53 protein-coding genes and 1 riboswitch (1 of these 54 running past the window's edge) are annotated in these 57,671 nt (G+C 48.6%); of the genes, 22 read left to right on the forward strand and 31 right to left on the reverse strand.

Going from position 1 to position 57,671, the window contains the following annotated elements:
- Window positions 1-348: 348 nt before the first annotated feature.
- The 8 genes from BMW65_RS14760 to BMW65_RS14795 all read left to right on the forward strand — a co-directional run bounded on the left by BMW65_RS14760 (window position 349) and on the right by BMW65_RS14795 (window position 12,601).
- On the forward strand, window positions 349-1,395 hold the full coding sequence (locus BMW65_RS14760) for a helix-turn-helix transcriptional regulator (protein ID WP_218145424.1): 1,047 nt from the start codon (window positions 349-351) through the stop codon (window positions 1,393-1,395).
- Window positions 1,396-1,476: 81 nt separating this feature from the next.
- Entirely contained in the window at window positions 1,477-2,730 is a 1,254-nt protein-coding gene (locus BMW65_RS14765; protein WP_218145425.1) for an MFS transporter, read from the forward strand.
- The gene (locus tag BMW65_RS14770) at window positions 2,723-3,568 is read left to right on the forward strand and encodes a sugar phosphate isomerase/epimerase family protein (protein ID WP_090606524.1); all 846 of its coding nucleotides are present in this window, start codon (window positions 2,723-2,725) and stop codon (window positions 3,566-3,568) included. Before BMW65_RS14765 ends, BMW65_RS14770 begins: the two co-directional genes overlap by 8 nt.
- Before the next feature lie 20 nt (window positions 3,569-3,588).
- The gene (locus BMW65_RS14775; protein ID WP_218145426.1) at window positions 3,589-6,654 is read left to right on the forward strand and encodes a SusC/RagA family TonB-linked outer membrane protein; all 3,066 of its coding nucleotides are present in this window, start codon (window positions 3,589-3,591) and stop codon (window positions 6,652-6,654) included.
- 19 nt (window positions 6,655-6,673) lie between these two features.
- Entirely contained in the window at window positions 6,674-8,176 is a 1,503-nt protein-coding gene (locus BMW65_RS14780) for a RagB/SusD family nutrient uptake outer membrane protein (protein WP_090606526.1), read from the forward strand.
- Window positions 8,163-9,515 carry a hypothetical protein gene (locus BMW65_RS14785; protein ID WP_090606527.1) on the forward strand — a complete coding sequence of 451 codons (1,353 nt, stop codon included), beginning with the start codon at window positions 8,163-8,165 and terminating at the stop codon, window positions 9,513-9,515. Before BMW65_RS14780 ends, BMW65_RS14785 begins: the two co-directional genes overlap by 14 nt.
- A gap of 12 nt (window positions 9,516-9,527) precedes the next feature.
- Window positions 9,528-11,642: a plastocyanin/azurin family copper-binding protein gene (locus tag BMW65_RS14790; RefSeq protein ID WP_090606529.1), complete on the forward strand. Its 2,115-nt coding sequence runs from the start codon at window positions 9,528-9,530 to the stop codon at window positions 11,640-11,642.
- Between the two features lie 5 nt (window positions 11,643-11,647).
- Window positions 11,648-12,601 (forward strand): DUF6807 domain-containing protein, encoded by a 954-nt coding sequence (locus BMW65_RS14795; RefSeq protein ID WP_090606531.1) that lies wholly within the window; start codon window positions 11,648-11,650, stop codon window positions 12,599-12,601.
- A 21-nt stretch (window positions 12,602-12,622) separates the two neighbouring features.
- Here BMW65_RS14795 and BMW65_RS14800 read toward each other — a convergent pair whose 3' ends face one another.
- Window positions 12,623-13,495, reverse strand: a complete 873-nt coding sequence (locus BMW65_RS14800; RefSeq protein WP_090606532.1) for a cyanophycinase — start codon at window positions 13,493-13,495, stop codon at window positions 12,623-12,625.
- Window positions 13,496-13,625: 130 nt separating this feature from the next.
- Between BMW65_RS14800 and BMW65_RS14805 the strand changes: the two genes are divergently transcribed.
- The gene (locus tag BMW65_RS14805; RefSeq protein ID WP_090606534.1) at window positions 13,626-13,976 is read left to right on the forward strand and encodes a GNAT family N-acetyltransferase; all 351 of its coding nucleotides are present in this window, start codon (window positions 13,626-13,628) and stop codon (window positions 13,974-13,976) included.
- 63 nt (window positions 13,977-14,039) lie between these two features.
- Complete coding sequence (locus BMW65_RS14810) at window positions 14,040-14,528, forward strand: DUF7004 family protein (protein ID WP_090606535.1); 489 nt, start codon at window positions 14,040-14,042, stop codon at window positions 14,526-14,528.
- Between the two features lie 12 nt (window positions 14,529-14,540).
- Here BMW65_RS14810 and BMW65_RS14815 read toward each other — a convergent pair whose 3' ends face one another.
- On the reverse strand, window positions 14,541-14,783 hold the full coding sequence (locus BMW65_RS14815) for a hypothetical protein (RefSeq protein ID WP_090606537.1): 243 nt from the start codon (window positions 14,781-14,783) through the stop codon (window positions 14,541-14,543).
- A gap of 281 nt (window positions 14,784-15,064) precedes the next feature.
- On the opposite strand from BMW65_RS14815, the gene BMW65_RS14820 reads away from it, so the two are divergent.
- Complete coding sequence (locus tag BMW65_RS14820) at window positions 15,065-15,658, forward strand: hypothetical protein (RefSeq protein ID WP_090606538.1); 594 nt, start codon at window positions 15,065-15,067, stop codon at window positions 15,656-15,658.
- A 61-nt stretch (window positions 15,659-15,719) separates the two neighbouring features.
- Here BMW65_RS14820 and BMW65_RS14825 read toward each other — a convergent pair whose 3' ends face one another.
- The 4 genes from BMW65_RS14825 to BMW65_RS14840 all read right to left on the reverse strand — a co-directional run bounded on the left by BMW65_RS14825 (window position 15,720) and on the right by BMW65_RS14840 (window position 18,669).
- A complete protein-coding gene (locus BMW65_RS14825) occupies window positions 15,720-16,640 on the reverse strand; it encodes a DUF4097 family beta strand repeat-containing protein (RefSeq protein ID WP_090606540.1) in 921 nt (306 codons plus the stop codon).
- A 27-nt stretch (window positions 16,641-16,667) separates the two neighbouring features.
- Window positions 16,668-17,474, reverse strand: a complete 807-nt coding sequence (locus BMW65_RS14830) for a HEAT repeat domain-containing protein (protein WP_090606542.1) — start codon at window positions 17,472-17,474, stop codon at window positions 16,668-16,670.
- Window positions 17,471-18,028 (reverse strand): RNA polymerase sigma factor, encoded by a 558-nt coding sequence (locus BMW65_RS14835; RefSeq protein ID WP_177181143.1) that lies wholly within the window; start codon window positions 18,026-18,028, stop codon window positions 17,471-17,473. Before BMW65_RS14835 ends, BMW65_RS14830 begins: the two co-directional genes overlap by 4 nt.
- 182 nt (window positions 18,029-18,210) lie before the next feature.
- Window positions 18,211-18,669, reverse strand: a complete 459-nt coding sequence (locus tag BMW65_RS14840; protein WP_143053894.1) for a VOC family protein — start codon at window positions 18,667-18,669, stop codon at window positions 18,211-18,213.
- Window positions 18,670-18,925: 256 nt separating this feature from the next.
- On the opposite strand from BMW65_RS14840, the gene BMW65_RS14845 reads away from it, so the two are divergent.
- On the forward strand, window positions 18,926-21,265 hold the full coding sequence (locus tag BMW65_RS14845; RefSeq protein ID WP_090606544.1) for a hypothetical protein: 2,340 nt from the start codon (window positions 18,926-18,928) through the stop codon (window positions 21,263-21,265).
- Here the strand turns inward: BMW65_RS14845 and BMW65_RS14850 are convergent.
- From BMW65_RS14850 to BMW65_RS14875, 6 genes are all read right to left on the reverse strand, one after another.
- Window positions 21,262-22,269: a PorP/SprF family type IX secretion system membrane protein gene (locus tag BMW65_RS14850; protein ID WP_090606546.1), complete on the reverse strand. Its 1,008-nt coding sequence runs from the start codon at window positions 22,267-22,269 to the stop codon at window positions 21,262-21,264. The genes BMW65_RS14845 and BMW65_RS14850 overlap by 4 nt on opposite strands.
- 18 nt (window positions 22,270-22,287) lie before the next feature.
- Entirely contained in the window at window positions 22,288-23,868 is a 1,581-nt protein-coding gene (locus tag BMW65_RS14855; RefSeq protein ID WP_090606548.1) for a T9SS type B sorting domain-containing protein, read from the reverse strand.
- 6 nt (window positions 23,869-23,874) lie between these two features.
- A complete protein-coding gene (locus BMW65_RS14860) occupies window positions 23,875-25,764 on the reverse strand; it encodes an L-type lectin family protein (RefSeq protein WP_090606549.1) in 1,890 nt (629 codons plus the stop codon).
- A gap of 20 nt (window positions 25,765-25,784) precedes the next feature.
- Complete coding sequence (locus BMW65_RS14865; RefSeq protein ID WP_090606550.1) at window positions 25,785-26,645, reverse strand: hypothetical protein; 861 nt, start codon at window positions 26,643-26,645, stop codon at window positions 25,785-25,787.
- A gap of 35 nt (window positions 26,646-26,680) precedes the next feature.
- Entirely contained in the window at window positions 26,681-28,795 is a 2,115-nt protein-coding gene (locus tag BMW65_RS14870) for an autotransporter outer membrane beta-barrel domain-containing protein (protein ID WP_090606552.1), read from the reverse strand.
- Window positions 28,796-29,082: 287 nt separating this feature from the next.
- Complete coding sequence (locus BMW65_RS14875) at window positions 29,083-30,543, reverse strand: CshA/CshB family fibrillar adhesin-related protein (protein ID WP_090606553.1); 1,461 nt, start codon at window positions 30,541-30,543, stop codon at window positions 29,083-29,085.
- A 371-nt stretch (window positions 30,544-30,914) separates the two neighbouring features.
- Here BMW65_RS14875 and BMW65_RS14880 point away from each other — a divergent pair, with 371 nt between their 5' ends.
- Entirely contained in the window at window positions 30,915-31,487 is a 573-nt protein-coding gene (locus BMW65_RS14880) for a phosphatase PAP2 family protein (protein ID WP_090606555.1), read from the forward strand.
- 3 nt (window positions 31,488-31,490) lie between these two features.
- Here BMW65_RS14880 and BMW65_RS14885 read toward each other — a convergent pair whose 3' ends face one another.
- Both BMW65_RS14885 and BMW65_RS14890 read right to left on the reverse strand, forming a co-directional pair.
- Entirely contained in the window at window positions 31,491-31,898 is a 408-nt protein-coding gene (locus tag BMW65_RS14885) for a (deoxy)nucleoside triphosphate pyrophosphohydrolase (protein ID WP_090606556.1), read from the reverse strand.
- Between the two features lie 11 nt (window positions 31,899-31,909).
- Window positions 31,910-33,085: an amidohydrolase family protein gene (locus tag BMW65_RS14890; RefSeq protein ID WP_090606557.1), complete on the reverse strand. Its 1,176-nt coding sequence runs from the start codon at window positions 33,083-33,085 to the stop codon at window positions 31,910-31,912.
- A 223-nt stretch (window positions 33,086-33,308) separates the two neighbouring features.
- Here BMW65_RS14890 and rlmN point away from each other — a divergent pair, with 223 nt between their 5' ends.
- Both rlmN and BMW65_RS14900 read left to right on the forward strand, forming a co-directional pair.
- Window positions 33,309-34,373, forward strand: a complete 1,065-nt coding sequence (gene rlmN, locus BMW65_RS14895) for a dual-specificity RNA methyltransferase RlmN (protein WP_090606559.1) — start codon at window positions 33,309-33,311, stop codon at window positions 34,371-34,373.
- A gap of 10 nt (window positions 34,374-34,383) precedes the next feature.
- The gene (locus BMW65_RS14900; protein ID WP_245747653.1) at window positions 34,384-35,079 is read left to right on the forward strand and encodes a ComF family protein; all 696 of its coding nucleotides are present in this window, start codon (window positions 34,384-34,386) and stop codon (window positions 35,077-35,079) included.
- Between the two features lie 167 nt (window positions 35,080-35,246).
- Here BMW65_RS14900 and BMW65_RS14905 read toward each other — a convergent pair whose 3' ends face one another.
- Window positions 35,247-35,630, reverse strand: coding sequence for a VanZ family protein (locus BMW65_RS14905; RefSeq protein ID WP_090606560.1), 384 nt, complete (start codon window positions 35,628-35,630; stop codon window positions 35,247-35,249).
- A 69-nt stretch (window positions 35,631-35,699) separates the two neighbouring features.
- Window positions 35,700-36,080 carry a glycine cleavage system protein GcvH gene (gene gcvH, locus BMW65_RS14910; protein WP_090606562.1) on the reverse strand — a complete coding sequence of 127 codons (381 nt, stop codon included), beginning with the start codon at window positions 36,078-36,080 and terminating at the stop codon, window positions 35,700-35,702.
- 143 nt (window positions 36,081-36,223) lie between these two features.
- On the opposite strand from gcvH, the gene BMW65_RS14915 reads away from it, so the two are divergent.
- Window positions 36,224-37,420, forward strand: a complete 1,197-nt coding sequence (locus BMW65_RS14915; RefSeq protein ID WP_090606888.1) for an anhydro-N-acetylmuramic acid kinase — start codon at window positions 36,224-36,226, stop codon at window positions 37,418-37,420.
- Between the two features lie 7 nt (window positions 37,421-37,427).
- Here BMW65_RS14915 and BMW65_RS14920 read toward each other — a convergent pair whose 3' ends face one another.
- Genes BMW65_RS14920 through BMW65_RS14935 form a run of 4 tightly spaced genes read right to left on the reverse strand, consistent with a single transcriptional unit; the run spans window position 37,428 to window position 40,095 of the window.
- The gene (locus tag BMW65_RS14920; RefSeq protein ID WP_090606890.1) at window positions 37,428-38,096 is read right to left on the reverse strand and encodes a DUF2461 domain-containing protein; all 669 of its coding nucleotides are present in this window, start codon (window positions 38,094-38,096) and stop codon (window positions 37,428-37,430) included.
- Window positions 38,097-38,130: 34 nt separating this feature from the next.
- Complete coding sequence (locus BMW65_RS14925; protein ID WP_090606563.1) at window positions 38,131-38,934, reverse strand: phosphatidate cytidylyltransferase; 804 nt, start codon at window positions 38,932-38,934, stop codon at window positions 38,131-38,133.
- Between the two features lie 5 nt (window positions 38,935-38,939).
- The gene (locus BMW65_RS14930; RefSeq protein WP_090606565.1) at window positions 38,940-39,158 is read right to left on the reverse strand and encodes a putative signal transducing protein; all 219 of its coding nucleotides are present in this window, start codon (window positions 39,156-39,158) and stop codon (window positions 38,940-38,942) included.
- On the reverse strand, window positions 39,139-40,095 hold the full coding sequence (locus BMW65_RS14935; protein ID WP_177181144.1) for a CPBP family intramembrane glutamic endopeptidase: 957 nt from the start codon (window positions 40,093-40,095) through the stop codon (window positions 39,139-39,141). Before BMW65_RS14935 ends, BMW65_RS14930 begins: the two co-directional genes overlap by 20 nt.
- Before the next feature lie 124 nt (window positions 40,096-40,219).
- Here BMW65_RS14935 and BMW65_RS14940 point away from each other — a divergent pair, with 124 nt between their 5' ends.
- The gene (locus tag BMW65_RS14940; RefSeq protein WP_090606568.1) at window positions 40,220-41,410 is read left to right on the forward strand and encodes an aspartyl protease family protein; all 1,191 of its coding nucleotides are present in this window, start codon (window positions 40,220-40,222) and stop codon (window positions 41,408-41,410) included.
- Between the two features lie 51 nt (window positions 41,411-41,461).
- On the forward strand, window positions 41,462-42,517 hold the full coding sequence (locus BMW65_RS14945; RefSeq protein WP_090606569.1) for a DUF2157 domain-containing protein: 1,056 nt from the start codon (window positions 41,462-41,464) through the stop codon (window positions 42,515-42,517).
- A gap of 52 nt (window positions 42,518-42,569) precedes the next feature.
- Here BMW65_RS14945 and BMW65_RS14950 read toward each other — a convergent pair whose 3' ends face one another.
- From BMW65_RS14950 to mqnB, 6 genes are all read right to left on the reverse strand, one after another.
- A complete protein-coding gene (locus BMW65_RS14950; RefSeq protein WP_090606570.1) occupies window positions 42,570-43,100 on the reverse strand; it encodes a YceI family protein in 531 nt (176 codons plus the stop codon).
- 98 nt (window positions 43,101-43,198) lie between these two features.
- Window positions 43,199-43,615, reverse strand: a complete 417-nt coding sequence (locus BMW65_RS14955) for an OsmC family protein (RefSeq protein WP_090606571.1) — start codon at window positions 43,613-43,615, stop codon at window positions 43,199-43,201.
- Between the two features lie 7 nt (window positions 43,616-43,622).
- Entirely contained in the window at window positions 43,623-44,789 is a 1,167-nt protein-coding gene (locus BMW65_RS14960; RefSeq protein WP_090606572.1) for a trans-sulfuration enzyme family protein, read from the reverse strand.
- 130 nt (window positions 44,790-44,919) lie between these two features.
- Window positions 44,920-45,357 (reverse strand): DoxX family protein, encoded by a 438-nt coding sequence (locus tag BMW65_RS14965; RefSeq protein ID WP_090606573.1) that lies wholly within the window; start codon window positions 45,355-45,357, stop codon window positions 44,920-44,922.
- Window positions 45,358-45,472: 115 nt separating this feature from the next.
- The gene (locus BMW65_RS14970; RefSeq protein ID WP_090606575.1) at window positions 45,473-46,459 is read right to left on the reverse strand and encodes a pyruvate dehydrogenase complex E1 component subunit beta; all 987 of its coding nucleotides are present in this window, start codon (window positions 46,457-46,459) and stop codon (window positions 45,473-45,475) included.
- A 92-nt stretch (window positions 46,460-46,551) separates the two neighbouring features.
- Window positions 46,552-47,175 (reverse strand): futalosine hydrolase, encoded by a 624-nt coding sequence (mqnB, locus tag BMW65_RS14975; RefSeq protein ID WP_090606576.1) that lies wholly within the window; start codon window positions 47,173-47,175, stop codon window positions 46,552-46,554.
- 31 nt (window positions 47,176-47,206) lie between these two features.
- Here mqnB and lpxK point away from each other — a divergent pair, with 31 nt between their 5' ends.
- The 4 genes from lpxK (at window position 47,207) to BMW65_RS14995 (ending at window position 50,498) form a co-directional block, all read left to right on the forward strand.
- Window positions 47,207-48,301, forward strand: coding sequence for a tetraacyldisaccharide 4'-kinase (gene lpxK, locus BMW65_RS14980; RefSeq protein WP_177181145.1), 1,095 nt, complete (start codon window positions 47,207-47,209; stop codon window positions 48,299-48,301).
- A 16-nt stretch (window positions 48,302-48,317) separates the two neighbouring features.
- On the forward strand, window positions 48,318-48,932 hold the full coding sequence (locus BMW65_RS14985; RefSeq protein ID WP_177181146.1) for a Crp/Fnr family transcriptional regulator: 615 nt from the start codon (window positions 48,318-48,320) through the stop codon (window positions 48,930-48,932).
- A 71-nt stretch (window positions 48,933-49,003) separates the two neighbouring features.
- Window positions 49,004-49,933, forward strand: a complete 930-nt coding sequence (locus tag BMW65_RS14990; protein WP_090606581.1) for an NAD-dependent epimerase/dehydratase family protein — start codon at window positions 49,004-49,006, stop codon at window positions 49,931-49,933.
- Window positions 49,934-49,961: 28 nt separating this feature from the next.
- On the forward strand, window positions 49,962-50,498 hold the full coding sequence (locus BMW65_RS14995) for a 5' nucleotidase, NT5C type (protein ID WP_245747654.1): 537 nt from the start codon (window positions 49,962-49,964) through the stop codon (window positions 50,496-50,498).
- Between the two features lie 15 nt (window positions 50,499-50,513).
- Here the strand turns inward: BMW65_RS14995 and dnaA are convergent, their stop codons facing one another.
- From dnaA to pdhA, 5 genes are all read right to left on the reverse strand, one after another.
- On the reverse strand, window positions 50,514-51,941 hold the full coding sequence (dnaA, locus tag BMW65_RS15000; protein WP_090606582.1) for a chromosomal replication initiator protein DnaA: 1,428 nt from the start codon (window positions 51,939-51,941) through the stop codon (window positions 50,514-50,516).
- A gap of 300 nt (window positions 51,942-52,241) precedes the next feature.
- Entirely contained in the window at window positions 52,242-52,622 is a 381-nt protein-coding gene (locus tag BMW65_RS15005) for a transmembrane 220 family protein (RefSeq protein ID WP_090606584.1), read from the reverse strand.
- A gap of 129 nt (window positions 52,623-52,751) precedes the next feature.
- A riboswitch (TPP riboswitch) is annotated at window positions 52,752-52,848 on the forward strand.
- A gap of 61 nt (window positions 52,849-52,909) precedes the next feature.
- Window positions 52,910-55,789 (reverse strand): aminomethyl-transferring glycine dehydrogenase, encoded by a 2,880-nt coding sequence (gene gcvP / locus BMW65_RS15010; protein WP_090606892.1) that lies wholly within the window; start codon window positions 55,787-55,789, stop codon window positions 52,910-52,912.
- Between the two features lie 151 nt (window positions 55,790-55,940).
- The gene (locus BMW65_RS15015; protein ID WP_090606585.1) at window positions 55,941-57,602 is read right to left on the reverse strand and encodes a pyruvate dehydrogenase complex dihydrolipoamide acetyltransferase; all 1,662 of its coding nucleotides are present in this window, start codon (window positions 57,600-57,602) and stop codon (window positions 55,941-55,943) included.
- A 53-nt stretch (window positions 57,603-57,655) separates the two neighbouring features.
- A protein-coding gene (gene pdhA / locus BMW65_RS15020) for a pyruvate dehydrogenase (acetyl-transferring) E1 component subunit alpha (protein WP_090606587.1) crosses the window boundary here: on the reverse strand, window positions 57,656-57,671 show its final stretch. 980 nt of this gene lie beyond the right edge of the window; 16 of the gene's 996 nt are visible here — the last part of the coding sequence; its start codon lies off the right edge, out of view — the gene reads right to left on this strand; its stop codon occupies window positions 57,656-57,658.

Raw genomic sequence — 57,671 nt, forward strand, 5'->3', positions numbered from 1 at the left:
ATTCTTTAGTTCATTATAAAGATAATAAGGAGGGACGATGTGGCCGCCATTTTTATTGAACGCGATTATAATTCCCGATTTTTATGTAAGTTTGAGTTGTTAAAAGAGCTTCACAGCTTGTATTTGGTGCTTGTATTCGGCAGGGCGGCGTTTCAAAACGGCATCCTGCCGTTTCGTTTATCGGATGCATCGAAAAAAATTTATAAGTATTTTCGTACATTTGAAGTTGGGATTGCCTGACGTCCATGCCAATTTACATCGCCAATCATCATTGACACGGCAATAATGTGCAGGCATCAACGTGCCATCGTACCAGTAAGACCAACAAATCTAATGAGGATACCGTCCATGAAAGCAGTTAATATGGATTATTTGCCCAATCATCAATCCAAGCCCTATACATATTTCGATAGGGGTAAAATTTATTATTCGGATACCTGTTTGCCATTAAATGAAGCTTGGAAAGACGAAAAGATAAGACTTGAAGCCTGGGCGCGGCCCCCTTATCCCGGTTCGGTAGCGCTTCCGGACGATGTGCTGGCGGGGCTAAGCACGATAGGCTTCTGGGATGCGACCTTGGGCCAGGACTGGGGACTTGACTGGCACAGAAATGAAGGTATCGAAATTACATTTTTGGAAACGGGGGGCCTATCGTTCGCCGTGGACAATAAAATTCATCAGCTCATAGCGGATGAACTCACCATCACCCGCCCATGGCAAGTACATAAGCTGGGAAGCCCTAATATCGGTGTGGGAAGGCTTTATTGGATTATCCTTGATGTAAACGTGAGACACCCTCACCAAGAATGGATATGGCCCCACTGGTTGATGCTCACAAAGCCGGACATGGAGGAGCTTACCCGGATGCTTCGGCAAAATGAACAGCCGGTTTGGAAGGCCAACCTGGAAATCAGGAAATGTTTCCAACGCATCGGGCAACTCGTGATGTCCGGGGATGTGGCCAGCAATGAATCTTGGATGATTATTTCAATCAATGAACTGCTCCTGCATTTATTGAAATTCTTTCGGGAGGGTGAGGTGACTTTCGACGAAAACCTCACCAAACAAACGCGCACCGTATCGCTGTTTATTGACCATTTGGAAAATACATTTGCGGAGCCGTGGACGCTGGAAATGATGGCCGAACAGTGCAGCCTCGGAGTCACCCGCTTTGTCCATTACTTCAAGCAGATCAAAAACCAGCCGCCAATGCATTACCTTACCGCTTTACGTTTAAACGCTGCTTCCTACCACCTGAAAAATCATATGGAAATGCCTATTCATCAAATTGGCTACGAGTGCGGATTCACGAGCGGACAATACTTCTCCACGGTATTCAAGCAGAAGTTCGGTTGCTCGCCCCAGGCCTACCGCAACCAGTTTAAGGAACAATGACGCTCGGGTTATAATTTTTTTCACTGAAATAGTTTAAACATTCCCTTTAATATATTCCGCTATAATTGTCGATGAGCAAATATGCTTAGCCAATTATACATCATGGATAACCAAGGGATAAACAAAAAAAGACTCTTTATCGCATCGTCACTGGGCCTTGTGGTGACGGCGCCGACGTTTGCCATCCGGGCCAACTTGCTGGAAACGCTTGGTGCGGCATTCAGCTTGTCGCCCTCGGAAGTGGGCGAGGTGGCCGCTGCTGCATTTTGGGGATTTACGATAGCCATGTTTGTTGGCGGACCACTATGTGATAAAATAGGCTTGGCCGCTATATATCGTTGTGCTTTCTGGAGCCACCTGCTGGGCATACTGGCCACCATCATGGCGCAGGGGTACTATTCGCTATTCTTTTCGACATTGCTGGTGGGTTTTGCCAATGGATTTATTGAATCGGCAAGCTATACCTTGGTCAGCAGCTTGTATCCAATGGATAAGGCCAGACGGATAAACGACTGGCACATCTGGTTCCCGGCGGGCATCGTCATCGGGGGGCTGATGGCCTATTTCCTATCCGCATGGGGATTGGGCTGGCAGGTGCAGATGGCGGTGATGATCCCGCCCACGCTGGTATATGGCTATCTATTCAATAAACAGCATTTTCCTAAATCAGAGCGCGTGTCACTCGGTATTTCAGATGGAGAAATGGTGCGCGAATGCTTGCGGCCGCTGTTTGTGATCATGGTGTGTCTGATGCTGCTCACCTCGGCAACCGAATTGGGGACGAACCAATGGATTGCGGCACTGCTGGCTAATGTAGGGATCCCGGCAATACTCTTACTGGTTTTCATCAACGGGCTGATGACGGTGGGCCGGATGTATGCGAGTACCGTACTTAAGTGGCTCCCAACCACCGGCCTGCTATTCTTTTCGGCCTTGTTTTCATGTGCCGGCCTGCTGTGGCTGGGGAGTGCCCAAGGCTGGTGGGCATTCGTTGCCGCAGGGGTATTTGCTGTGGGTATCTGCTACTTCTGGCCGACGATGATTGGCTTTGTATCAGAAAACATGCCCCGGACAGGCCCCTTGGGACTTTCCATCATGGGAGGAGCAGGCCTCATGTCTACAGCTATTGTACTGCCTTTATTTGGTAAACTCTACGAATCACGGCTTCAGGAAGCGCAATCACAGGCGCCCCACGCTGCCGAACCTCGGACATGGCAGCTCATCGCAGGCGCCGATACGTTGCAAACGGTATCGGTATTGCCGGCTATATTGATCGTTGCCTTTGGATTGCTACACATTTACAACAAAAAAAATAAGAAGAAAAAGCATGGCTAAATTTAGAATTTCACTGAACATGGAGTATTGCCGGAGCGCTGACAAAGCCTTCGAAGATGGGGTAAAAATCGCATCCGAAATGGGGTATCGCTACATCGAACCGATGGTGCATACGGGCTGGGAACTGCTGAGCGAGGTGGGGTATTTCCACTCGTTTTCCATGGAGGAGGACCCGCTGTTGATGAAGGAAATCTGCGATAGGTACCAGGTGCGCGTGAGCAGCCTGAGCGGCCACAGTCCGCTGATGAAACCGGAGGCGGCCGTGAGCAGGCTTACGCGGGCAATCACTTACGCAGATGTGCTGAAAGCTCCCTTTGTGAATACCGATGAGATGCTTAAGCCCGATTGGATGGACGACCAATTTGCCCACGAAGTGATGAAGTATTCGCTGGCTAAAGCGGAAATGGTGGCCCGGAGGCACGGTGTCTACCTTTGCATAGAGCCGCATGGCGTCTATACACAGACGGCTGAAGGGTTGCTGCGGATCGTCAAGTTGGTCGATTCTCCTTGGATAGGTGTCAACTGGGATACGGGCAACTCATACTTGGCTGGTGCGGAAGATCCTTATGAAGCCCTTGAACAGGTAAAAGACTACGTATACCATATCCATGCCAAGGACATCAGCATGGAACAGAGCGATGCCGAACGTGGAAAGGTGACCGGTACCCCGGTGGGCTGCGCTTGCGGCGAGGGAATCGTGGAATGGGACAAGGTCGTTGCGATCTGCGAACCCTTAGACCGGGAGATTTTTCTCAGCGTAGAATGCGGAACTATTGAACAGGCGGCATTTAGCCTGGATTTCCTGAAAAAAACCTTGGGCAATTTATTAATTGATTGATAAACCAAAAATAACCTAAGATGAGAAGAAAACTATTTATGATGATGTTTTGGCTTGCTGCCTTCTTGGCGGGTACGCTGAAAGGTAGCGCCCAGACACAGGTGTCGGGCGTGGTCGCTGATGAATCGGGATTCCTGGTGGGCGCTACTGTCTCCATTAAGGGAACAGCCACGCAGACCCAGACGGACGATGCCGGCGAATACCGGATTACTGTACCGGGATCGGATGCAATCCTTGTTTTTTCCTATACCGGATATACCTCGCAAGAGGTAACCGTAGCGGGACAAACGCGCATAAACGTGACCCTGCGGCCGGATGAAGAGTCCCTGGAAGAAGTGGTGGTGGTCGGGTACGGTACACAGCGCAAATCGGATTTGACGGGTTCAGTGGCATCGATTAAAAGCGCGGATTTGAACCAGCGGCCTGCGGTCAATGTGGAACAGCAGATGGCCGGGCGTATTGCCGGCGTGAGCGTATCGACCAATTCTGGACGACCGGGCGGGCAGACCAATGTCCGGATACGGGGGTACAACTCGGTCAATGCGTCCAATGCGCCGCTATATATCATAGATGGCGTAATTGGTGCAGGCCCGATAGCTTACCTTAATCCGAATGATATTGAATCACTGGAAGTGCTGAAAGATGCATCGGCCACAGCTATATATGGTGCGCGTGGTGCAAACGGGGTCATCATCGTGACAACCAAAAAGGGAAGTAAGGATGGGGGTAAAATCAGCTACGACCCGTATTTCAGCTTCGGTACGATGGCCAAGAAGCTGGACGTGCTCAATGCTGCGGAATTTTTGGCGCTGGAGGAAAGCGCTTATGCCAATGTGGAAAAATATGATCCCGAAGGCTATGCGTCCGGCAAATATGTAGACCCGCAGACCAAACGCACCAACAGCAGGCTTTTTGATGCCAGTGGAAATCCGTTGTATGACACAGACTGGCAGCGCGAAGCGACACGGCAGGCATTTAGCCAAAACCATAACTTGTCATTCGTAGGAGGCAATCAGGAAACCAGTTTCGGCCTATTCATGAACTATGCAAATGAAGACGGCATCATTAAAGAATCGTTTCTGAAACGCTACTCCGGACGGTTGACCATTGAATCGCAGCTAAAACCATGGATGAAACTGGGTGGCACGTTCAATTTCAATCATGTGGAAGAAAACCGTGTGGACGGATCCGTCGGTGCGCTTAACGTCACCCGGATGATGATTGAAGGCATTCCAATAGCACCAGTGAAATACAGCGATGGTGTCTGGGGCGGCAACGCGGACTATCCGGGCATGGAAAATGGCGAGAACCCCGTAAACATCCTGACTAATCGTAAAGATTTGTACCTGCAACAGACAGCGATGGGCAACGTCTTTGCAAACATCAACCTTGGGAGCGATCTGCAATTCCGCACCAGCATCGGCTACAACATCAATAACCTACGCAATAACTTTTTCTCCGGCAAGTATTTGCGGCTGCTGTCCGCTGATCAGGAAGGGATAGCCGAAATCCGGAATACGCGCGAAAATTATTGGCAATTCGAAAATTACCTGACCTATGACAAAACGTTTGGCGAAATACATCGCTTAAACGCCATGGCAGGCCTTGGATGGCAGCAGTTTGACTATTTCTACACGTTTGCTGGATCTCAGGGCTATTCGGATGATTTCTACCAATGGAACAACCTGGGCGTGGGGAGCCGGCCAAGTACGCCCGGCTCAGATACCAACAAATGGTCGATGAATTCTTACTTCGCCCGGGTAAATTACAGCTTGCTTGATAAATACCTCTTTACCGTAACGGGCCGCCTTGATGGGTCATCGAAATTCGGGATTTCCAATAAATATGCTTTTTTTCCTTCGGCGGCTTTGGCATGGCGGGTGTCTGAAGAAGATTTCCTGAAAGATGCCGAAACGGTATCTGACCTGAAATTGCGCACGAGCTATGGCATGACCGGCAATTCAGAGATCGGTGTATTCCAGTCGCTGGCCAACCTGGCGGCCGCTACGGCGATATTCGAAGGCAACCGCGCTTCGGGCGTAGGCATCGGCACGCTGGCTAATCCCAATCTGAAATGGGAGAAGACCGCCCAATATGATGTGGGCATCGAACTGGGACTCTTCAACGACCGGATACGTATCGAAACGGATTTGTACTACAAGAAAACTACCGACATGCTGCTGAATGCGCCTGTACCGTCTTCCAGTGGATATACCAATATCTATAAAAACATCGGAAATATGGAAAATAAGGGTGTGGAAGTAGCACTTCATACGGACAATTTGAATGGTGCGTTGAAATGGAATACGAGTTTCAATATTTCATTCAACCGAAACAAGGTGCTGGCACTTGGGGAGGCCAACGACGATATCTTTGCTAATCCCTATTTCCTTGCCAATACCAATGTCATCCGCGTAGGACAGCCCGTTGGGTCGTTTTATGGCTATGTCCGTGAGGGAACCTGGGCAAGCGATGAAGCTGCCGAAGCTGCCCGGTACAACCTGCTGCCCGGGGATGTGAAGCTGCGGGACGTCAATGACGATGGGCAAATCAATGAGGCCGACCGGGTGATTATTGGCAGCGGGCTACCCAAGTTTTTCGGCGGCTTCCTGAATACCTTTGTTTATAAAAACTTCGATGTAGCGCTGGAACTCCAGTTTAGCTACGGGAATGATATTCTCAATATGTCGAAATCCACCGGTGAAGATCGCATCGGACAGGTCAATAGCTATGCCACCGTCTTAAATGGCTGGACGCCCACCAACCAGCAGACAATGGTTGCCGAGCATCGCCCTGCTTCGTCGTATTACACGATGAATATCGATACGCGGTGGGTAGAAGATGGTTCGTTTCTGCGGGGCAAAAATCTATTGGTGGGCTACACGCTGCCCGCTGGTACATTGCAACGAATCCGTGCGAGCCGGGTGAGGGTGTATGCGTCGTTGCAAAACTTTTTTGTATGGACGAACTATTCGGGATATGACCCTGAGGTGACCACCTATACCGATGCCTTTGCTCAAGGTATCGAGTTTTTTGGCTATCCGAAACCCAGAACGTTCATGCTCGGACTTAATATGACTTTTTAATACTAACGAAGTAGATATCATGAAGAAGATACTTGCAATTTTGGTTTGGTTCACGGCATTCTTGCTGTTTGCAGCCTGTTCTGACTTTCTTGAGGAAGTCAACGAGACCAACTATACCGAGGAAAACTACTTTACACAACCGGAGCATGCCGAAGCGGTGGTCAATACCGTGTATGCTAACCTGCGGTTCATCACAGACGGAGCCGGATTCTATGGGGAAAGCCCCTTCCTCATGCTGGAATTTCCTACGGGACTCGCAAATACAGAAGTGGCCCAAAGCCAGAACAATACAACCCTGCGGATGCTGACGGCCAATGCCGATAATAATTATACATACGTTTGGTGGCGTGATTGTTATAAAGGTATCGCCAACGCCAACCTGGCCATCAATCGGATTCCTGGTATCACGATGGATGAGACTCAAAAAAATCGGTTAATTGGCGAAGCGTTATTCCTGCGTGCTTTCTATTATTTCCATCTTGTACGTATATTTGGTGATGTGCCGCTGATAACCGAACCGTTGGATGCCCAGTCTGAACAGCTTTATCCCGAACGGGTCTCCCAAGAGCTGGTATACGACCTGATAGTAGATGACCTCATCAGGGCGGAAACATCGGGACTGCCCGGTACGGATCAGACAGGCCGGGCTTCGCTTGGGGCCGTCAAAACCCTGTTGTCTGCCGTTTACCTGACGATGGCCGGATTTCCGCTACAAAAAGGTGAAGCATACTACCAGCTTGCTGCTGATAAGGCAAAAGAGGTGATAGACAACAACTGGTATAGCCTATTTGGCGACTATGCGGATCTCCGCGATAAGGCCAACAAAAATAAAGGCGAGTTTATCTTCCAAAACCAATACCAACAAGGTATTGCTACCAGCACGGTCACCGCCCTCTTGTTGCCCCGCTACCGCCGAATATCGCTGTTTTCCGAAGAATTTGGCGCACTCTTTCCGACAGCAGCATTTGTCAACTCATACGATCCGGACGATAAACGGGTAGCCGAACAGCAATATTTCTTTAGCCACTATGCGTCTATCAGCGACCCGAATAATACCGTGAATTTCGGCGGCACCTATATTTTCAAACATTTTGACACCGAGGCTGCCACGGCGACCATCCAAAATGACCTGAACTGGACATTTTTCAGGTATGCGGAACTGCTACTTATCTATGCCGAGGCTGCTAATGAAGTGAGTGCATCCCCATCGACCGCTGCATATGATGCCGTGAACGAAATCAGGGATCGGGCTGATGTACCGCTGTTGTCCGGATTGTCGAAAGCGCAATTCAGGGAAGCCGTGTGGCGGGAACGCTATCACGAACTCTGCTATGAAAATAAAACGTGGTTCGATATGGTGAGAACCCGCAAAGTGTTTGACCCGGAAACGAATGCGTTCAACGATTTTACCAATCACCAGTTTTCATATGGGCCGACATTGAGCGATAAATACTTACTTTTCCCGGTGCCACAGCGTGAAATCAATAATAACACTAAATTGAGGCAAAATGATCAATGGTAATATGATAAAGCAACAAGCGGCCCTATTGTTCTTACTGGTGATGTTTCCGTTTATTGCACATCCACAGCCAAGGGAAGGCGTGCTGCTGACCAGCTTGGATAAGCTGGAGGAATTTTCTGGCGCTGAACATTGGAAATCAGTAGGAACGGTATGGTTTGACCCGACCAATAAGAAAAAAGCGATTCAAGAAGCGGGCGACGGTGTTTTTGTGCGGGATACAAAGGATGGTATATTGCCATTGAGCGCCAACTTGGGCACGGGCAAGCTGCTTTACCTCGAGCTGGAGGTGATGCTTGCTGCCGATGCGCGCTTGATGGTGCAGTGGGATGACGGCAACGGATTAGTATTGGCCGGAGCTGATCCGGCTGCGTTGCAAACAGCATGGAGTGGAGCCCTTGTAGGCTCCGCTCCATTGCCGCCGCGCGTCGATGCCAGCAGGGCACCCGGGCTATGGCAGCAGGTGCGGATGCTCATCTCGGCAGATGGCTGGGTACAGGGGGTGATGCTTAATGAGGTGTCCCTGCATCGGAATATCCGGCTGAAAGGCGGGAAGCAGGGTACGTCCTGGAAAATCGCCTTCAACACCGAAGGGGCTGTGGCATTGCGGAAAATCAACTATGCCCTCCTGGAGACCCCTGTTGCTTCGTTGGATCAATCCTTTGATTTCAAAACGGCGCGGGCCATCATCGTCCAGCCTACCGGCGATCCCATTGTGCAGCGGTGCTTTATCGCGGAGGGCGAAAACAAAAGAACCTATTGTGTAGCTGTAGGCGAACGGGACGGCATCCATTATGTGATGGATCAACAACAGGCCAATATTTTGGGCGTATGGAAGGGCGAATTTTATGACGCCAGTACCATGTGGATCAGCCGCGGGGAGCCACAGTTGGCACAGCCACTGGGCAACCTGATTGGGTTTGATGGTAAGCCGCTGCTGGCAATACTGGAAACTACGGAAGCGGCGTGGCCGGCCACTGCCCAGCAAGGGCTTGTTGTAAAGGGGTACGAGCTGGATGGCGCACGACGCCCTGCGTTTCACTATACCTTTAATGGCCTGTCGCTGACAGATAAGGTAGTGCCCAGCGGGCACACCAACGGACTGACGCGGACATTAGCCATCCAACAAGTGGATAAACCGAATGTGTGGTTGCGCTTGGCGGCAGGCAAAACCATCCGGAAAGTGGATAAAGAACGGTATGCCATTGACGATATGCGGTATTATCTCCAACTGCCAAAAGAAGGGATGGCTGATGTCACTATCCGGGAAATAGATGGGACTGCCGAACTTTTAGTGGCTGTGAAGGAGGACATGGAAGTAAATTATACAATTTATTGGTAATCGATTGCGTATATGACTAAGAAAATAATATTTCGGTTGTTTCTTGTGGCAGGATGTTTCTTAGGTGGGCCATGGGGCGGTCTTAAAGAAGTGCTGGCCCAGCATGAACACCACCAGGCGGAAGCTACAGGAATGAGCCCCCTGACCGAACGGGATTTTTACCGGATTGAGACCGTCAAAATGCCCGAGACGATTATACCCGAAGTAGGCGGGCTGGCTCAATTGGACGACGGTTCGATGGCCTTCGTAACCCGCAGGGGAGAGCTTTGGCTGGTGCATAACCCCAACGGGGAAAGCCCCTATTTTTCGTTGTTTGCTTCGGGCCTGCACGAACCGCTGGGCTTGCTGTATAAAGACGGGGCGTTTTTCGTAGCCCAGCGTGCGGAACTGACCCGCATTACCGATGTAGATGGGGATGGCAGGGCTGATAGGTTTGAGACGCTTAGCAACTGGCCGCTTTCCGGGAATTATTGTGAGTATAACCATGGGCCGGTATTGGCCAACGATGGTAATTTCTACGTGAACATGAACCTGGGAGACAACGGGATGGGCGGCAATGCTGAGCCGTTTTATGGCGAAATGGGCAGCCATGCCAAGTGGCGGGGATGGGTCATGCAAGTGGCGCCTGACGGAACCATGAAGCCGTTTGCGGCAGGCCTGCGATCGCCAGCAGGCCTGGGTACAAATGCCCAGGGGGAACTGTTTTATACGGAGAATCAAGGTGGATGGGTAGGTACCGGCTATATCGCCCATGTGGAGGAAGGTGACTTCTTCGGGCATCCTTCCAGCCTGAAATCAGCAGGTGAACCTGAATCGAATATCCACCTGACCATCGATGATATCCCACGTGACAACCCCCTATTTCATCAAGCGGTGAAACAGATAAAAGGGATGAAAATGCCTTCGGTGCGTATCCCCCATGGCATTATGGGCATTTCGACAGCTGGCTTTGTGGCTGATAAACAGGGGTTCCTTGGCGATTTTTTTAAAGATCAGCTGTTCGTGGGGGATGAAGGGCATGCCAATATCGTGCGGGTGTCCCTTGAGCAGGTAAACGGGGCTTATCAAGGCGTCGTATTCCCCTTCCGCAAAGACTTTGCCTCGGGCATCCTGCGGATGGAATGGGGGACGGACGGGTCGCTGTTTGTGGGCATGTCTGATAGGGGGTGGAGCTCCACAGGTACTGAACGATATGGACTGCAACGGCTTGTCTGGACGGGGAAAGTGCCCTTTGAGATGCAAAGCGTTTCTGCAAGATCGGATGGTTTTGAAATCCAGTTTACGCTGCCTGTGGATTCGGCATCCGCAACAGACCCTGCAAACTACCAATTGTCAAGCTTTGATTACTACTACCACCAAACCTATGGCAGTGACGTAGCGGATCTAAAGGAAAGCCGGATAGCGGGGATCTTGCTCTCGGCTGACCGCAAAACGGTGCGCCTGGTGCTGGACGAAATGCGGGAAGGATACCTCTATGAAATCAATTGTGACGGAATACGGCAACAAGGCTCTGGGGCTCCGCTGCTGCATGCCTTTGGTTTTTATAGCCTCAATGCGGTACCAGCAGGGCAGGTGATAGCCAAGGATACGCCTCGCTTAATATGGATTCCCGAGCCGAAGGTGGAAGCGGAAACACCTGTGCCCGCGATTTCTGCCAAGCCAGCAACAAAGCAAGCCGTACAAGCCGATGCCGCGGCCGAACCGCGAAAACTGGCTAAGCGAACTACACAAATGCCGGAATGGTGGTCAAAGGGGCCTGACAAGACCATTACCATTGGCACACTGCCGGGCCTGCAATTCAGCGTAAAGGAGTTTGATGTAAAGCCGGGATCAAAAGTGAAGTTGGTTTTTAACAATAACGACGATATGCAGCATAACCTGCTGATTGTGCAGGGAGGAGCGACCGAGGAAGTTGGTCAGCTGGCCCTCAAATTGGGACTGACCGGATCAAAGCTGCAATATGTGCCTAAGTCGGATAAGGTGTTGTTTCATACCAATCTCCTGCAGCCCCGATCAAACGAGACTATTTATTTCGAAGCGCCCTCAAAACCCGGAAAATATGAATATGTATGTACGTATCCCGGTCATTTTCAAATCATGAAGGGCGTGATAAACGTTAAAAATTAAACATCATGGGTAGGTTTTTTGCACTTGTATTGGGAATAGCGGCGCTCACCGTGCCTTGGCGGGATGCTGAGGCTCAAAAAAGCTGGAATGCCTTTCGTTGGGAAAAAGACAAAAAGCATGTGGCGCTTTTCAACGGTGATCAGGTAATCTGGCAATTCAATTTCGATCCGAAGGAGGATAAACCGTATTTCCACCCGCTAAGGACTCCCGCAGGGCTGGACATGACGTTGGAGCGGCCCGCCGACCATCCCTGGCATCGGGGGTTGTGGTTTTCCTGGAAAGACATCAATGGCGTCAATTACTGGGAGGAGGATCCTGCAAAGGGCGTTTCAAGCGGCCGTAGCCTAATCAAGGCAGTAAAAACAACACTGGACAAGCACACCCAAACGGCTAATATCGCGATGCGGCTGGTCTACGCTGATTCAGCAAACACGGTATTGAACGAAAAACGCGAAGTGGTCGTAAGCCAACCGGAAAACGGCGGCTATACTGTTTCGTGGTACCACGAATTTGAAGCGGTGACCGACGTCCGTCTATACCTGGAGAAACCTGCTAAATATGGGGGCGTGGAATGGGGGGGCTATGCGGGGCTTTCATTCCGGGGGTCTGACCAATTGAAGCAACCTACTTTCGTGGCCTCCAGCGGCTGGTCTACCCAAGCCGATCTTACGGGATATGGTGAAAAGGAGCGCTGGATGGGAATAACGGCATTGAATAACGGGAAACCTGTTGCTTTGGTCATCTTCGACCATCCCGACAACGAACGGCATCCCTCACCGTGGTATATCTGGCATGCCGCAGGACACAACCTGTTTTTTACGCCTTCTTTGCTTTTCGATGGGCCGCTGGCCTTGAAAAAGGGAGAAAAATTGCGGTTGAAATACCGGGTGTGGGTCACTGATGGGGAAGTTGATGCCGATGCTATCGAAGCACAATACCGCGTGTTTGCGCAGGAATAGTTGAAGAACGGGGCGATGGTCTTATTCGCCCCGTCGCCGTTGAATAATTTTTCGGTTTTTGAGATCGTACTGCTGGCCATGGCTCAGGAAAAGAAAAGGTTGGGCAGCAGCACTCGACCCCACAATAGCATCGTAGTCATAAATCGCGACGTATGAATTGCCGATGACTTCGAGCGTATCGCCTTTGACCCATACGGCAGTGGCTTCATCCAATCCGATGCCGAGCAGCGTGGGTGCACGCCGGATTACTTCCACAAGGTCAAATTGACGATTGCGGCGCAACAAGTGCTGGTCAATAATTGAGTTTTTCAGAAAAGCTAATCCCTGCGTGTGGTCGCCAATCAAGATGTCGGCACCGCTGGTGTCGCCGCGCCATAGGAATGATCCCTGTATGCTGGCACCGGCAGAGCTGCCTGCGATGACCCCGCCCCTGGACAGGACGTCAAGAAAGGCCTGGTGCGTCAGTGTATTCAGGTAATAGTCTGCAATACGCCACTGCCTGCCGCCCACGAAATAAACACCCGTTGCCTCTTTCAACGGAGCAATAAACTCCTCGCTGTTTGCCTCCCGGATGGAGGTGGTATGTAATAGCTGGATATCCTGGATACCCGTATTCTTCTTGACGGTTTCCACATGTGACGGACTCCATGCTGCGGAATCACCCGCTGCGGCGGTGACCACTACGATTTTTGCGTTGTCTTTGCCGCCTGCAAGCTCGACAAACTTCTCCCAGATGGAAGGCGTATCGCCCACGTTACCGCCGATGATCAATAGCGAGCCGTTTTCGGGGCCATGGCGCAGTTCGCTTTTCTTGACCTGGATGGGCGATTGTCCCCAGGCAATGTTGATTGTGATTAAAAGCGTGATGAGCGGAATAAATTGTTTTGTTTTCATTTTAGCCAAAAAAGATGGCTAAAAGTAAGTAATTCTTATGTTTGGTGCTATTTTGATACCCTTATCCTTCAAAAATATTACATCAATTACTTCGAGTTTAGTAAGTTTGTGCCTACCCTAAAGCATCAATATGGAATCAACACCAACATTAAGGCCCTTTAGCGAGGTAGACTTTACTTGGGTGGAAAAATGGGTGGAAAGAAAATTCTACATCGGGGCGTTGACGGATGTACCGTTTGCCTTTGGCGAAATCATACCCCAAGAAAGTGGTTGGCCCCGACTAGGCCGGATACTCGTGGGGAAGGCTTCGATGCGGGGACTGGGCTTAGGAAGCCAATTCGTCGCCGCACTGGTGGATGAATGCCTGCGATTATACCATTGCGACAGGGTAGACTTGAACGTTTGGGAGGAGAATGCAGCGGCAATACGGTGCTATGAGAAAGTGATTTGTGTCCAACCTGGACGAACGGTTCGTGCTTGACGCTTTGGGAGCTCGCTACCATATCCATAAAATGACTTGGCACTATCCTAATCAAACAAGGAAATGGCGGAGGTAATAAATATAATAAACGGCAAGCACGTGGTGGAATTTGGCAAGGGTAAATTTGATGAATGGTGTGTGTTTTTAACACGGGAAAAGGGCACCCGGTATGCACCGAAAGATAAGGATTACTTTTCGATATTGCTGGCATGGGCACACCGATATGGTGTAGACCGGATATATAACGATTTTGTATCGGTATATAACTGCACGACGAATCAGGTTGACACAACTTGCTTGGCACTGATTAAAAAACTGGCCGCTGACTATGGGGAGCACGATAGTGAAGAAGTAGAAATATGGTTTTCGGTTTTGTACGGCGGTATGATAGCAGAAGAAAATAAAGCTAACTCCAAGCTTGGAAAAAGAATCAAGCGGCTCGGTATTTACCAGCTGCTTTATGAAGGATATGAGCCAGCTGCGGCTGCGGATTTTTCCAAGGGTAAACAAGCGGCTGCCCTGGATATACTAATGCGGAGACGGGGTTTTTAAACCGATGTCCGTCTATTCATCGGTATCCGGAAGATCATCGGGCTCAAGGTTGCCAGAAGCCGTGCCCGCGAGATCACTCGCCCCAGTATCGGTTTTTTTTACATCGTTGGTTTCCCGGATGCTCGGGTCATCCTTCTCCTCGTCTTGGTTTTCTTCTTCGGCAAGGAAGCCACTGTAGTTGGCCCGTTCATTTTCGGCTATCCCACGGCCGTGTTTATCTTGGTCTACGGGCTTTTTCTGTTCCTGAATATGCATAGCTCCTCCTAATCGTTTTAAGAAACAACGCCGGTCCTGATGAAAAGTTTGTGCTTTTTGTTCGCTTGCGGACAGCCGATTGTTCGCTATCGCACAGTGTTGCTCTGTTGTTTATTCTTATTGTGCTGAAAAACAATGATTTGTGTTTTTGGTACAGAAATGTAATGTATTGGCACAGACATCGGCGGCAGGCCAAATGCGGGGACGCCCGTTACATAGCCAACGCCACCAAGAAAACAGGAGTTTAAAACATAAAGAATAATTAAAAAAATTAAGACATCATGAAAACCTTCGTATTAAGCACGCTTATCGCAGTAGCAGCTACCGGAAACACATTAGCGGGTACTATCGGAATTCCGCATGTAAAGCGCATTGAAATGACCGAACTGACAGAAAACGCCACACGTATCGATGCGTTCAAATCTCAGTTGGCCTTTCACCAACGCAATGTAAACGTATTGTGGAATCAATACGAACTTGCCGTGGATCGCATCCACAACAGCAGGGGCAACCACGCTGAATTGGATCGTGACAAGGCCTTCTTTATCGGCGTGTACCAGCAAGATATCCAAAATGGCATACGGGTGGAAGGCAGCCAGCAGGCCATCGCCGAAATCGAAGCCAGGTACGAACAGGCCCATCTTGACAGGGACATCCAGGAAGCCAAGCAACTCGTGCGTTTGCAGACCCAGTTGAAAGTGGAATTAACCAAGGAAATGAAAGCTTTTGAAAAGGCAAAGCGGAAAAATACAGCGCTGGCAGATGCTGAAACATTGCGCCTGTTGCAGGAGGTGGAACACTACCTTGTTCAATCCGTCAAACGTGCGGATGACTTGATAGCAAATGGGGGGGCTACTGCCGTTGCCGCCCGCTAAAAGATAACTTTTTAATAGGAAGAGAAGCCGTCCAACACCTGTCGGGACGGCTTCTTTTTTATCATTTCGTACGGAGGTAAACGTTTTGGTGGGTCGACCTAAGGATGAGGTCGATACCGCCGCCATTGAGCGTGCCTTTGATACTTTCCCGCTCGCGGAATGCAAATATGTTTACGGCACCGGCTTCGTAGACCATTGCTGGCAACGATGTGCGGGATGTTGTGCGCGTGGCTGAACGGCTGCTGGCTACACTGACGCTGCTCGTGCCTGATAGGGATGTCGCTATCTCAGACAGTTGGTCTTCGTTGTCGTTGCTCTGGGGAGTGACGACGATATTAAATTCGTCCGAGGCATATAGTTTGCCGTATGACGAACCCATGGAAAGGTTGGCTTTGGTAACCGTGGGCAGGGCAACGTCTACATGGCCGTACGCTGATATGATGGATATAGGCCCTTTGACGTCTGTACCGAAGGAGGCATCGATGTCACCGTGTATGGACTTGATATTCATCGGCCCACTGTTGTTTTCCAGGGCTATCCGATGATAGGTGCTGGATAGCTCGATTTCCCCTTTCATGTTTTTGACGGCAATGGTATCTGCGGAGGTGGTTTTGCCAATGAAGACAACGGCTACTTGTTGAGGAACACGGATGCGCAGCATTTCGTTGCGGTCACCGTTGCTGCTCACGGGGGTTACCTGCACCTCTTGGTCGTTCTTGACGACGCTGATACCTAATCCGGTATTGTCCTTGAGGCCGGAGCTGTTGAGCGCTTGGAGCCCCTTGGCCCGGGGATCTTCTTCTTCAGGCGCTCTGCGGCTGGTAAAGATAATATCGCTCCCGTCATAGCCCTCGATGGTAACACTTAACAGATCATTGACGATGAGTCTGCCTGCGTTGTGGGTGATTTTGTATTCTTGCTGTGCCCGTGCTGAGTAACACAGGGAAAGAAAGATTGCCAAGATAATTGTTTGCTTTTTCATGTGATTTTTTATTCGTTTATCATTTTGTTACAGTTTGTTTTGATTCAGCAACACGGCATAAATTTCATCTCTTACTGCCGCAAAGGTGTACGGATCGCGTGCCAAGGCAAAAAGGGCTTCTTCAATGCCTACTTGATCGATTTGGGCTGCCACTTTGACGATACCGAGCTGTACCAGTGGATCATCTTGGGTGGCAAGCGACGAAGCGAATACATCCGCTACCTGCGGATCCTGCAGATGGCGGCTGAGCACATCTAACGCCGCTAAGCGGACATTGGTGTTGCCGTCTTTATTCATTGTCGCGGCAAGCATTTCCCTGATGGTATCGTCCATCTTTCCAGATTGTTCAATTTCTAAGATGGCTGCCAGCCGTATGCTCGCCGAGCTGCTGTCGGCTAGCCGTGTAGCCAGTGAGGCGGGTGATGGTTTGGCAGGCCCGGTTTGGGCCGCAGAGAGACTTTCTCCTGTCTTTGGGCGCGCGTCTTGGCGTGCAAGGCGGTCTTCCGTAGGATGGTCCGCTGATTTTTTTTCTGCCTGACGAACAACAGCCGAATCTGCCGGCGTAGGCAATATAGGCTGCTGTGTTACGGTGGATGCATGGTCCCGGGTGGGAGCGTCCTGCCGTTCAGTCAATAGATAAATCGCGATCATTCCTACAAGGAGCGAAGCTGCCGCCAGCCAGTTGGTACGTTGGTAGCGCTTGAAAAAACTTTGCTTGACAACAGGCGTGGGCCTGAGTTGGGCTTTCAAACGCTGCAACACTTCAGGAGAGGGCTCCAAGTGGTCGAAATCCTCCCGGTGTTCTTGGACAAAATTTTTTATGGGGTCCTTCATGATAATGTCTTGTTTTTTAGTGCCTGAATTACTTTTTTCTTGGCACGGTGATACTGTGTGCGCACGGTGGTGTGCGAGACACCAAGCATTTTGCCGATTTCCTCCTGCGGAATATCTTCAAAAAGGTATAAACTTAGTATCGTTTTGTACCCCTGTGGCAATTGCTCGATAGCTTTCCGCACATCTTCTACCTTGCAATCAAACAGCTCGGTTGCATCTTCATCGTAGCCTTCTTCATCAGCAATCTCGATTTCATCGGCATCAGTAAAAAAGATTTTACGCTTTCGTATATGCGTAATGGAACGGTTGAGTGCAATGCGATTTACCCAAGCGCCGAAGCTTGCCGTATTCTGCAATCGGTGGATATCCGCAAAAGCGTGATAAAACGATTCCTGTAAAATATCCTCTGCCTCTGCCGTGTGTGATATGATGCGACAAATGGAATTGTATACAGGCTTGGCGTACTTGTTGTACAACCCCGTGAAGCCGACATCATGACCTGCCCGGCAGAGGGCGATTAATTCGATTTCGTCTTTCTTTTCTACTGGCTGCAAGTGATCTATCTTATGTGATTCATTAGTTAGTCGTCAATTGCTTAATAATGTTGCACAGAAAATGGCGGGTAACCTAAAAAATTAACGGGCTGTACCAAAAATAGGCCGCAGGTGCCGACAGGGGGAATGATTGGCAGGGCGTAAAGGAAGGTGAAGGAATGCTGGCGCGGGGCGATTATGCGCTAATATTCATCATTGATTTCTATCCAATGCCCATCCGGATCTTGCAGATAAAGTTGTTTGACGCCATCCACACGGATAGTTACCTGTTGTTTCTCGCCTTGCCAGTTGATGTATGGGATGTCATATTCATTGAGCCGTGCAATAAACGTATCGATGGAGGGCACACTAAAACACAGGTGTGTAGCGATGTCATGTGCTGTGATTTCTTTGGCCCCTTCAATCAAGTGCAGGTAGCTGTTGGGGCCAATCTGTAGCCAAGTGTGCTTGCCGTCATGGAAGGGTTCGGGTACGGTATCCAATTGCAATACGTCCCGATAAAACACGGTGCTCTTGTCAAGGCGGTACACCGACAAGGCCATGTGGTTTAATACGGGATTTTTATCCTGTGCCTGTGCGGGGCGTAATACCCCAACAATGCATATGCTAATGAGTAGGCCTATTAATGTGGTACGATTCATAATTGCAAACTTACATAAATTGATCAGATATGCAAGTCAAATCGGTATGTCTTGTGACCTGTTGGTATGTGAAAAATACCAATTTTTGGGTATTGATTGAGCGAGTTTTATAGCCGATCTTTATGCTGATTTTGATGTCAATGCATTTTTAGGTTAAATATGGTTAGTTTGCGAAACCCCGAAAGGGGAGAAAACACTGGTCGGTAGGCGTACCGGCCAGTTTTCTAAACACCTTTACCACGAAGTCGATGGGGCCATGAAAACAAATACACTTTATCGCATCTTATCGAGGCTCTACAATACTATTAAACTTAATCTTTTTTACGTTTTGCTGTCTTTACTGGTGCCTGTGATTTTATGGAAAGTACAGATAGGGCGGGATATTGTCGTAAGCTTGGCCGAACCTGGAGGGCACAATTATGTAAATATTCCCTTATTGATAGCCTCATTTTCCTTACTGGCGCTAAGCAATTGGGTGATCCCTGTGTTGGCAATCGATATCTGGAAAGGTGTACTGGGACGGCGCATCAAAACCCAATTATTGTATCGTGGATTGGTAGCGCTGTACAATGGTCATACAGCAGGCAAAGAACAATTTCCAATCCGGTATTTCGCAAGTTTGCCGTGGGTGATATTTTTGTATGTAGCTGCCAGTTCTTTTTTTCCTGACAGGCCTTTTATTGCCATTGCCATCATCTTACTATTGATCGCACTTGTTCTGCTGTTGGATTGGATGTACCGGGTGAAACGGGTGCCGGCAGTTTTTCAAGGCTTATGGGATAGCATGACGGAAGTAGGGGAGCATGATCGGACTAAGGCACTTCGCTACGTAACGTCCATGACCGTGCTGTTTGTGCTGTTTCTCGTCGTCGTCGGTCTTTTAGGTGCGTGGGTACAGCATAGTAGGGCAGGACTGATCGCATTGGTGATCGGTGGTAATTTTATCGGTGTCGTCGCTAATTATGCGTATATGAAGTTTGCCGAAAATGTGGATGTCCGTGCCCTTGGCATATCTTATTTTGTAAGCAAATACATCCACATCCTATCTCTGGTATTCATGATGACGGTAGCCATCTTGTTGCAAACCAGCAGTGCTCGTGGATGGCCGATTTCGATAGGGTTTTTCTCGCCCATCTTCGTTTTAATCATGGCTATCTCACTTTATCTTTTCCTTGCCGATGTGCTTGTCACCGCACAATTAAATATCACGTGGCTTTATAATGCCGAGCATACCGATGGACCGGTTTGGGTATGGTACCGGCTTGCTATACATACACTTGCCTTCGGGTTTGTGTTTTTATTTTTCTTCAATGCTATCAATTCGCACCGTATCCACAAAAAAATGGTACAACCAGCGCGAAGTTTCAGGGCCGATACGAGACCTACGCTAACTACTTACTTCGATCATTGGGTAGACGCGCGATTGGCCGAGTCAACGGATACGTTGAATGTGTATCTCATCTCCGGCCAAGGTGGCGGATCGCGAGCCGCGGTGTGGTTTTACATGGCCATGAATTACTTGGATAGCCTGGAGAGCACCCCATCCCGGCGTTTTGCGGACCATGTGTTTTCGATTTCCACGGTGTCGGGCTCTACTTCAGGAGCGGCGATGTACTTGGCAGATCAATATTTGAATATACCTTTTCGACCCACTGCTGTGGTACCCCGTATGAAAACAATTTATGCAAGGAATTACCTTAGCAGTTCGTTTTGGGGGGTGTTAATTGGCGATGGTTTCGAAGGGATTAAACATGAAGTGTTTGGCAGGTTGTTTGGAACACGGAAAGTTTTTCCAAAAGATAGAAATTATTATTTCCAGAAAGAGGAAATTAAAGGGTATACAGTAGCCACACCCGAACGGGATACCCATGAGATCGATGAATTTTTCAAAGGGGACTACCTCGCGTCTTATGTGATCCAATCTACTGGCAGACAAGAAATGCAGTCCGATGATTCCATAACATTCGGCACCGATCGGCCGCTTTTTTTCATTAACAGCGCGATTGTGGAAACAGGCGAACGAGGTGTATTCGCACCGGTAGATTTGGCAAGTTTCAGCCTTGGTACCGATCTCTATGGGCTGTTCAAAGCACACAATGAAGGTTACAGCATTCCGCTGATTGCCTGTGTAAACCAAAGCCAGGCGTTTCCGGTGATTAACGCATATAACTACCTTGATGGGGCAGGGCGATTGATAGACGGCGGTATCTACGAAAACTCAGGTACCGCGACGACGCTGGAGATCTATGAAACATTGCGAAGGCACGTGGAAGCGCGGCAGGATACGTCACCTGTTATTCGGTTTGTCTGCATCAATATCGTCAATACCAACATGGACGTTGTCAAAGAGGTTGTCGGCTTTCGCCCAGCCTCGGTACTCAATACGCTTACAGCTGCTTTCCAAAGCCCTTTTGGCGGCCACGAACAATTTAGCTATCGCAACATGCTACGGAAGGCAATCGCACCGGATATGGCCTACCCGTTTGCATTGGATCGGCCCGTGCCGCTTACGCGGATGTTGCAACCAGCCGCTATCGATACCATGTATATGGCTTTACATCGGGTAGGTGAAAGCGTAAAACGTAATTATCGTTAAAAATAGCATCGAACCCGATCGAGCGGTCTGCCCAGCGTAAGGCCCAGCGTGACCTCATGTGAGCCATTTTGCAAACCATTGATGCGGCTGATCATGTAATCATAGGAGTATCCGATACGGAGCCTATCGGTAGCGAAGACCTGCATCACGAATGACACGGAGTTGAGTCCGCTCAAGCGGTCGCCCGTAAGGCGTTTGTAATCACGCCGAAAAGCCGAAACGCCGGTGCGTATCCCACCTCCCAACCACAGGCGTTCGTTGAAAATGAACATCGCATTGAGGTCTAAGCTCGGCGGACCGGACAGGTCATCTTTATACAACAAGCTGGGCCGCAATGCCGTATATTCATCCAGATCGAACAGCATGCCACCAATGACATACAGATGCGCCCGGCGCCTGATGTGATCTATCGTCGTTTGATCCCACCGGAAAAGGTTGTCAGACCCCGTTGCAGCAAGCAAATCCATGACGGATATGCCTGCATACCATTTGGCATTGTGGTAGTAGACCCCGAAGCGGATATCCGGCACAAAGCTACTCACCTTACCGGGCGGGAGTACGGCGTCGCCCTCCTCCAATACGACGATTTTGGTACCATCCAAACTGTATTGGGTTACTCCGGCCCCAAGGCCAAAACTCAGGCGCTCGGTATCCTCGCGGTCCAGCTGGATGCGGAATGCATAGTTGAGATATACCGACGTAGCCAGTTGCGGCCCGAGTTCATCGGCCAAAATTTGTACCCCTCCACCGTGGCGGCGTCTCCCGTACAGGTCAAGGAGGCCGTCAAGTGACAATAGCCCTGTCTGGGGAGCGCCATCCAAATCTACCCATTGGCTTCGAAGGCCCAGCTGGGCAAACAGTTCCTCCTTGTAACCCGCATAAGCGGGATTTACGCTCATTGAATTAAACACATACTGCGTAAACTGGATGTTTTGCTGGCCGCGCACACTACATGTTATTCCCAAGGGAACCAACAGCAACCATATCTTCCATCGTGTCTTCATCGTCCTGTGTTGTTGCGTTTATTGCCGTTTTACCAATACCCATCCTTTATGGATGGTTTCTACACCATCTTTCCTCAATACCAGCCGATAATAATACGTGCCATCACTCACGCCCGCGGCCCCCCAATTTTGCTGATAACTACGGCTACGGTAAACCTCGTTCCCCCAGCGGTTGAAGATGGTCAGATCCGCTGCTTCGTAGTTTTCCAGCCCCTGGATGACAAACAGATCATTTTTGCCATCGCCATTGGGCGTCAGCGCATTCGGGATGAGCAGCTCGGCGTATGTAATCGTCATCCGTACAGTGGCAATATCCCGCTGCCCATTTTCGTCGGTGACTTCATATACAAAATCGTCCTCTCCGACAAAATAAAGATTGGACGTATAGGTGATGCTGCCATCGGTATTGACCAGGACCACACCATTTCGGGGCTGGACCACTACCCGTACGCTGGCCACTTCCAGTGGACTATCGCCGGGGCGGTCGTTTTCCAATACGACCACGGTGAGCCGTATACCTGAAGGGCCGGCCATCGCATCATCAACAGCTTCCGGCCCACGGCTATCCGACACTAGTTTGGTGAGCCAGCTGTCGTCTGCTGTTGGATGGGCAGCCGCTACCCAATCGCGCGCATGTATCCCTTGGGCAAGGCGTTGCGTATTGCCCCCCATCCAGTTGCCACTACCGGCATATTGCATCAGTTGGGCGCGAGCGTCTACATAGGCACTACCATTGGTGACGCTGTTGTGCTGGAGGGTATATGCTGTGTATACCGCCTCGTCTGCATAAATATGCCACATGCGATCCATGCCTATTTCAGGTTGCGGGATGCGTGAGGGGTCTATCCGGTAGTCCCGTACACTCACATGCAAGGTAGCGGAAGCGTTTGCAGGTGATAAGGTTGCCGGTGTATAGTCACCCTCTGCTATGCCGATAGGAAAGGTAAAAGGATTGGCCGAAGCATACGTCTTCACGACATGTCCAGCCACGCTATTGTTCGTCACGATCATCCGTTCGCGGGAGTAATCCCGTAGGGATCCCTCGGCACCGATGAGCAGGTCATGACCATTGAGCAAAACATCGCCGCCATCTATGGCAAAGTCAAAACGGCTATTGATATGCAATGCTGCAGCCTGCGGGCCGTCGGCGTTGTCCGTATCGTATCCCGGGTCGGCGATATCAGTGAGGATAAGATTATTCGGGTTGCGCAGTTCGATAGGTACAGCGATGGGCTCGCCATGATTACCGTCTATCCGTGTTGGACCAGTAGTCATGTCTTCATAAAACGGATTGGTGCCGGGGTCGTGTATGATGATTTTACCTGTGCCGCTGAAGCTGGCCGTAGGTGCAATCCAGATGTTGCGGCTCCAGATTTCGAGTGTGCCGTTGATGATCCAATGAGAGTTGGGCCCGAAGTAGCTGGTTTCGGCATAGCGCAATTCTACGGTTTCCGGATCGATGACCACGGTGGAATTATCGGCAGTAGTGCTCCCGGCACCAGTCTGAGCGAGGGATGGAGAGGCAGCCAGCAATACGGTGAGGAGCCATAGCAAGGAGACGATGACTTTCCTGATCGATATTTGTGCTTGTCGGGTCATTGTTGTTTATTCATCATACCATTTCACCCGTTGATAAATCATTGGGTTGGAGATGATGGCACAATTGTGCATTGATGCGTTGCTGACGTTGTTTTCTTCATTTTCGCTTTCTTCATCATCCCATTGGGAAACTGCCGCGCTGACTGTGTAATTAGATCGGGTAGGTATGTCCGTTAGTTCCGGTGTTAGCCGGAAACGGATGGCATCTGGATGTGTAAATCCTCTTGGCAAGACTGCCTCTGAGGGGTTGGTGAGCAGAAAAGTATGGGTGGTATCGTCATGTGATACTGTCCATCCCGAATAGTCGATGAGGGTAAGCGTAGTGCCTGGGGGATGGGTAATTGTGACAGTGACCTCCTCCTCCTCAATATCCACATCATCCGTCCCCAGATTGGACACCTGCACCGTAAACGTATTGCCATCCACATAGTCGATGCACCTTCCGTCGGCGATGATATCGCCCAAGATGAGGTCTACCCCTTCAGCATATACCGGTGTCCGTACAGAGGAAACGTTATTTAGCGTGTCCTGATCTGTCCCTTCCGGCACATGCAGTTTCACGGTATTGACGACGTGATTGCCGGGCGGTGTTTGGCGTAACGTTCCTCTTACTTGTATCCGCCCTGTACTATTGGCGGCGATGGATACCATTCCATCAATTATATTAGGTGTTGTTGTACTTTCTTGGATTGATGGCGTTCCTATCCAGACACCGGGGTCAAGTATGGTAAAGCCTGTAATATCAAAAGTCCCTGTCGGCCCTCCAGTCAATATGTTGCCATAAGCGTCCTTTATGGTATCTCTCAATGCGATGTTTGCGATTGGTGCGTCCGTGTCATTGACTACCTCAATGGTGTATGTAATTTTATTTTCGTTTGTCCCCGCACCTCCAGCATTCGTAGGAATCAGGAAGTCTCTATCCGCCAATTTAACGGTTCGCAGGTTGCCCAGTGTGGTTACAAGAATATTGCGGATTTCATGGAAATTGAGACCTCCTGCTGTAGACGCAGCGAAGCCCACTTTCATCGTTGGAGGTGGAGGATCTGTAGTGCGATAGGTAACTAGTTCGTCAAAAGTGCCGCCAGGTGTTTTACTCCAGCGCACGGTAATATCGTAAAATCCAGTTCCGGTAGACATGATAGTAATTTGTACCCGCCTGTAAAAGACGTTACTTGAGGGGCGTGTATCAGTGCGTGTGTTGTAATCCACTTCATCCCGTCGACGGATTTGATTATCGTCACCAGTTCTAATGCCTATAGGTTCATAATCAAGGAATTCGTTGGTCGTATTGGGGTTATTGGTCGTTGGCCCACGGAGGACAACAGCATTGGGCCGCATTCCTGGTCCACCAATACGGCCTTCTCCAGGATTTGCAAAGTTGCCATACGCATCGAACCCCACACCTATATACCCTCCCGCTAATCCTTGGGTTACTTGTGGATTGCTGCTCGTGTTCGGCGCATAGCCAAGTGACCCACCGTATCCCCCCAGGCGAAAATTTGTCGTGGCATCAAAGAGAAATACGCTTAGGCCGTCAGCTCCATTATAGGTATTGTCGTTACGACTACGCCACATTTTATATTCAAAATCGACCAACACACCCATTCCTGAAGGAAATGAACGATTGATATAGGCATAACCTCTTTGATTGTTTAGATCCCGAGTTAGCCTGAGCCATCCACTGCCTACGGGGTCATCAATCCCTGAAGTAAAGTAGGCTTCCCCGCCACCACCACCCGGCCCGCCCACCACAATATCAGGGTAGTTGTTTCCTCTTAAATCATCAATGATGGTAAACTGGGCTTTGCTGGTGTGGCAGGCCATCATACCTGTTATTGCCAGTAGGATCCATCGGTAGAAAGCCTTCGAATTAACAATGCTGATGTGTAGCTTCATTTGCTCTTTCCAACTTTACATTAGTCTTCTTCGCCTTTGATGACAAATACAATATTCATGAAAGACATGGGGGTGCCTGGGCCGATTACCCGGTAACTTAGTACCCCGTTGTCATCGATACTTAGGCTGCCAAACACATCTTTATCGTAGTAAGTTATATAATAATGGAGATCCGTTGCTTGAGGTAAAAATGGTATTTCATCCGGAGCACTTGGGTTTTTTACCATATCAGGGTCACCATCTCCTGTGAATTGGTCTATGTATTCTTGATAGAGATTTCGGGTGCGTGGCGGGCCGGTTGGGTTTGGAGTAGAGGTATCAAATACGACTGATGGCATGTAAAAGAACCGCACAAATTTGTTGGACGAGACTGATTTGAGTACACCGTTTGTTGGGTTGACCATCACAATGCGGTCGTCGTCAGGATCACCAGCCTGTAGGCCAGTGATGGCTAATGTGTTGTCTTCATCGGTGGTGATTTCGGTAGGCTTGGTAAGGTCACCGCCGAGCTTCACATGTCCTTGTGTATCTTCATAGTCTTCATCTGTTTCGATGTGCAGGCCATTGGAGACCGTGATATCTACTCGTACCCATTTTGTGCCATTATTACTATAAAATCCAGGTGTCACTGCGGTGGCGCCCGTGCCGTTTATCGCCGTGTTGTAGACGAGCATCCCGGCAACGTGTTCACCCAAAGGATTCGCCAGATTAGTGGCTTGTAGTGCAAGCCGCGGCAAGAGCAGCCCTTTATCGGTCGCCGTCAGGTCGATGACCGAATTAGGATTGGGGTTTGCTGTACCAAACCCTTGTTGGGCGTGAGCGGCATGAAGCGGTCCTAAAGAGAACAGAAGTATACCAAAACACTTGATTGCTGTTTTCATTGTATGTCTATTTGCATTCATCTTGTCCGATGACGTTAAATCCTACTGATTACCCACCACCTCGTTCCGTCAAACTGTACCGTCCAGCCTTGATAAGGGAGTGTGCCGGTAATGGTGTTTTGCCCGTCAATGGTGGTGCCGTTACCATTAATGATGACCTCATTGTTGGATGTGTCGATTTTCTTGATGGTGTATTTTTTACCGGTTTCCACATCATCAGGTAAGGTGATGGTGATATCGCCTCCTGTGGCATTTACCAATATTGTTTCGTCGGTTGCTATGGCCTCGTAATTGGAGTCTTCCTCTCTGATGGCACTTGGGATAATGGCCGGAATGGTTTTCAGCACGCCGTCACCGTCGACCACGACGATTCTGTCTTCAGTTTCATCGCCGGGTTGTAGGCCGGAGATGGCGAGGGTGTTGGTGGCGGTTGTGGTGATTTCTGTTTCTTCAGTGAGTTCGCCACCGAGTTTTACTTCATGAGTGGTAGCATCGATTTGTAGACCGTTAGTCACCTTTGGGGTCACATCGATTGTTGCGATGATGTTGTCCTCGTTGTCGAGGAAGTTGTAGACGTTGGCTGCTGCGTCGAATGCGACCTCCACGGTGCGGACGTCGAACTGCACGTCGGAGCCGTCGTTGTTGGTGAAGGTGTATAGCCCGTCGCCCTCGTCGGTCAGGTCTGCCTTTGATACGGTGGCCAGCACGTTGCCCTCGGGGTCGGTCAGGGAGAATGAGCCGTCGGTGTTGTCCACGAGGTCAAGGTCGCCGAAGGCAGCCTTCAGCTCGTCGATAGCCTCCTGCACGTCGGTTGCCGCCAGTCCGCTGGCGGTGTTGTCGTAGGCGATGTTCGAGGCATTGAGGTCGATTGTTGCGATGATGTTGTCCTCGTTGTCGAGGAAGTTGTAGACGTTGGCTGCTGCGTCGAATGCGACCTCCACGGTGCGGACGTCGAACTGCACGTCGGAGCCGTCGTTGTTGGTGAAGGTGTATAGCCCGTCGCCCTCGTCGGTCAGGTCTGCCTTTGATACGGTGGCCAGCACGTTGCCCTCGGGGTCGGTCAGGGAGAATGAGCCGTCGGTGTTGTCCACGAGGTCAAGGTCGCCGAAGGCAGCCTTCAGCTCGTCGATAGCCTCCTGCACGTCGGTTGCCGCCAGTCCGCTGGCGGTGTTGTCGTAGGCGATGTTCGAGGCATTGAGGTCGATCTTTTGCTCGATGCCCAATGAATTTGTATAAGTAAGAATACCAGTGGAAGCATTGTATGTCAGCCCAGTCTCATTAAGCGGAATCGTCAATACCGTCCCATCTTCAGCGGTATACGTGAGCGTATTCGTCGGTTTATTATATGTCAACCGCCCTACATCAAGGCTAAATGTATGGGTGACCTTATCTTCGTCTATGTAGGTGAGCACGTGCGCGTTGGCATCGTATGACAGCACGGTCACGGTTTCTAACCGGTCGATAATGTCCGAAAAGTCAAATTCCTCAAGTGCGCCCAAGGTATTGACATACGCAAGAACGCCCGAAATCGGATCATAAGAGAGCGATGTATTATTTAATGGGATGGCTACCGATATGTTTTCTTCATTGGTATAGGTAAGTGTGTTGTTGGTATTGTTGTAGGTTAGTTCGCCGACATTGAAGTCAAACGTATGCGCTACCCCGTCCTCGTCGATGTAATCAAGCACATGTGCAGCACTGTCATAATCCAAAGCGGTAACGGTCTCCGTCGCCTTTACCACTTCTTCTAAATTGATCACTTGTGCTTCATCATTACCATCTATGAAAGAAAGTTCGTACGTGACCGGATTGTAGTTTATAGGCTTGATATCATCCATCGCCGCAACCAAGACCCAGCGGGAACCATTATTGTAGTATATGCCAGGTACTACATCATTAGTGGTAGCCGTATTATATACCATCATACCCACACGATGCTGCGACAACGGAGCAGCATCATCCGTGCGGCGCAATTGAACCCGGGTGTGCAATAGCCCCTTGTTATTGCTTTCCAATTCCAATAATGCATCTTTATTGGGAAGCACGGAACCGGGAATGGTATTATCCCTTACTTTTTGTTGGGCAAATGTGGTGGCAGGAGCAATAAAAATAAATAGCAATAATACGAGCAGGCGTACTTTATTATTCATAGGTGTGTTGATTATTGGAGGCCAGTCACTTTAAGTCACAGACATCCTTTTTTCCAGGTTGAACATGTTGCCGGTTGAAATATGCTGATACAACGATTTTTAATGCGTTGTTATCTGTTTACGCTGATACAAGGGTGTGGTAGTGTATAAAATCATAGTGTAAGATGGTAGATAAGCCGATAAAGATGCAAAGTTTTTGGGGACAAGCCAACAAGAACTATATAATTTTTTCATTTTTTGTTAATTAATTGTTTTATAAAAAATTTCATATATTCTTGCTCGTTCCATCAACCCGAGTTTGGTTTTACCTTTGACGGCAGCATGGGGTTGGTCATTACGGGAAATGTAATATGTATCAAGTGGTCTTCTACTTCTCCGCCTGTGGCAACATTGATGGGAGACGAGACTTCGCTCCAATTAGAACCATAGCGAAGCCTTATGTACGTGTTTCTAATCACCCGGTTTTGAGGAACAGTCCATATAAGCGTTGCTATTCCATTGGGATTAGCTGGGGCATTTGTCCATACAAATTCGTCGGCGTCAAATGTGCCATTGAGGTTGAAATCTATCCATCCGGTGACATAACCGTTTGCTTCTCCACTATAGGGGATATCTATGCTTAGGATGTCCCCTGGCATATAATGGTGTTCATAATAAATCTGCTTATAAGTACTGGGCCAGGCATCTTCTTCATTGGATGGTACGGGAGCGTTATCATCACCAAGAGCATCTTGGCTATGTAGGGGGCCATTATCTGCATCTGGCCCCGTGCTCCCAAGATAGGTAGATGCGGCATATTCCAACGCTCCTGGGTGATAGCTTGCTGTGTTTAGATTCACCGTCTGGCCCACATCAATTCCGTCATCTGTAAGAACCATCCCTTCAAAAAGATGCAAGGGCGCGCCATAGGATTGTGGAGCATCACCACCATCAGCATTGATGGTTAGTAGGCCTAAAGCAAGGGCCGTAAGCCCTTCGCCTTTTAAGGTCACGTCAAAAGAGACTTCATAACCGTCTCCATAAGCCGATTCATTGAAGGCTAAAAATGAAACAGCAGCTGTATTGGAATTGGTGCCCCTGAGAAAATTGATCCGTTGCCGGCTAGTCCCCGGTTCATTGGTTTTGCTCACGTCGTAGGTTCTATCAGTGACAGCGAGATTTTTTTGTAGTTCCACAATTGTCCATTTACCATCGGCAATCACGTTGAAATATTCGTTGGGATGCAACGATTCTGCATCTCCAAGAACCAGGCCTGCAAGTCTCACCGGTGCTCCGTCTAAAGTTGCCCTGCACGTTACGGTAAAACTTGCCCTGCCTCCTACCGTTGTGTTTCGGATTCCATTAACGAGATCATTCGCCGAGCCCGTACCGCCGATGTTGTAAAGATCATCCATATAGTCACCCGTCCAATTGCCGGGCGCATAGCTGTTAATTCCTCCATCACGAAGGTTGCTAATGAATGCTTCTACGCAGAGGTACCTGCCACTACCCAGCGGGATAGAAGCATAGGACGCTGAACCATTGCCTAACGGGCGGTCATGCCAGCCATAAGGATGTGCACCAATTTGACTTAGATTGGTAGTACCCCACGTCAGCCACAGTACATCGCCGATATAGGGGCTCGAACCTCCAGTGGCATAAGCGGCAGTGGTTGGTTGCCCTGGGAAACATTGCCCTTGGCAGACGAAAGGGATAGCTAAGTATAAAAAAAGAGCTGTATGTAATAATAGTAATCGTTTACAACTCATAGGTAATGTTGTTCATGATTCACGATAAGCGTTATCCACCAAACTGCCAATATTCCTTTGAAATAGGCATTTTGATGTTTAATTAAGTAATTATGCGACGGTAGTTACTGATATTTTGCTGCATGTTTATGTTGATATAGACATAGCATTCACAGGCTTGATAAAGATGCGAAGTTTTTGTGGACGTGCAAATGAACAACATATTAATTTTTTCAGTTTTTTGTAAAAATTGCCTTTCTCACAAGAATGTTGCTCGAAAAAATAAATAATTCGACATATAGACGTACAAATGCTGTGTGTCGTTGTTTGCATGCAAAAGTTTGGCTACCTTCGCTTGGTAAAGCAACGATGATATAGCTTTTGGTATTCACTTGAAAACAACCGTCGCAAAATTAATCTCCACACTTGGTCATCCGTTTTTGACTGTACCGGTTTTTGCTGTTTTTTTACTTTTCAGCACGGAATCACCGTCGCAGGCTACCTATCTTTCATTGCTGATTGTGGGTGGCATTTTTGTGCCGATTGGATTGAGGACCCTTTGGGGTGTACGGAGAGGGACGTATACCAACCTGGATGTATCTGATCGGGTACAGCGGCAAAAATGGTTTATCGCCACTACGCTATTGCTGCTGGCAGTTACTGTCATTATTTGGGTCACCGATCAAGATCGTATGCTGCGGCTTGCTGTAGCTTGTTCGTTGGTTTTATTGGTGCTGGCGCAGGTGGTCAATAGGCGAATAAAAGCGTCAATGCACTTGGCTTTCCATGCCTTTATTGGTTTTTTAATCCTTCATATCAACGTTGTAGCAGGGATAATTTTTTTGCTGTTTGCTCCACTGTTGGCTTGGTCAAGAATACACCTGAAACGCCACGTGTGGAAAGAAGTAGTGGTAGGCATGGTATTAGGTACTATCCTCGGTGCGGTATTTTGGTTGCTGAACTAATGCCTACAAGCTTCCTCTGGCCAATTTGGTGACAATGGGAAGGTCTGCGGCGGCCCAGTCAAGGCGGGGAAGTGCAACCGGTAGCAACCACCGATAATCGATGTGTTCGGTAAGCCGCAAAGTAGCTATGCTTATTGCAGAGCAAAGATAGCTTGATAAAGTGATATGGAAATGGGGATAGGCATGAAAGACCGTATGATACAGCTTGCCCACGTGGATATCCAAAGACAATTCCTCCCATAGCTCACGCCGCAGCGCAGTTTGATGTGATTCATCGGCTTCTACCTTGCCCCCGGGAAATTCGTACTTGTAGCTGACATAGCTATATTTCGCTATGCCCTTTTGCACACAAAGGATATGTTCCTCATGTAGAATGATGGCGGCGACGACGTGGTAGTGCGGTATGGACATCGTCAAATATACTAAATCAATCGTATGACCTCGGTTTCGGGCGTGATGGCTAAGCCGTTTGTGTGTTTCAGTAGGTTGAGCCCTGGGGTCTTGCCGCTTTCCAAAGAACCATAGTTATCAGCGATGCCTAGGAATTCTGCACCATTGATGGTTGCCCATTTGATGGTTTCTGTGAAAGGAAGGTTTGGAAAATGTTGGTGTATCGTTTTGAGTTCGGATAGGATACATAGTCGATCATTGGAGGCGAGGCTATCTGTACCTAACGTGATCTTGTGCCGGTAATGGATAAAATTTCCAATTTTTGGCAAGGCATTCTCTATGTATAGGTTGGCGTTAGGGCAAAAACACCACGTGACGTTTCTACCCTGGCGTTCTATGAAAAAGATGTCTTTGGAAGAGGTATAGGTATTGTGAACCAACAGTGTGGGGGTTTCGCGGGATAGATAGGGCATGAAGGTCTGCAACGAGTTTCTTGCTTGGGCTTTGAAGCCGGTGATGTCTTTGCCTAAAGCCTCGTAGAAATCCAGAAACTTGCCATTTTTGTATCGGAATAACCGATTTTCTTCTTCACTTTCCTGATTGTGTATGCTTAAGGGCATTTGTTGTTTCGTAGCCTCGTCATCCAGTAGTTTGAATAATTCTTTCGATACTGAATAGGGTGCATGTGCGGTAATGGATGTGGTCTTTTTATCAAACTGATTGGCAATGATGAACGCATCGGCCAATTTTTGGTTGGCCAGCTCGGGTTCAAACCCCAGTACTTCTACAAAGGTGTGGTAGTGAATCCTGCTTTCTGCTTTTATAGAAGCGGAGATGGCTGTATTGGCATGGTCGCCTACGGCTACAATGCCATGCTCGTGAAGTTGCTTATCTGCAGCTTTCATTGCTTTTTGAACTAGACGCTCCTCTGCAGCGCGCATGGAGATGACTTGCTGCAAAAAGGGCACTAATCCAGTGTGCTTAGGGATGACACCCGCCATGTGCGACAGTTCCAGGTGACAATGGGTATTTATAAATCCGGGAACGATAATACCATCATATTTGTCTATTGTTTTGCCAGATAGTGCAGGATTGCCTGGTGTATGAATACCACAAATGACCCCATTGTCTGTCACCTCGACGATGCCGTTCTTGACGGCTTCCCCAATGGCTGGTAATACATAATCCGCAGAGAAAAAAAAATTCATAGTAGTGTTTGGTTTTCATGTTTAACGGTCATCAATTAAACCAAAGCATTTTGCCTTTGTAGTGCCATGACCCACGAACATCAGGTTGATACAGCCAATTAGATATAGCGTCATTCAGGCTAGGTTTAATTTGAAGAACACACAACCGCAAAGATGTGTTTTTTTTAGGGCCTAACCAAATACTCGAAGAAAAATAGCCATAAAAAAGCTGTATCTTTGTGGCATGGTTGGTGTTAAGGCAAAAATCGATATCCGCAAACTGACGCTTGAGCAACTCCGTGAACATGTGGGGGCTATGGGAGAGCAAGCCTTTCGGGCCAAGCAGATCTATGAATGGCTCTGGCAAAAGTCGTGCACGGATTTTGACGAGATGAGCAATCTGGGCAAGCCGCTACGGGATAAACTTAAAGCTGTATTTACCATTAATGCAGTAAATGTGCGACGGGCCCAACGTAGTGCAGATAGCACCATAAAGAGCAGTTTTGTGCTATACGATGGCAATATTATCGAGGGTGTGCTGATTCCAGCGCCAGATCGAATGACAGCGTGTGTGAGTTCGCAGGTGGGATGTAGCCTGACGTGCAAGTTTTGCGCCACGGGTTATATGGATCGCAAGCGCAACCTTAACGCGGATGAGATATACGATCAGGTGGTGCTCATCAGCAAGCAAGCGCACGAACACTATGGGCAACCACTCACCAATATCGTTTATATGGGGATGGGCGAGCCTTTGCTTAATTATGCCAATGTACTTGCTTCTGTAGCCCGTATTACGGCTCCCGATGGGCTGAATATGGCAGCAAAACGTATTACGGTATCTACGGCCGGTATCGCAAAGATGATAAAAAAGTTGGGTGACGACCAAGTACGTTTCAACTTGGCTTTGTCATTGCACGCAGCTAACGATCGCAAACGCAATGAAATCATGCCCATCAACGAACAAAATTCGTTACGTGCGTTGGCCGAAGCATTGAAGTACTATTATGCTAAAACGAAGAATCCGGTTACCTACGAGTACATTGTGTTTAATGGCTTCAACGACGACTTGGCTGATGCACAGGAACTGGCGGCATTTTGCAAGCATTTGCCGTGTAAGGTCAACATTATTGAATATAACCCGATAGCCTTCGCCGATTTTGAGAATGCCTCTGAAGATAAAATAGATAAGTTTGCCGATTTCCTCCGGCAAAAGGGCATCATCACCAATATCCGCAGAAGTAGGGGCAAAGATATCGATGCTGCTTGCGGACAATTGGCTATCAAGGAGGTGGCAAGCCCGGCAGTTTGATTGCTTGCCTATGATCATCAAGCAATATTTTAAAGATTTTATAGCACTCTTTTTCCCACAGACATGCGTGGGATGTGATGCGCCGCTTGTCCGTGGTGAAGATCTCATCTGCACAACTTGCTGGTACCATATGCCTTATACGCATGGACACAAAGACGCACGCAATGTGAGTGCGCGGCAGCTTTGGGGAAGGGCTCAATTGGAGGCCGTGGCTTCTTATATGTATTTTCTTGATGCTTCGCGCGTCCAACAGCTATTGCATCAGCTCAAATATCGCAACCGCCCTGAAATAGGTGTGCTCATGGGTACAAAATATGGTGAAATACTTAGCGCAACGGCACCGTTTAATCAAATTGACATCATCGTGCCGATACCCCTGCATCCGGTGAAGCTTCGCAAAAGAGGATATAACCAAAGTGTTTTTTTTGCCCAAGGGCTTTCATCATCCATGCAACGACCTGTTGTAGCACATTGTGTGGCGCGCCATCGGGCTACAGAAAGCCAAACGCAAAAAAACCGCTACGAACGGTATGAAAATATGTTGGGGACATTTATGGTGAGCGATCCGGGCATCGTGACCGGAAAACACATCTTATTGGCGGATGACGTCTTGACTACCGGAGCCACGATTGAGGCCTGTGCTACCGTGCTGTTGGATGCTGGAGCGGCCAAGGTGAGCGCCGTCACTATCGCCAAGGCCGTATAATACCACTTGGTCATATGCTGTGAACGACGTCTGGCGAAGAACAGGGGGGCATTTGCATCCTTTGCGGAAAATACCGCATGAGGATACTAAAGAAAGGATCATCATTCCTAGCAAAAGACGAAAAGGTGGGTACTTGATGTGTTTCATTTTTCGATACGGTTTCTGTATTATTTTGAAACTTGAGTCCGGTAGGTGTTGTGTAGCAGGAGGTAAGCAAATACACCCATGCCTGTACCCACCGTATCCGCAAACAAATCCCAAGCTTCAGCCGAACGGTAGGTAAATATTTTCCATTGCAGGTATTCGGTTAGCAACGCAAATAAAGAAGACACCATGACGACCCTTATGGAGATGTTCCATGAAGGTTTTGATGTGCCTGTTTTCCGGATTGCTCCATAATACAGTAGCACGGTGAAAACGAAGAAAAAACCGGTATGCACCAGTTTATCGATCCCCGGAAATTTTGGGATGCTATCTGTGTTTTCTGATGGTATGCTGCACAGTACCAAGATGATTACAGCCCATAGTATTGCCCAAAGATAATGTCTCATGTTGTAAAGCTGGAGAAATACGGCACCCAGCGTCCAATGCCGTATTTCTTTATCCTTGCCTAGTGTACTTTAGCCAGCTACTTGAGCCTCGTAATCTGTCGCAGAAAGCAGCCCTTCTACATCTGCGGGGTCATTCAGTTTTATCCGCACTAACCAGCCCGCTCCGTAAGGATCTTGATTGACCAACTCCGGTGAATTGTCGATTTGTTCGTTTACCGACAGGACTGTGCCGGTGACTGGCATAAACAGATCGGATACGGTTTTTACTGCTTCTACCGTGCCAAAAACATCGTTTTGGGCCACCTCATCGCCAATCGTATTGATATCAATAAATACGATATCACCCAACTCCCGTTGAGCAAAATCGGTGATGCCAACAACGGCTTCTTCACCTTCCACACGAATCCACTCGTGGTCTTTCGTGTACTTCAAATCTGTAGGAAAAGTCATTAAATTATATTTTGCTATTTATTCATTGTACAAACATGCTCGCCTATTGATGGATGAATGCTGGCATGTGGGCATGGATTAAAATTTCCTCAAAAATAGAATTATATGATGAAACCACAAAATACCATTACCTTTATCCTATCGTGAATAAATACATCAAGAAGCTGTATGCCATCGGTAATAAAGAAGAACGGTGGATCGTCGGCCTGATGTCGGGTACATCAATGGATGGCTTGGATATCGCGCTTTGCCACATCATCGGCAGTGGTAATACTACTGCATTGGAGGTCGTTCGGTTTGTCACGAAGCGCTATCCGGATGAGTTCCGCAGTCGGGTACGGGAAGTTTTCGCCAAACGAAGCATAGACCAGCAGGTACTCTGTGGATTACACGCGTGGGTTGGCCAAATCCACGGTGCCCTGGTCAATGAAGCATTGCGTGAATGGGGAGTTGCTCATGCGGACGTTGATCTGGTCGCTAGCCATGGCCAGACCGTTTTTCATGCGCCCCGGTCGCTTACCGACAATACCAGCTATCCTAATAGTACCTTGCAAATCGGTGATGGCGACCATGTGGCCGTGACGACGGGCATTATCACGGTGTCTGATTTCAGGCAGAAGCATGTCGCGGCTGGGGGCGAAGGTGCCCCTTTAGCCGCGTATGGTGATTACCTGTTGTTTGCAGATAAGCAGCAGACGCGCATCTTGCTTAATATTGGAGGCATTGCTAATTTTACGTTACTGCCTGCTACAGGGAGTGGGGGTGGTAGTTTCGCCACGGATGTGGGGCCTGGAAACACGTTGATGGATCAATACATGCAGGCAAAGCTGGGCATGGAGTTGGATAGCGATGCTGGCGTTGCGGCTACGGGGGCGGTCAATGACCAGTTGCTTGCAGCCCTGCTGGACCATCCGTTTTTTGGTATGCCTTTTCCTAAAACCACAGGCCCCGAATTGTTTAATCTCCAGTACCTCGCCGATGCGCAGCGTGCATCGGCTACCGAAGGGCTATCGGTGAATGACGTGATGGCCACCTTATGTGCTTTTTCGGCATCAGCAGTCGTGTCTGCTATTCAGCAAGTAGCATACCTGCATGGGCATCCGGCGGTATACGTAAGCGGTGGCGGGTTGCATAATCCGCTGCTGATGCAGGGGATACGCAAAGGGCTGGACGATATCGTGGCACTGCCGTTTGATGCACTAGGGCTGCTGCCTGATGCGAAAGAAGCCGCGCTTTTTGCCGTGTTGGCCAATGAAACCGTCGCGGGCGATGCCGCAAACGCGTCGGCCATCCAGGATTCACCAGCTGTATGCATGGGCAAAATTAGTTTTCCGGAATAGCACCTCGCTATTCTTCCCCGAGCGCTTCATGCAGGAACAGCTTGAAACCATACATCCGGTTGAATGCTTGGAGCACCTTGTTCAGTCCGTCGGCATTCAACAGCTCCTCATCTGGCAATGATTCGAACGCCGTGAAACTCTTCAGTTTGATAAACTCAATGTAGGGATTGTCTTCATCAAAGCCCGCTGGGGGTCTTTTGAGCTTGTCTTGAATGTCCAGCTGGCAATGGTTTTTAAATGCAGGTTCGGCCAATAATTGCAACAGGCGATCTCCACTGTAATCGATTTCCTGCCTGATGGCTGCCAGGTGTTCTTTTTCGGGCCGCCAATATCCTCCTGCTGCAAAACTATTGCCGGGCTGGATGTGCAGGTAGTATTCGGGGCCATTCAGTTTGCGCCCTGCGGTAGATATTCCCGCACCAAGCCACGTCTTATAGGGTGTCTTGTCTTTGCTGAATCGGGTATCACGATATATTCTAAATAGGCATTTGGATACCGGAATGTCTTCCGAAATGTACCGGTCGGTCTGGGCAAGCCCCTTGATAACCGCTTCGGTAAAATCCTTCATGTTTTGCCAAGCGTGCTCGTACGCTTCGCGGTGAGTTTGGAACCATTCCTTGTTGTTGTTTCCCTTTATCCCTTCGAGAAAACCAAACGTTTCCGGATGTATATTCATGTTCGTAATGTATCTTTGATGGCTATCATCAATGTCATAAAACAATTTTGAGGAAGGCGACCACGGCTGGTGCAGCAAGGAGCAGCCCGTCAAAGCGATCGAGTAGACCCCCGTGCCCAGGCAGTACCGAGCCTGAATCTTTAACGTGCTGGCTACGTTTGAGCATTGACTCCACCAAATCCCCAAATGTACCAAATATGGAAATAATAAGGGCTATTCCTATCCATTGCCAAGTAGCTAATAGCGGGAAATAATGTGCCAATACCAAAGATGCGACCAAGGCCAGTATAACTCCCCCGGCCAGGCCCTCCCATGTTTTTTTAGGTGAGATGCGTTCGAAGAGGCGATGTCTACCAAAATACCTTCCCACAAGATAGGCACCGGTATCATTGCCCCAAAGGATGAGCATGAAACCCAACGGCAGCCGATAGTCATAGGCGGTGGTTGTTGCAAAGCCTAACGTAAAAAACGATACGAAAGGTAGGATGACATAAACGACGCCCAATAACGTGTAAGCAATGTCTGCAAACGGTTTCGCTTGTTTTTGGTACAGGGAGGTGATAAATACGGCGGCGGTCAAGGGGACGATCAGCAGCAGGTAGGTTACTGGCAAGCTTCCTAAGCAATAGGCGGCGTATAGTCCAAACGAAAGTGCCCCAAGTACCAATCCACCGAGCCGGTTTGGCCTGCCTGTTTCATCGGCGATAATCCGGTAAAATTCATTGAGGCAATAGCTGCTTAGCACGACAAAAAAGATGGTGAATACATATCCGTTCAACACGATGGAGGCAAGCACAACGATGACAAAAAAGAGGGCGGTAATGGCTCGTACTTTCATGGTTCTTAAGCTTCGTTGTCTCCTTGTCCGATTTTGGACATCAAATCCCGTGCAAATGCCTCTTTTGACTCATGCACATACAATTCGACTTGCCCAAAACGGTAGGACGAGTCTTGTTTGTTGATGACCACTGCGGGCACACCGTGTTCCTCAAGCATTTGCTTGGTGATTTCGGCTTGGAAGGTATTTGTAGTGACCAAAAGTTTAGTCCAATGTTTTTCCATAATGTTGTGTGTTTCCTGTTGTAGCCGTTTTATGGTATTGGTATAATAAAACAACGGTAAGCACAAAGCTAAGGAAATAAAAATATGTAGGAATTTGTGTGCTTAAGTCCATTTCATCAAGCGATTTGCCCTGCCGCCGCAGATAGAAGGCCGATAGGGTGGCTGAAGCATTGTTGAGAAAATGGGCTAATATGGGCAGCCAGATATTCTTGCCCCAAAACAATAAATATCCAAACAGGGCACCAAGTAGCATCCTGGGTAGAAAACCATAGAATTGTAAGTGTATGGCGCTGAATATAATAGCTGATAGCCAAATGCTTGCATGCGGGTTCCTGAGCCAGCGGGTTAGTATCCCTTGCACGCAACCCCGGAATATAAATTCTTCGCCGATTGCGGGGATGACCGCCACGACAATGAGGTTGATACATAATCCCCAATACGTGGTATCAGCAAGCAATTGGTTAGTGAGCCTTTCCAATTCGGCTTCTTTGGCTTTCATCCAGTTTTCTATTCCTGCGAAGACCTCGGGGAGCTCCATTTGCTCATTTAGCTTAATAGCTTGTTCAAATATAGGGGCGGAGAAAAACATAATGCCGATGATGATAAACCACAGCATTGGGTTTACCGGTGCTCTGAAATCGAGGTAATGGTATCGCCGTTTCTCAACGGTACGCATCAGCAAGGCAGGGACGACGAACATACCAAAGCTGGATACGGCTTGGACAATCTTGAGAAAATCGGTATTGGTAGTACTGCCGGATAAGAGGCTTCCGATACCTGCGGAAGAATCTGTAGCAGCCAAGCCGATGAATATAGCGAGCACCCCGAAAATGATGGCTCCGGCAAACACCAGGGTCAATAATAGGATCAAGGATACCATCGGGTGATTTTCTCCATGCTGTTGGACGCCTTTAGAAAATGTATTGTATTCGGTCATTGGTATGCTTGTATTTTGGGGATGAAGATACGGATTGCTGCTGACACTCGGAAACAAGCCGCTCATCTTGTGTATGTACATTAGATTCATTAAGTTTGAAAATAACTAACAAATAGGCGACACCATGAAAGCCTTACCAATTATAATCCTGTTTATCGGGGGCAGCTCGTTTTCGGCAATAGCACAGGAGGAATACATTCCCCCTCCTTCAGAGACGCTCACCGTTGTGCCATTTTCGATGGCCGCAGAAAGTGTAATACTCCTAAAAGCTATTTTGGTGGGTTATCCGGATACGCTTACCTTCATCCTGGATACCGGGAGTAGTGGCATCTCGTTGGATTCGACCACAGCCAGTCGGTTGGAGTTGGTCCCTGAAGCATCGGATATCAATATCCGGGGCATAGCCGGTGTTCGGAAAGCTCAGTTTTTATACAATAAAAGACTGAAACTAAACGAACTCATCGTCGATAGCCTCGATTTCCATATCAACGATTACGAATTTCTTTCTTATGTCTACGGAACCCGGATAGATGGGGTGATTGGCTATTCATTGTTTAGCCGGTATATCTTAAAGATCGATTACGATGTCCGCGAGCTAGCAATCTGCTCCCAGGGGCCTATTAAATATCCGCGCGGTGGTTATTTGCTAAGGCCATTTATTCGCACATTGCCGGTACAATCGGCACGCGTGCGCGATCACCGTAAAGTGACGTCGCGTTTTCTTTTTGATATCGGGGCGGGCTTATCGCTGGTATTATCGCAAGAATTCGAGCAGGATAGCGCCGTCGTTCGCAAAAAGCGCAAGCGTTTTCCGGTGGAAGCGCATGGCGTGGGTGGGAAATTGGCCATGGAAATGACCATGGTACGGGATTTTCGACTAGGTCCTTATCGTTTTCGGAAAGTGCCTACCATGGTGTTTGAGGACGCATTCAACGTCACCTCTTATCCTTATTTAGGCGGACTCATCGGCAATCAGATTCTCAAGCGTTTTAATGTGATCTTCAATTATCGGCAGCGGGAAATTTACCTGAAACCGAATACGTTGTATAGGGAACCGTTTGAATATTCATATTCCGGCATGGAGTTGTATTACATCGATGGAACGATTGTCATCGGCTCTATTGTCAAGGACTCCCCCGCAGCTATTGCCGGTCTCAAGGTAGGAGACATTGTATTAGCAATGGATAATGATACCAGTCAGGATTTCACACAATATAAAAAAGCATTGATGACAGCGCGGAAGTGGTTGCGATTAATTGTCCGGCGTGAAAATGAATTGATGGAGGTGCGTATCCGGATGCAGAGTTTGCTATAGTTTGGCCCGATGTATGCTATCCTGCTATATTAGCTTACCAAATGCATTGCTGTGCGAAAATTGGATATTAGCAAACAAGAAAAGGAAACCTTGGATGAAGCCATCCGCTATTGGCAAGAACAGGATTTGATCGATGAAAGACTGGCCGAGCAATTAGGCAAATCTTATGAAGTAAAAGGCTTTGATTGGAAACGGCTTGCCCAGTATGCGTTTTGGATAGCGCTTTCCTGTGTGGTGCTGGCGTTTCTATCGCTATTTGCCGATGAAATGGTTCTTAGGTGGATTGAGCGGCTCTACGAGACGCCGGACACCATCATCTGTGTTTTTTGCCTCGTACTGGCCATTGTGTTCTATTTCTGGGGATTTATTAATAAACGGAAATATCCCAACAAAACGTTCAGCAATGAAGCGTTGATGGCGCTTGGCGTATTAGCGACTGCCACATTCATAGGCTATCTCGGCAAAATCATCGATAAGGGATCGGGGCATTTCTCTTTGCTTTTTCTGGCTTCCGTAGTCATCTATGGTATATTGTCCGTTAAGCTATCGTCTAAGTTGATTTGGGTGTTCACGCTGGTTAGCTTTGGTATCTGGTTTGCTACCGAGACCGCCTATCACAGCAATTGGGGGTTTCGTTTTTGGGGAATGAATTACCCGCTACGGTTTACCCTGTTCGGTGCATTGCTCACGGGATTTGCTGTATTTTGGCAACCCCGCATTAAGCCAATCGAGCCTTTTCGGCAGATTAGTTATGTCATCGGGCTTACGTATTTGATGGTTGCCTTATGGTTGTTATCCATCTTTGGCAACTATAGCGATATGGACAAATGGTCGCAAGTGCGACAGTGGCATATCTTCTATTGGGGGCTATTGTCCTCGGCCGTGTCGTTGGGGCTGGCTTGGTACGGGTTGAAGCGCCATGACCATATAGCCCGTGAATTTGGTATTGTTTTCCTTATTATCAATATGTATACGCGGTTTTTTGAGTACTTATGGGATAGCATCAATCGGGCTGTCTTTTTTCTTTTACTGGCTGCTTCTTTCTGGTATATCGGCCGCTGGGCAGAGCGGATATGGAATGGCGAAGGAAATAAGAAAGCCCGATAAGCATTGCTTATACACAATGCTTATCGGGCTTTCTGTTTAGAAACTATGTTATTTATTGCTTTACGAATTGCAGGCTTGCTTGCAGCTTTACCTCATCGCTGACAACCACTGCACCGGCTTCCGTAACAGCGCTCCAGGTAAGGCCAAATTCCTTGCGGCTGATTTTTCCTGATACCTCAAACCCGGCCTTGAAATTGCCATATGGATCGGTCACCGTACCGCCAAATTCCACGTTAAACGCTATGGGTTTGGTGGTATCACCCACGGTCAGGTTGCCCTGAAGCACAAACTCGTTGTCGCTTTTTGCTTCAATAGCAGTTGATGAGAACGTGATCTGAGGATATTGGGCAGCATTGAAGAAATCAGCTGATTTCAAGTGCTCATCACGTTGTGCCTGATTGGTGTCGATACTGAAGGTATCGATGGTGAAGTCCACTTTTCCGGTAGTGAAATCCGATTCGTCTTCGGTTACAATTGTTCCGTCAAATGAACGGAAATAACCGGTTACGGTGGTAATAACCAAATGTTTTACCTTGAATGCTACCTCGGAGTGGGTAGGATCTAATTTCCATGTCGTTGCCATAATTTTGTCTTGCTTATTAATGTTTTTATAATGCAAAAATACACATCAATGTTTGAACATATATTGAAATAGATTAACTTTTTTGTAAAGCTATGGTCTTATTGAATCGCGATGCTATAGGTGATGGCTACACCACCTGCGGCAAGCATATCGTGTACCGAGCAATATTTCTTGACGGCCAATTCAGCGGCCTTTTCGGCTTTAGCAAGGTCGATATCGCCTTTGAGGTAAAATGAAATGTGAATCGACGTAAAGATATTGGGAATTTCCGTTCTTCGCTGGCCTTCTACATCGATATTCAGTTCGTCGATTTGTTGGCGTTGCTTTTTGAGAATATTGACCAGGTCCAGCGCGCTGCAAGACCCAAGGGCCATAAGCACCAATTCCATGGGACGTGCGCCTAAGCCTTCGCCACCGATATCCGGGGAGCCATCGATGTGTATTTTTGCATCGGTGGTGTCGCTGGTGCCTTCAAAATGCACGGCGTCATTGACTCTATTTAAGGATATTTTCATGTTTTAGCTAACTATTGTCCAATGCTTGTGTGAGATCCGCTATGATGTCGGCAATATCTTCCAAACCCACAGATATCCGTATACTGCCGGGCTGTATACCCAATTGTTGCCGTTCATCTTCCGTCAATTTGGAATGGGTGGTAGATGCCGGATGTGTGGCTATACTACGCGAATCGCCCAAATTGGACGTGATGCGTATCATATTGAGTGTATCAAGGAACCGCTTAGCGCGTTCAAAACCACCTTTGATGACAAAAGTGACAATGCCCCCGCCACCTTTCATCTGTTTCTTGGCCAATGCATATTGCGGATGGGATGGGAGATACGGATAGCGTACGGCGGCTACCTCGGGATGAGCTTCCAGTGCTTCGGCTACCTGCAAGGCATTGCTGCAATGGCGGTCCATCCGGAGGCCCAATGTTTCTAAACTCTTAGACAGCACCCAAGCATTGAATGGCGACAGGGATGGTCCGGTATTCCGGATGAAGAACATCAGTTCGTCAATTAACACCTTCTTGCCTACCACCACACCGCCCAACACGCGGCCCTGGCCATCCATGTATTTAGTGGCGGAATGGCTGACAAGGTCAAATCCATACTGAAGGGGCTTCTGAAGGTAGGGGGTAGCAAAACAATTGTCTACATTGAGGATAATATGGGGATATTTTTCTTTGAATTTGCCCAGCCATTCCAAATCGACAAGTTCCAAACCGGGGTTGGATGGGGTTTCCAGGAAAATCATCCGTGTATTGGGTTGGATGGCTTTTTCCCAATCTTCCGGCTTAGCAGCATCGACATAGGTTGTGGTAATGCCCCAGCGGGGGAAAAGCTTAGTGAAAAGCTGATGGGTAGACCCGAATATTGCACGGCAGGAAACAATATGATCGCCGCTTTTGAGTAGTGCGGCAAACGAGGCAAAGACCGCAGCCATTCCTGAAGAAAAAGCCAGCCCTGCCTCTGCACCTTCCATGGCGCACACTTTATTGATAAACTCCGTGGTATTGGGGTTGGAATAGCGTGAATAGACATTGCCTTCTTCTTCTTCGGCAAATATTGCGCGGCCTTGTTCGGCGCTGTCGAAGATAAAGCTGGAAGTAAGATAAAGCGGTACGGCATGTTCGCGATAAGAAGAGCGATTGGCTTGCTCCCGAATGGCTTTTGTTTGTTCGTTCATGTTCAATTTTAGTCGCACAAACTTAGCCAAAGTTACGGGGATATGCAAGTCGGCATCGTTTGGGATCGGCTTCGGAGGTTGATGGCGATTCGAAGCCGACTCCAGCGTTATGCACATCGTTACTTGGGTGTTAATAGCCCTTCCGTTCCCGCATTTGGTGGTCCAATGAATAAGGGCCTGATCCCACAACAAAGAAAACGAGCAGCAGCGCCAATACCACGATGGAGATCCATAGCTCGGAATTGAGGAAAGAAAGTCCTTGGGTGACATTGACGAAAAATACGGCACCAAATAGAATAGGTAGCTGGAAACCAATTGCTACACGGGTAAGCAGCCCGATTGCAATGAGTATACCGCCCACCAAATGCGAAAAAGCCACGTAATGCACAGCTCCCCACGTGTAAATCTGGATATGTGTCTCCTCGATCAGCCGTCTTAAGGATTCGGTATTGGCGAGGAATGTCACGCCTTTGAGAAAAATAATAATGCCCAGGGCAATGCGAAGTACATCCAGCCATCGAGGGTGATGGGCGTCACCCCAATGTTCAATTCTTTCGATAACGTTCATAAAATGACCTCCTTTCTAAGGTAAAACTGGTCTGAGAACAACAAAAAAGCCCGTCCTTTGTTTGAAGGGCGGGCCACTAAATCATAAGAAAAAACGTCTGTCTTTTGGAAACGTTTTATTTTTGGATATACATCACTTCTTTTACTGCTTTGACTACACGGGCAACGCTGGGTAGGGCAGCCTGCAGCAGCGTGGGAGCATAAGGCAACGGTACATCAGCCGATGTGATACGTACTACCGGGGCATCCAAATAGTCAAAGGCCTCGCGTTGTACTTTGTATGCAATTTCAGAAGATATGGACGCCAACGGCCATGCCTCTTCCACGATGACCAAGCGGTTGGTCTTTTTTACGGAATTGATAATCGCGCCATAGTCGATAGGACGCACTGTACGTAGGTTAATGAGATCGACATCAATATTTTCCTTAGCCAGCTCTTCTACTGCCGGCTCCACTATGCGGGGCAGCATTTTTCCAAACGTCACGATGGTGACATCATTCCCTTCTTTGACGGTGTGGGCCTTGCCCAACTCCAGGTAATACTCTTCTTCCGGCACTTCTCCTTTATCGCCGTACATCACCTCAGATTCCATGAATATGACTGGATCGGGGTCTAGAATAGCTTGTTTCAACAACCCTTTTGCATCATAAGGGTTGGCAGGTACCACAACCTTCAATCCCGGGGTATTGGCATACCAATTTTCGAAATTTTGGGAGTGTTGGGCAGCCAGTTGGCCGGCATTTCCTGTAGGTCCACGGAATACCATGGGAATGGGAAACTGGCCGCCGCTCATGGAATACATTTTAGCAGCTGAATTGATGACCTGATCAATGGCAACTAATGAAAAGTTAAACGTCATGAACTCAATGATGGGCTTAAGGCCATTCATGGCGGCGCCGATACCAATGCCCGCAAAACCAAGCTCTGCAATAGGGGTATCGATGATTCGTTTCGGGCCGAACTCCTCCAACATCCCTTGGCTTACTTTATATGCTCCGTTGTATTCAGCCACTTCCTCACCCATCAAAAAGATCGTTGAGTCTTTGCGCATTTCTTCGCTCATTGCCTCGCGAAGCGCTTCTCTGAATTGTATTTCTCTCATCAGTTGTATATCGTGTCAAAAAATTTTCTAGCACGCAAACCTACTACAAATAATTGATATTTTTTGCCCTTGGCTTGTCAAAATTTTGTGCATTAGCGATTGATGGAATGGACAAATGCCGTCAGCCACCGGTTCAGGTTTTCAATGGCCAGCGGGATTTGCCAACTTGCTTTGTTGCGGCGCTCCACGTAGTTTGAAATGGCCCTTATTTGCATGGCCGGTAGCCCAGCTTGATGGGCGGCATAAAAAACAGCGGCGCCTTCCATGCTTTCGACGGTTGGATTTAGCCGTTGGATGATGCCGTCAATGGTGCGTTCATGGCCATGCACCGTGTTGACGGTGATGCCGCAGCATTGGCGCAATCCTTGGAACACTGGATAACTCGGGATCAAGGCCCCTTGGAAGGTATGTTTGGCCAAGCCCAGGGCAACGCTGTCCATAAATTGCTCGCCATCTTCGGCTCCCAGTTCGGCCAAGGTATCCTGGTATACGTATACCACTTCACCCAGTGCGATGGCACGGTCGAAACTTCCTGCGATACCTACATTGAGTAATAAGTCATAGTTGGCCGTAACCAGTTTTTGCCCCAACGCAAAAGCTGTGGCCACCATGCCCACGCCCGTGACCAATACATCGATCCCGCTCCGCTGCTCGTCGGGCGATTGGATGAAGGGCAGGATCTCTCCTTCGGTGGCAGCTATGATCAATACCTTCATTTGCTTTTGCAGACGAATGTACGCAAAAGCAATGGAATTACTACTTTTGTTGACCATGGCTTATCTGAGGTTGCTTTTATTGCCGTTTTCGGTGTTGTATGGTCTGGTTATCTGGCTTCGCAATCGATGCTACGATTGGGGATGGGTTAAAAGTGTTGGGTTTGACAAACCGGTCATCGTGGTTGGCAACCTCGCTGTGGGCGGCACGGGCAAAAGTCCCATGACGGAGTACTTGGTAAGACTGCTAAGCAGGCATTATCAGGTAGCCATCCTAAGCCGAGGCTATGGGCGGAAGACGAATGGATTTTTGGAAGTAGCCCTTGATGGTACGGCTGAGCAATATGGCGACGAACCGCTTCAATTTAAACGCAAGTTTCCCCATGTTACCGTGGCGGTAGACGAAAACCGCGTCCATGGTGCTCGGCTGTTGTTTCGGGGCAGCCATGAGGCGATCGTGCTGGATGACGCCTATCAACATCGGGCATTGCGGCCGGGATTCGCTATCCTGCTTTTTGACTACCGGTCTATGAGCCAGTCCAAATGGTTGCTTCCCGTGGGCAATTACCGCGATAGTTTTCGGGAACGCCGACGTGCCGACATCATGGTCGTCACTAAGATGCCTTCTACGGCGACGGAAGCAGAAAAGTGTCGGATCCGCCGTTCCCTTACCACGACCCGGCAAATACCCGTGCTATTTTCGAGTATTGGCTACGGGCCGCTGGTTCCGTTGTTGCCGGATAAGCATTCAGGGGAAGCGACGCTTAGCAGTGAACACACCATCCTACTTGTGACGGGCATTGCCAATCCTGCACCACTGTACGATTATCTCAACGCGCAAGTACGGGATGTCGTACAGCTCCGTTATCCAGATCATTATCCTTATACACTAGCAACTATGCAAACAATAATGACTCGGTTCGGTAAAATCGGCAACCCATCCAAATTAATCGTCACAACCGAAAAAGATGCCCAGAGGCTGTTGATGCCCACGTTTTCTACAAGGTTAGCCGATTTGCCGATATATGTGGTGCCGATCCATGCGCAATTTGACGAGCCGGATGAAAGTATCCTCCAACAGTTGGTATTGCGTTATTGTGCCAATACTTCGGGAGGCAATTCGGTTTAAATCGTTAGTTTTGGAAATGGTTAAGAAAAATCCTGAAGCACCCGTACAGGTGTTGCTCCGAGCTATTCAAATGCACCATGTGTTGGCAGCGCAGGAGGCGCAAGTGATTGCTTCCTATTTTAAGCAGGCATCTTTCAGCCGGAAATCTTCTTTATTGCAGGCCGGAGAGACAGCCCATCGTCTGTATTTCGTGGTAAGCGGCATCCTGCATATGTATTATGCAGACGAACGGGGACAACAACATTCCTGCAATTTTTTTATGCCAGGCGAGTTAGCTACCGATTTGGAAAGTTTTTCCAAGCAAATACCTGCGAGCAATACCATCGAAGCATTGGCCAATGCCGAGTGCCTCAGCATTTCTTGCAAAGAAACCGTATCACTCATGCAAGAGTCTCCGGCATTCAATAAGTATGTGATGGATGTAGTAGAGGCTATTGCGATGCAAAATATCAATCGGACGAAAGATTTGCTTAGCCTTCAGCCAGAATCCCGTTATCAAAAATTGATGGCTACACGTCCCGACATTGTCCGCACAGTGCCGCAAAAATATATTGCCCGGTTTTTGGGCATTAGTCCGGAGAGCCTTAGCCGCATTCGCAGCCGGATGGCTACATCGCAAACATCCTATTGAATTTCTTGACGTTCGTCAATCTTTTTGCGAGTTATTCTTGTCAGTTTTGTCCTAGCAAAAACAGGACGACTATGCATACAATATTAGGGGCTGGGGGAGCCATAGGTGCTCCATTGGCCAAGAGCTTGAAAGAAAACCATGGTAAGCGGGTACGCATCGTAGGGCGCAAGCCCGAAAAAGTAAATCCCGATGATGAATTGTTTGTCGCTGATCTATTGGATGCAGGGGCAGTACACCGTGCTGTAGCGGGATCGGCTGTAGCCTATTTGTGTGTAGGCCTACCTTATAAGGCCAAATTATGGAAGCGGGAATGGCCGCGCTTGATGCGGCATGTGATTGATGCCTGCAAGGCACATGGTACCAGATTAGTTTTTGTAGATAATGTATACCTATATGCGCCGGAGGCGCTGTCCCACATGACTGAGCGGTCGGCCATCGGCCCGGTAAGCAAAAAAGGCAAAATACGCAAACAAGTGGTAGATATGTTGCTGACGGCGGTAACCCAAGGTGAACTAAAGGCCCTTATCGCACGGTCGGCTGATTTTTACGGGCCGGGTATCCGCAACAGTATCTTGCTTGAGCTAGTCTACAATAATCTCAAAAAAGGAAAACCTGCGCTATGGCAATGCGATGCCGGGAAAGTGCACAGCTTTACCTATACACCGGATGCGGCGGAAGCGGTCGCTGTGTTGGGAAACCGTGACGAAGCTTACAACCGGGTGTGGCACCTACCCACGGCCAAAGATAGACTTACCGGAGCAGACTGGGTAACGCTGTTTAGCGCGCAGCTTCAGGCCAAGCCAACGTTTTTTGTCCTTAGGCGGTGGTTGCTGAAGCTGGCCGGCCTCGTTGTCCCGCTTATGCGTGAGCTGGAGGATATGAGCTACCAATATCAATACGATTATTTTTTTGACAGCAGTGATATTGAGCAAACCTTTGGACTAAAGGCAACCCCCATAACGCAGGCGATATCAGAAATTGTTGCGTTCGGACGCCGCTGATTTCCGAATAAAGGTTATTTTTGCTTGTATGAACAAAGATGACAGACCCCGCTTGGCTATTGACATGGATGAGGTGTTGGCCGATACGCACCACAAGTTTTTGACACTTTACCACCGCGATTATGGCGTAGCGATGGATATCCATCAAGAGCCGGGCAAGGAGCTGCATGAAAACCTGCCTGAAAATCTCAATGGGCAGTGGAAAATCTACATCAATGAGAAAGGCTTTTTCCGAGATATTCCGCCGATGCCGGATGCCATCGAAACGGTGAGGGCACTGCAAGAGCGGTATAACGTGTACGTGGTTTCCGCAGCCATGGAATTTAGAAACTCATTGGAGGACAAACTCGATTGGTTGGGTGATCATTTCCCTTTTATTCCTTGGACGCATATCTTATTCACCGGAGAAAAAATTGTTGCCACGGATGTCATGATTGATGATCGCATAAAAAACCTGGCCCATTTTGAGGGTCGCAAATTGCTCTTCACCTCGCCGCATAACCTGCTGATTACGGGCTATGAGCGGGTGAACAACTGGCGGGAAGTGGCTGAATTGCTGCTTTAAGGATTTGCTTTTCCTTTAGCTGATCTTTAGTTTTTTCTGAATGTCCTGCACGTATGCTTTGAACTTCTTGTCTGTTTCAATAAGATCTTCCACCGTTTGGCAGGCGTAGATGACCGTGGAATGATCCCGGCCACCGAAAAACGCACCGATGGACTTCAACGAAGTTTTTGTATGGTTCTTGGCTAAATACATCGAGATTTGGCGGGCTTGTACAATCTCACGCTTCCTGACCTTGGACTTGACCATTTCCACGGGCACCTCGAAATAATCGCACACGAGTTTCTGGATATAATCCATGGAAATCTCCTTGTGCGTATTCTTGATGAAATTCTTCAACATGGATTTGGCGAGGTTGAGGTCGATTTCCTTTTTATTCAATGTCGCTTGCGCAAGCAATGATACCATGGCTCCTTCGAGTTCGCGTACACTGTTGTCAATCTGATTGGCCACGTATTCAATCACATTATCAGGCAGCTCAATGCCATCGGTATACATTTTCTTTTTGAGAATGGCCATGCGGGTTTCCAGATCGGGTACCTGCATATCGGCCGAAAGTCCCCATTTGAAACGGCTCAATAAGCGTTCCTCCAGTCCGGCCAGATCCTTGGGCGGTTTGTCGGATGTCAGGATGATCTGTTTGCTGGATTGGTGCAGGTGATTAAATATATGGAAGAAGATATCCTGCGTGCGTTCTTTTCCGGCAAAATTGTGTACGTCATCCATAATGATGACGTCCATTGCCTGGTAAAAATTGACAAAGTCGTTGATGGTGTTGTTTTTCAAGGAATCTACGAACTGCTGGCAAAATTTTTCACAGGACACATAGATGACCAGTTTGTCAGGCAGGTTACGCTTAATTTCATTACCGATAGCCTGCGCTAAATGGGTTTTGCCGAGCCCCACGCCGCCATATATCATCAATGGATTGAAGGACGTGCCGCCCGGCTTGCTCGCCACGGCAAAGCCTGCTGACCGCGCCAAGCGGTTGCATTCGCCTTCAATGAAATTATCGAAAGAATAATGCTGGTTTAATTGGGGGTCTACCTGTAGCTTTTTAAGGCCGGGGATGACAAATGGATTTTTGATATCCTTATTAAGCGCTACAGGGATAGGGATCGATTGCTTCTTGGCTTCCGCTCCATTGCCACTGGAAGGGATATTGGTGGTATAAGGGTTACTGGTAGAAGATTTTTCTACGACGATGTTATATTCCAGTCTCCCATTTTCACCGAGGTGCTTCTTTATCGTCTTGCGCAGCAAACCCACATAATGTTCTTCAAGCCATTCATAGAAAAACAAGCTTGGCACTTGAATAGTCAAAACGTTACCTTCTAAGCGTACGGCCTTAACGGGTTCAAACCAGGTCTTATAACTTTGTGCAGGAATATTGTCTTTGATGATTTGTAGACAACTATTCCATACGCTCGTGCTCGTTTTTTCCATTCGTTAATTCTTAATAAGTTGATTTACAATAAATGACCGAAAAAATGTTGATAACTTCTCCGTGAAACGAAGATGGCAAAAAAAAAGCAGCTAAAAAATTAAAAATTAAAATATCAAGTAATGTGTTAAAAATCAATAAAATAGGTATGTTTTTTTGTAAAATTTTTCAACTGAAATATCGAGGTGAAAAATTCTTAACATTGCGGTTTGTCTACGCTCGCATGCGTTAAAGTTAAGTAAAATTAAGGCAAAGAAATAGTAAAAAATAAATAAAATTTGAACGGCCGTTTAGCACTTTTTCTAGGGAGCCACTTGCCTTTTTTTGGCGCTTAGCCAGTTGATGCTTAATACAATGATAAGTATTAACAGGCCGCCCACCTCACGGGTTTCTTCAATCCATGGTTTGTCCGCTTTCATGCTTTGTACGAGCGCCGAGGTGTGTTCGTGTTGAAACCAATAAAGCACTTCGTGCCTGAAGAACAGGAGATAGATAGCGTAGATAGCGTAAACGCCTATACCCAATAGATAGGCTTTAGTTGGGTAGCGCTTGCCAATGGCCAAGTAACATAGCCAAGCCGCGTATACATAAATTGGAATCCAAAGATAAGGATCCTCATCATTGTATTGCAGCGCCGCGCTGACCAAAAACAGGATGCAAAACAGGATATTAAAAATCTTCATAAGTCATAGGGCTATATGCCAAATGTACAAAAAATTTAGGGATTGGCGACGAATGCAAGGTGAAGGTACATGAAGGGAAATTTTTTAAAGATTTCGAAACCTTTTCTTCGCCTTGTTGTTTACTATATACAAATGTGCCGGGAGTGCTTAAGCTAATTAGGCTGAGATAATATCCCCGAACCTGATCTGGATAATGCCAGCGCAGGAAAAGCACAGGTGTACGACGAGAAGTTGTACAAAACCCTATTTTGGCTATGGCCAGAATAGGGTTTTTTGCATTCAGCTTGTCAGGCCTCTACTTCCTCATAGGTGCTCAAAGGTGGGCAAGCGCATATAAGCATTCTATCGCCTTGCGAATCATTGACGCGCCCTACGGCAGGCCAAAACTTATGCTCGCGGACAAATGGGAGCGGGAAGGCTGCCTGCGACCGCGTATAGGGCCTGTCCCATTGATCTGCACTCACCATCGCTACGGTATGAGGGGCACCCTTCAAGAGGTTGTTCGTTTTGTCTGATTGACCATTTTCAATGGCATCAATCTCATTGCGTATTGCGATAAGTGCATCGCAGAAGCGGTCCAATTCGGCTTTAGACTCCGATTCGGTAGGCTCTACCATTAGCGTACCTGCTACCGGGAACGACACCGTAGGAGCATGGAAGCCATAGTCCATGAGCCGTTTGGCGATATCACCTACTTCCACCCCTGCGGCTTTGAAGGAGCGGCAATCCAATATCAGTTCGTGTGCACAGCGGCCATTGGCTCCCGCGTATAATACGGGATAATGGTCTTCCAAACGAGCTTTGATGTAATTGGCATTGAGGATGGCATATTTCGTGGCGTTGGTAAGTCCATCACCTCCCATCATCGCGATGTAAGCATGTGATATCAACAAGATAGAAGCCGATCCCCAGGGAGCGGCGGATATGGCATGGATGCCTTGTTCACCGCTTATGGCTACTACTGCGTGGTTGGGCAGGAAGGGTGCCAAGTGCTCGGCTACACCAATAGGGCCCATCCCGGGGCCTCCCCCGCCATGCGGGATGCAGAAAGTCTTATGCAAGTTGAGGTGGCATACGTCTGCGCCAATGAGGCCGGGGCTGGTCAATCCTACCTGTGCATTCATGTTGGCCCCGTCCATGTATACCTGTCCACCGTATTGGTGGATAATTGCGCATATTTCAATGATGGGCTCTTCGAAAACACCGTGTGTAGACGGGTAGGTTACCATCAGTGCCGAAAGGTTGGCGGCATATTGCTCCGCCTTGGCACGAAGGTCGGCTACATCGATGTTGCCTCGTTCATCACACCGTACGACGACTACCTTCAAGCCAGCCATGCTAGCTGACGCCGGGTTGGTGCCGTGTGCGGATGATGGGATGAGTACCACGTCACGGTGGGTATCCCCACGGCTCTCATGGTAAGCACGAATGACCATAAGCCCGGCGTATTCACCCTGTGCTCCCGAATTGGGCTGGAAACTTACCTTGGCAAAGCCCGTAATCTCACAGAGCCACTGGTTGAGTTCGTTGATGACCTGCATGTAACCGCCGGTTTGGTCGGCGGGGGCAAAGGGGTGTAGGCCACCGAATGCAGACCAGGTAACGGGTACCATTTCCGTGGTGGCATTGAGCTTCATGGTGCATGAGCCCAGTGGAATCATGGAGTGGCAAAGTGAAAGGTCTTTGGCTTCCAATGATTTGATATAGCGAAGCATTTCATGCTCGGAGTGGTAGCTATTGAATACCGGATGGGTGAGGTATGCAGAGGTGCGGCGCAAGGCCACCGGTATGGCTGGAGCGATCGTGGAAGCTGGTCCCGCTAAATCTACGTCGTTGAGGGTTTTACCCTTCAGCTTGGCAAAGCTACGAACCAGCGTTTCGATGTCCTCGTAGGTGGTCGTTTCGTCGATGGAGATGCTGGCGATGGTATCTTGGTAAAGGAGGTTTACCTCGTTATTGAGCGCTTCGGCGTGCAGCGGGCCGGCGAGTTCGCCCAGTTCTATGCGCAAGGTGTCAAAATACGTTTCGTTCAATTGTACGTACCCCAGCTGTTGGAGCGCGCTATTCAATAGCCCGGCCAGGCCATGGATGCGCTCCGCGATTTGCTGTAGCCCTTTAGGGCCATGGTATGCGGCATAAAACCCGGCCATGATGGCTAAGAGTGCTTGCGCGGTACAGATATTGGAAGACGCTTTGTCGCGACGGATATGCTGTTCGCGCGTTTGTAGCGCCATGCGAAGTGCATAGTCTCCGTTGGAGTCTACCGTTACGCCGATGATCCGACCTGGGATGTTGCGTTTGTAGGCGTCCTTGGTGGCAAAATAAGCGGCATGTGGGCCACCAAACCCCATCGGGATGCCAAAGCGCTGTGTATTGCCTACAACGACATCGGCACCCCATTCACCTGGAGGAGTAAGGAGCACCAGGCTCATTAAGTCGGCCACGGCACAAATGGAAATATCCCGTGCGTGCAGGTGTTCGGCCAAGGCCGTGTAATCGGCTATCGTGCCATCGCCAGCAGGGTATTGTACGAGCACGCCGAAAATCGTATCGGCATCCGGAATGTCTTGGAGATTGCCCACGGAGAGTTCGATGCCGTAGGACAGCGCCCTTGTACGTAAGACATCGAGGGTTTGTGGAAAAATGTTTTCAGCGACGAAATAAGTCTGGGCAGCCTTGTTCTTCCGGAGCCCATATTGCATAAACATGGCCTCGGCTGCGGCAGTTGCCTCATCGAGCAGTGAGGCGTTTGCAATTTCCATCCCCGTAAGGTCAATGACCATGGTCTGAAAATTCAATAAGGCCTGTAAGCGGCCTTGTGCAATTTCTGCCTGGTAAGGCGTGTACTGCGTGTACCAACCGGGGTTTTCAAACACATTGCGTTGGATGACGCCGGGGAGGGTGACATCGTAGTATCCCTGTCCAATGTACGATTTAAAGACCTTATTCTTGTCGGCTATCGTCTTCATCCGACGCAGGTAGGCCGTTTCCGTCACTGCCGGAGGAAGCGCCAGCGGCTTCTTTGTCCGTATTTGTGCCGGTACGGTTTCATCAATCAATTGGTCAAGGCTTTGGACGCCAAGGGCGTCTAGCATGGCGGAAGTTTCATCAGCACTGGGGCCAATGTGCCGCTCTTCAAATTTTTCCTGAAAATATATCTTACTCATGGGTTGTTTCACTACCTGGGTGCAGCCATGGTGCTTGCCAGCAAGCAGACGGTAGTTTTTCGGGGGCAAAGATACGGATTTTCAATGAGTAAAAACAAAAAACCCATCGATGTTGAAGTCGATGGGTCTACATTCATTTGTTGGCCTTAGTTTATGCCAATAGTCGGACGGGCTCTTCCAGCAAGGCCTTGAGTGTCTGCAGGAAGGCGGCACCTGTAGCACCGTCTACTACACGGTGGTCACAGGTCAATGTCACTTTCATGATATTACCCGGTACGATTTGCCCATTTTTCACAACGGGCACTTGGTCAATGCCACCGATAGCCAGGATGCAGGAATCCGGAGCGTTGATAATGGCCGTAAACTCATCGATACCGAACATGCCCAAGTTGGATACGGTAAAAGTGGATCCTTCCCAATCAGCAGGCTGCAATTTCTTTGCTTTTGCACGCTGGGCAAACTCTTTCACTTCAGCAGAAATATGTGAGAGCGATTTGCCGTCTGCAAACCGTACGACTGGCACCAGCAACCCTTCCTCTACGGCTACAGCCACGCCGACATTGACGTGCTCGTTATACCGTATTTTATCACCTTGCCAAGAAGCATTCACGTCAGGATGTTTTTTCAACGCAACGGCAGCAGCCTTGATAACGATATCATTAAATGATACCTTCACCGGAGCCACCTCGTTGACTTTTGCCCTTGCCTCGATGGCACTATCCATGTTTATTTTGATGGTGAGGTAGAAGTGCGGAATGACAAACGTTTCGGAAAGTCGTCGGGAGATGGTTTTTCGCATCTGTGTGACGGGCTTTTCGGTATAACGCTCTTCGCCCACATATTGTGGAATGCTGATGGTAGCTGCTGGGGCTTGGGCAGCCGCTGCTTGGGTCGGTGCTGCTGCCTGCTTGGCCGATGGTGTAAACGATTCGACGTCTTTTTTGATGATCCGGCCTCCATCACCCGTACCTTTGACCTCGCCAAGGCTGATGCCCTTTTCTTTAGCGATCTGGCGGGCCAGAGGAGAGGCTTTCACACGCGAATCTGCTGATGCGTTTGCCGATCCTTCCGTGGTCACCGGTTGTTGAGCAGGTTTTGCCGCTGCTGCTTCAGGTGTTGTGGCTGCGGACTTCTCCGCTTTTGGAGATTTCCCGGATTGTTGCTTGAGCAGTGGCGTTACATCGGTGCCTTCTTTGCCTACGATGGCAATAATGTCATTCACCTTGGCAGCTTTGCCTTTTTCTACACCGACGTATAATAGGGTTCCTTCGGCATAGGCTGTTACTTCCATTGTCGCTTTGTCTGTCTCTACATCAGCGATGACGTCATCGCTTTTAATGGTGTCGCCCACTTTGAAATGCCATTCGGCGATCACGCCTTCTGTCATCGTGTCGCTTAGCAGCGGCATGGTAATGACCGTGGCACCTAAGGATTCAGCAGTTACTTCCTCGCCTTCCTCGCTCGCCTCTACGGGTGTCTCATCTGCCTTTTCTTCTTCAACGGCGGCATCGGTTTCTTTTTCTGCTTTTTCACCTTGAGTACCTTCGCCATTCAATAGCGCCTGATAGTCTTCCCCCTCTTCGCCCAACACAGCAATGACCGCATCTACGGGTACAGCTTCCCCTTCTTTCGGACCAATATATAATAATGTCCCTTCTTGGTACGATTCGAAGTCCATGGTCGCTTTATCGGTTTCCACTTCCGCTATCAAATCGCCGGAACTGACTTTGTCGCCTACTTTTTTGTGCCATTTTGCGATGACCCCTTCCGTCATGGTATCGCTCATTTTTGGCATTTTTACTACTTCAGCCATGTTATATTGCGGTTAATCCTTTACTTAAACGTTACTTAGCTACTTCTGAAATCTCAATCTAAAATAAAA

Source organism: Parapedobacter koreensis (genome assembly GCF_900109365.1).
Lineage (GTDB): Bacteria > Bacteroidota > Bacteroidia > Sphingobacteriales > Sphingobacteriaceae > Parapedobacter > Parapedobacter koreensis.

Bases quoted from the DNA above. Each gene is read 5' to 3' on its own strand.
- BMW65_RS14815 (WP_090606537.1), bottom strand. From the start codon at position 14,783: ATGCATATTCAGGAACAGAAAAAGCCCGTAGACCAAGATAAACACGGC.
- BMW65_RS14885 (WP_090606556.1), bottom strand. From the start codon at position 31,898: ATGTCCATACCGCACTACCACGTCGTCGCCGCCATCATTCTACATGAG.
- gcvH (WP_090606562.1), bottom strand. From the start codon at position 36,080: ATGACTTTTCCTACAGATTTGAAGTACACGAAAGACCACGAGTGGATT.
- mqnB (WP_090606576.1), bottom strand. From the start codon at position 47,175: ATGAAGGTATTGATCATAGCTGCCACCGAAGGAGAGATCCTGCCCTTC.
- BMW65_RS14840 (WP_143053894.1), bottom strand. From the start codon at position 18,669: ATGAATCGTACCACATTAATAGGCCTACTCATTAGCATATGCATTGTT.
- BMW65_RS14785 (WP_090606527.1), top strand. From the start codon at position 8,163: ATGATCAATGGTAATATGATAAAGCAACAAGCGGCCCTATTGTTCTTA.
- BMW65_RS15015 (WP_090606585.1), bottom strand. From the start codon at position 57,602: ATGGCTGAAGTAGTAAAAATGCCAAAAATGAGCGATACCATGACGGAA.
- BMW65_RS14780 (WP_090606526.1), top strand. From the start codon at position 6,674: ATGAAGAAGATACTTGCAATTTTGGTTTGGTTCACGGCATTCTTGCTG.
- BMW65_RS14765 (WP_218145425.1), top strand. From the start codon at position 1,477: ATGCTTAGCCAATTATACATCATGGATAACCAAGGGATAAACAAAAAA.
- BMW65_RS14955 (WP_090606571.1), bottom strand. From the start codon at position 43,615: ATGAAAATATCCTTAAATAGAGTCAATGACGCCGTGCATTTTGAAGGC.
- BMW65_RS14930 (WP_090606565.1), bottom strand. From the start codon at position 39,158: ATGGAAAAACATTGGACTAAACTTTTGGTCACTACAAATACCTTCCAA.
- BMW65_RS14810 (WP_090606535.1), top strand. From the start codon at position 14,040: ATGGCGGAGGTAATAAATATAATAAACGGCAAGCACGTGGTGGAATTT.
- BMW65_RS14990 (WP_090606581.1), top strand. From the start codon at position 49,004: ATGCATACAATATTAGGGGCTGGGGGAGCCATAGGTGCTCCATTGGCC.
- BMW65_RS14970 (WP_090606575.1), bottom strand. From the start codon at position 46,459: ATGAGAGAAATACAATTCAGAGAAGCGCTTCGCGAGGCAATGAGCGAA.
- BMW65_RS14850 (WP_090606546.1), bottom strand. From the start codon at position 22,269: ATGAAGACACGATGGAAGATATGGTTGCTGTTGGTTCCCTTGGGAATA.
- BMW65_RS14890 (WP_090606557.1), bottom strand. From the start codon at position 33,085: ATGAATTTTTTTTTCTCTGCGGATTATGTATTACCAGCCATTGGGGAA.
- BMW65_RS14925 (WP_090606563.1), bottom strand. From the start codon at position 38,934: ATGAAAGTACGAGCCATTACCGCCCTCTTTTTTGTCATCGTTGTGCTT.
- BMW65_RS14825 (WP_090606540.1), bottom strand. From the start codon at position 16,640: ATGAAAAAGCAAACAATTATCTTGGCAATCTTTCTTTCCCTGTGTTAC.
- dnaA (WP_090606582.1), bottom strand. From the start codon at position 51,941: ATGGAAAAAACGAGCACGAGCGTATGGAATAGTTGTCTACAAATCATC.
- BMW65_RS14875 (WP_090606553.1), bottom strand. From the start codon at position 30,543: ATGAGTTGTAAACGATTACTATTATTACATACAGCTCTTTTTTTATAC.
- BMW65_RS14940 (WP_090606568.1), top strand. From the start codon at position 40,220: ATGAAAGCCTTACCAATTATAATCCTGTTTATCGGGGGCAGCTCGTTT.
- BMW65_RS14965 (WP_090606573.1), bottom strand. From the start codon at position 45,357: ATGAACGTTATCGAAAGAATTGAACATTGGGGTGACGCCCATCACCCT.
- BMW65_RS14795 (WP_090606531.1), top strand. From the start codon at position 11,648: ATGGGTAGGTTTTTTGCACTTGTATTGGGAATAGCGGCGCTCACCGTG.
- BMW65_RS14985 (WP_177181146.1), top strand. From the start codon at position 48,318: ATGGTTAAGAAAAATCCTGAAGCACCCGTACAGGTGTTGCTCCGAGCT.
- BMW65_RS14920 (WP_090606890.1), bottom strand. From the start codon at position 38,096: ATGAATATACATCCGGAAACGTTTGGTTTTCTCGAAGGGATAAAGGGA.
- BMW65_RS14900 (WP_245747653.1), top strand. From the start codon at position 34,384: ATGATCATCAAGCAATATTTTAAAGATTTTATAGCACTCTTTTTCCCA.
- BMW65_RS14995 (WP_245747654.1), top strand. From the start codon at position 49,962: ATGAACAAAGATGACAGACCCCGCTTGGCTATTGACATGGATGAGGTG.
- BMW65_RS14855 (WP_090606548.1), bottom strand. From the start codon at position 23,868: ATGACCCGACAAGCACAAATATCGATCAGGAAAGTCATCGTCTCCTTG.
- BMW65_RS14950 (WP_090606570.1), bottom strand. From the start codon at position 43,100: ATGGCAACGACATGGAAATTAGATCCTACCCACTCCGAGGTAGCATTC.
- BMW65_RS14860 (WP_090606549.1), bottom strand. From the start codon at position 25,764: ATGAAGCTACACATCAGCATTGTTAATTCGAAGGCTTTCTACCGATGG.
- BMW65_RS14845 (WP_090606544.1), top strand. From the start codon at position 18,926: ATGAAAACAAATACACTTTATCGCATCTTATCGAGGCTCTACAATACT.
- BMW65_RS14770 (WP_090606524.1), top strand. From the start codon at position 2,723: ATGGCTAAATTTAGAATTTCACTGAACATGGAGTATTGCCGGAGCGCT.
- BMW65_RS14820 (WP_090606538.1), top strand. From the start codon at position 15,065: ATGAAAACCTTCGTATTAAGCACGCTTATCGCAGTAGCAGCTACCGGA.
- BMW65_RS14830 (WP_090606542.1), bottom strand. From the start codon at position 17,474: ATGAAGGACCCCATAAAAAATTTTGTCCAAGAACACCGGGAGGATTTC.
- BMW65_RS14960 (WP_090606572.1), bottom strand. From the start codon at position 44,789: ATGAACGAACAAACAAAAGCCATTCGGGAGCAAGCCAATCGCTCTTCT.
- BMW65_RS15005 (WP_090606584.1), bottom strand. From the start codon at position 52,622: ATGAAGATTTTTAATATCCTGTTTTGCATCCTGTTTTTGGTCAGCGCG.
- BMW65_RS14865 (WP_090606550.1), bottom strand. From the start codon at position 26,645: ATGAAAACAGCAATCAAGTGTTTTGGTATACTTCTGTTCTCTTTAGGA.
- lpxK (WP_177181145.1), top strand. From the start codon at position 47,207: ATGGAATTACTACTTTTGTTGACCATGGCTTATCTGAGGTTGCTTTTA.
- BMW65_RS14905 (WP_090606560.1), bottom strand. From the start codon at position 35,630: ATGAGACATTATCTTTGGGCAATACTATGGGCTGTAATCATCTTGGTA.
- BMW65_RS14775 (WP_218145426.1), top strand. From the start codon at position 3,589: ATGAGAAGAAAACTATTTATGATGATGTTTTGGCTTGCTGCCTTCTTG.
- BMW65_RS14790 (WP_090606529.1), top strand. From the start codon at position 9,528: ATGACTAAGAAAATAATATTTCGGTTGTTTCTTGTGGCAGGATGTTTC.
- BMW65_RS14935 (WP_177181144.1), bottom strand. From the start codon at position 40,095: ATGACCGAATACAATACATTTTCTAAAGGCGTCCAACAGCATGGAGAA.
- BMW65_RS14760 (WP_218145424.1), top strand. From the start codon at position 349: ATGAAAGCAGTTAATATGGATTATTTGCCCAATCATCAATCCAAGCCC.
- BMW65_RS14800 (WP_090606532.1), bottom strand. From the start codon at position 13,495: ATGAAAACAAAACAATTTATTCCGCTCATCACGCTTTTAATCACAATC.
- rlmN (WP_090606559.1), top strand. From the start codon at position 33,309: ATGGTTGGTGTTAAGGCAAAAATCGATATCCGCAAACTGACGCTTGAG.
- gcvP (WP_090606892.1), bottom strand. From the start codon at position 55,789: ATGAGTAAGATATATTTTCAGGAAAAATTTGAAGAGCGGCACATTGGC.
- BMW65_RS14805 (WP_090606534.1), top strand. From the start codon at position 13,626: ATGGAATCAACACCAACATTAAGGCCCTTTAGCGAGGTAGACTTTACT.
- BMW65_RS14870 (WP_090606552.1), bottom strand. From the start codon at position 28,795: ATGAATAATAAAGTACGCCTGCTCGTATTATTGCTATTTATTTTTATT.